Source organism: Mesorhizobium sp. B2-2-4 (assembly GCF_006442375.1).
Classification (GTDB): domain Bacteria; phylum Pseudomonadota; class Alphaproteobacteria; order Rhizobiales; family Rhizobiaceae; genus Mesorhizobium.
Genome location: NZ_VFWB01000020.1, coordinates 1 through 57,102, shown reverse-complemented (window position 1 = coordinate 57,102; position 57,102 = coordinate 1). Strand labels below are relative to the sequence as shown.

Below are 57,102 nucleotides of genomic sequence, written 5' to 3'. Positions count from 1 at the left end.
CCAGGACGATCGAGGCTTTCCGCTCCTGCTCCGACAGATACGTTCCCCACAGGGTGACCACGCCGTTGTTCACGATCACGTCCGAACTCGAGGGCCACGATTCGGATCGCAAGGCATCGACAATCTCCATCCTGATGCTGCTGTCGTCATGCAAGGCCGGAGCGCGCCACCCTTTCCTGGCAATGACCAGCGCTCGCACCAGATTAGCGCGACTGACGATCCCAACCACCTGCCCGTCGCGCAGCACTGGGACACGCTTGATCCGATTGTGCTCAAGCAGGGTTGCGATCTCGGCGACTGGCGTACTCTCGACCACCGTCGCAACCTGCTGTGTCATGACGTCGATCACATGATCGGAATGAGATTTGACATAGTCTTCCGCCTGAACCGCGTTGTTGGTGAATAAATGAAGCCACCAGGAACGACCCTGCGGTGCTGTTCCGATCTCCGCCCGGCGGATCAGGTCTCCTTCACTGACGATGCCCAGCAGCGCACCTCGATCGATCACCGGCACGGCGCTGATCCCGTGCGACAGAAGAATATCGGCGACCTCGTCCACCGTACTGTCAGGCCCTACCGCGATGGCCGGCGACGTCATGACGTCCTTGGCGATCAGCATTTCGTTCTCCTTCACCGGCCTGCAGGCGGCAGTACCGGCGGCAAGGTCGTTCCAGAGCCTTGCCCGTTGCCAGCATGGAGATGGATCGCGCGACAAAACTCCCTTGCATGGAAAGCGTACGCTTCCAGATCGGCCGGATCGCCAGCGAACAGCCCCATGTCCTCGGCTTTGTGGAAGAACCAGGGAGCGGGCAAACCAGGATCGAGCGCGTTCACGGCAACGGCCGCAAGCAATGGCAGGCCTTCGTCCGCATCGTCGTCCATCAGTTGTTCGAGTGCACCCTGGATCACGCCTGTTGCTTGCGAACCAACCATGCTCTTGGCCAGTCTTGCATAGGTGATCGGCAGCCGGGTCCGTGCTTGCAGGAGCAGTTCCTCGCGCAGCCGGGTTTTGAGAGCATTGTCATCCACGGGTACGATTGGGATGCCGTCATCTGCGTCAGGGCGATTGGCAGATACCATTCGACCGACGACATGACGCCGAATGTCCGGGCCAGAAAGGATCCTGCCGAAATCGTGTTCAAGCCTGTCCATTATTGTCATTGCCGAGCCCAAGGTGCCCTTCGCGCGATATCGCCAAACAGTCCCCTAGCGTTGAGACCTGCTGGCTGGCACCCAATCTGTCGTTTCGCTACGCACGAGCTTCACTCATCCTTATCTGCAAGACAAACGAAATTTATTGCCGCTTCAGCACAATTATTTTGCATCATGATTCGATCGCGGTGAGGGGCGCAACCCTTTCCTTTTCGGATTCGATATGCATTTTTTACGGACGCGGCCGTCGCACTCCCAGCGTCCTGGGTTTCAGCAGGCGGCAATTCGCTCCCAAAGCGATCCAGAAGGAGATTTTGAGGATGATCACTGGTGCTCAATGCCGTGCCGCTCGCGCACTGGTCGAATGGACCCGTGAAAAGCTCGCCGGCAATTCAGGCGTGGATGCGCTGGTCATCGAAGAATTCGAGCGCCGGATCAACCTTCCTGACCGAGATATCTGCGACACGCTGCAAACCGCGCTTGAAAGCGCCGGCGCCGTTTTCATTGCCGAGAACGGCGGCGGTATTGGCGTTCGCCTGAAGCTCAACCGCTCGGAAGTCAAGCGGATCGGCGTTCTGGAGAATGAAGGCGGCATTGTCGGAACAGATGCCGTTCCATAAGCAAGACCTTCGGGGCCCAATGAATTCATGGTCGCAGCCCGTCGCTGGACAATCCAGGATCGGCATCGGCTTGATAGTGCACACAAGGGAGATGGCTCTCATGACAGTTATCTGGGACGATCTCACCAAGGAGGAGCAGACGGCACTCAAGCGAATGAACCGCGGACCCTACCCATCTCTATCGAAAGCCTTGGCCGAACGTCTTGTCTTTCTCGGGCTGGCTGAAGAAAGACCCAGCGGGACCGGGATAAACCGGGCCGGAAGAGAGCTGGTGATAAGAACGTTGCTTGGCGCCCGCTCTGACTAGTTTAGGATTGATACCCGCCAAACTGCACCGAGGTGGCTGACTTGACTTCCCGGATTGCTTCACCAACTATGGTCCTATGAACGCCGCAGTCAGAATTCGTCGCGATTTTCTTTTCCGGGTTTGCCCCATAGCGGGAATGTAGCCCCCGGCTCGGCTGCCATGCGTGCCCCGAGCCGAGGGGCGGTGCGATTACCCACATGGGATGGTTCCGCAGGACCTCAAGCCTCCGGAGCATTGGCGTTCCATCAAGATTTTCACGAATTGGCTCGATTCCGGCACCCTCCGTGGCGGCTGGTCCGAGCGGAAGCACGAGTATTCAAATGCAAGACAACACGAAAACGCGGCGCAAGCCGAACATCCGCATCTCACAGTCAGACCATGCGCGTCTGTCGGCGGTTGCGAGCACCGTGGCCGCGCGCAATCCGGAGGCCTCCGATGAACTGCTCGCCGAACTCGAGCGGGCACGTATCGTCGCCGATGATTGGGTCTCCGCCGGCACCGTCCAGATGGGTTCGACGGTGACATTCAAGCCCGATACTGGCAATGCCAAAACAGTCACGCTGGTTTTTCCTGGCGACGCGGACATCTCCGAAGGCAAGGTTTCAGTCCTCACGCCGATCGGCACGGCCCTGATCGGCCTCTCGGCCGGACAGTCGATCATGTGGACAGCGCGCGATGGGCGCCGGCACAAACTGTCGGTGCTTGCCGTAGGCCAACCCGCTGCGGAAGGCGATGCAGTCGATCGGCGCGCACCAGCGTCTTCGGCGATCCCGGCAGACGCCTAGACATGGGCGTTTCCACCCGTCTCCTCAATCACGCAGGCAGCCTGATCGCGGGAGTGTGACCCCTGCGCCGGCCTGTTCTGGTCCGGCACAGGGGTAGCTTCCACATCCGATCAAATGCTTGACGCCGGAACCCTTTCACGGGTCCGTCTTGGAGACGCACCATGCCCACTATCGATAGCTGCCAACTGACCACCAAGGACTTCACGATTCTTGAAGTGATGCAAGAGCGCCATCCCCGCGGCGATGCCTTGTCCGTTGTCCTTCAACGGAAGATTTCGAGCGCAATTGTGATGTTTCGAGAAGACATTCCGCCAACGGTCGTGACGCTCAGCACCCGAGTGACCTATCGTGTAAACGACGGCCCTGCCGAGACCCGCATCGTCGCACATGACGAGATGCGCGGTCTGGTTGGCATGCTTTTGCCGATCACCAACCCGCGCGGCCTGGCGCTGCTTGGTCTGGCCGAAGGTCAGTCCATGTCCATTCCGACCGCGCAGGGCGGCCATGAAACGCTGACTGTGCATGAAGTGGTCTACCAGCCGGAAGCGGCAAGGCGGGAGAGATTGGAGTTGACGGGGGGTGCAGCGCCCGACCCGTGGCGACCGAACGGACCGGTTTTGCGCGTCGCCCATCACTCTGATGAGTCACAACCCAAAGCGGAAAACAGGGTCATGGCGGCTTTCAACGACGGGTTCGACGACCCGGGGCCGTCGGCCGCCTGAGGCCTTGACTATCCAGAACGCTGGGAAAGCGGGTAGACAAGCGTTCCGTCGAGCCTTGCCTCCACACCGTCGGTGAGCTTCGCCGGCTCGACCTTGTCATGCCCATCAGATGAAAAACGGACTCGCCACGACTGATCAGATAGTCCGCGACGATTCTTCTGTGGCAACGCCACCAAAGCGTTTCCGAGCACATGATGGCGCACCGCTGCTGCCTGCCAAGGGACACAAGCCGCTCCAAACCGCCATGGAACTCCGCTGACAGCGCGTAGTCGGCGTAGTTGTGAAAACTCTGGTTGAGCCAGAATGCGTTGAGCGTCGGCGGAATGTCGTGCGCCTTGCCGCGCAGGCCGCCAAGCTCGGCAATATGCTCATATCCGATCGCGAAATCCGCAAGGCTGTCCGGCAGCGTTTCGCTGTTGAATTGCGGGTTGGTCCGCGATCGCCGGATGGCCCTTATGTCGACCACCAGGGTAATCTCGCCAACCCGCAACAGGGCGACGAATTCGGCGGTCGGCCGGGTCGAGTGGCCGATGGTGTGGAACGGATAAGGCATGTTCGATCAATCCATGGCGGTGGATTTCTTTCCGGCCGCATGATCAGTGATTTGGAACTGACAGAACACGGTCATTTCACCACCTGCTTCAATCCACGTAGCGCCTCCTGTACGTCGGTTCGCGACGCGCTTGCATCCGGATAGACTGCATAGGCCGGATAGGTGAATTCCGGCGCGCCCTCCACGACCTCCAGCTGCCCGGCCTCGATATGGGGCGCTGCCGCGCCCCTACGGAAATAGCCCATTCCGCCGGCGCGCAGAATGTAGCTCAGCCCAAGCGGACCAAGGCCGACCATTAATCCCGGCTCGCCGAAGGCAGAGGAACTGGCGCCATGTTGGGCCGCAAACAGCGGCCCCCAATCGACATAGACATAGTCCCTTGAGGCGTCCAACTCTGAGTCTCTGTCCGTGCTCCGAACCAAGACGAGCTGCTCCTCCACGAGGAGCTCCACCCTGAAGCCTGGCAGCAGCTTCGGCGCATAGAGCACCGCGATGTCGAGAACGCCAGTCCTGAGCTGCTCGAGGAGCTGGTCCGGCACGCCGACCTGGGCTTGGATGGCGATTTCCGGCCTGGCCTTCTTCATCCAGACCAGCCAATCGAGCAGCAGCGGGTTCCACAGGCTGAGCTCCCCGCCCAGGGCAATGACGCTTGTCCGTCCCGATGGGATGGCGAGCTGGTGGCGTGCTCGTTCCCAGATTTGCACGAATGATTGCGCGAACCGCTCGAACTCCCGGCCCGCCTGCGTCAACTGCGCACCATTGCGATTGCGGACAAAGAGCTGACGTCCGAGCTCTTCCTCCAACGTGCGTATCCGCGCGCTGACAGTGGTCTGGGTGACGTGGAGTCGGTCGGCAGCTCTCAGAAAGCTGCCGGAATGGACGATTTCCAAAAACGTGCGCGCGCGGTCGATGTCCATGCTGGTTCCCGATTAGTGCAATAATCTTGCATCAATACAGCATTTAATTCCGTTTGCCTTCCTGTTTTACGCAGCGCAACGTCCACGTAGGCGAGGGTCTCCGCTGTAACGGATATGGAGCGTGCGATGTCTGATCAGGAGGATGTTTGTCCGGAGACGAGAGAATACGCCTCTCCACCATGCTTTATGCATGAGCTTGTCCCGGGGTACGGCACTGAGCCGGCCGTTCAGGACGCATGGCCCGATGTCTGTCGATGGCGCAAGGCGGAACGCAAGCGTCTAATCGATGAGCGTCTCGCGATGGACGCCGAGGAACGCAATGCGAGGTCTTTACGCATCGCTTCCGTTCTCGACCTGGCCGTCGGTCGGGTGAGCGGGCGGATCGTCAGCGGCTATTGGCCGTTCCGCGGTGAGCCCGACCTCCGCAACTGGGCGATAAAGGTGATCGAGCGCGGCGGGCGGATTGCGCTTCCAGTCGTCATCAAGAAAGGCTGGCCGCTGGAGTTTCGCATCTGGGGGCCGGGAGACCCGCTCGAACGCGGAGTCTGGAATATTCTTGTCCCCTCTCATGGACCTGCCGTCCAACCGGATGTGGTCATCGCGCCCGTTGTCGGTTTCGACGAGGCTAACTATCGCCTGGGTTATGGCGGCGGCTTCTTCGACCGGACCCTGGCCGCGGCGCCCAGGCGGCCTCTCGTCGTCGGCGTCGGTTACGCCCGTAGCAGGATCCGAACCATCTATCCGCAGCCGCACGACATTCCGATGGATGTGGTCGTCACGGATGAATGAATAAACGCGGGCAAGAGCTGGCCTCGTGTGATGGCGGATCGCAGGGATCGTCCATCGTTGAGCCCGTCTGCCTGCCGGCAGTGGAGAGCAGGAAGCAAATCATGTCCAATCCAGCCTCGACCTTGGATGGTCACAAGCCCCGGTTTCTCGTCCGATGGCTGTTTTCGACCAACCACAAGGATATCGGAACGCTTTACCTGCTGTTCTCGATCATGGCAGGCGTCTTCGGTACGGCGCTTTCCGTGTTGGTCCGCATGGAGTTGCAGGAACCGGGTTTGCAGATATTTGGCGATCCGGGCGTCTACAATGTGGTCGTCAGTGCCCATGGGCTGGTCATGATCTTTTTCGTGCTCATGCCGGCGCTGATTGGTGGCTTCGGCAACTGGATGGTGCCGATCATGATTGGCGCACCCGACATGGCTTTCCCCCGCTTGAACAACATCTCGTTCTGGCTGCTGGTGGTGTCATTCATCCTCTTCATCACCTCGATGTTCGTTCCGGGAGCGCCCGGTACACTCGGCCATGGCGGCGGCTGGACGCTCTATCCGCCTTATTCGACGGATGGCCAGCCAGGTCCCGCCGTCGACCTCGTTATTCTGTCTATCCACCTTTCGGGGGCCTCCTCGATCCTCGGCGCGATCAACTTCATCACGACCATCTTCAACATGCGCGCACCCGGCATGACCATGCACAAGATGCCTCTGTTCGCCTGGTCGATGCTGGTCACCGCCTTCATGCTTCTCATGTCGCTGCCGGTGCTCGCCGGCGCGGTCACCATGCTGTTGACCGATCGCAATTTCGGGACGACCTTCTTTTCGCCGTCCGGCGGCGGTGATCCGATCCTCTACCAGCATCTGTTCTGGTTCTTCGGCCATCCCGAAGTCTACATCATGATCCTGCCTGGCTTCGGCATCATCAGCCACGTCATCTCGACCTTCGCCAAGAAGCCGATCTTCGGCTATCTCGGCATGGCCTATGCAATGGTGGCAATCGGCGCGATCGGCTTTGTCGTCTGGGCACATCATATGTATACGACCGGCCTGTCGGTCGACACGCAGCGCTACTTCGCCTTCGCATCGATGGTCATCGCCGTTCCAACCGGCGTGAAGGTGTTTTCGTGGCTGGCGACCATGTGGGGAGGATCGATAGAGTTCAAGACACCCATGATGTGGGCTCTCGGCTTCGTCTTGCTGTTCACCATTGGTGGCGTCACTGGCATCATGGTTGCGAACCCCGGTATCGACCGCGTGTACCACGACACTTATTTCGTGATCGCTCACTTCCACTATGTGCTGTCTTTGGGGGCGGTCTTCGCGATCTTTGCCGGCTTCTACTACTGGTTCCCGAAGATGACCGGCTATATGTACAGCGAAACGCTCGGCAAGCTGCATTTCTGGCTGATGTTCATCGGCGTCAACCTCGTCTTTTTCCCGCAGCATTTTCTGGGCATGGCCGGCATGCCGCGACGTTACGCCGACTATCCCGATGCTTTTGCCGGCTGGAATTTCGTCTCGTCGATCGGTTCCTACATCTCAACGGCCGGGCTTGTCGTCTTCTTCATCGCGGTTGCCGAGGCCTTCAGCCGAAGACGCCAGGCAAGCGCCAATCCTTGGGGCGAAGGGGCGACGACGCTGGAATGGCAGCTGCCATCGCCGCCGCCCTTCCATCAATGGGAGAAGCTGCCGCGCATTGCCTAGTGTTCGCTCCGGTTCCGAACCGGCGCCTGTTTCGACATTCTGTCGGGAGAACGTCATGAACGAAACCACAGATCCAAACAACCAGATCCTGCTCGTGGCGATCATAGCGTTTTATTGGGCATTGCTGGGCAGTTGGGGCCAAACTCTGCCGCGCTCGGGCAACGACAAGGCCAAGCAGGACGATGCGCCGAGAGAGCAGCGAACCGGCAGTATCGACGATATATCCTATACGGACACACGCTTGGATGCGATCCGAGAGATCGACCCAACTTTCGACCTTGCCGCGTTTCTGACCGGTGCCAATATGGCTTATGAAGCTATCCTGCGCGCGTATGCGGACAGCGACATCCCAACGTTGAAGCGTCTCGTCGGGCCGGAAGTGCTCGATATCTTCGGACGAGCGATTGCCGGCCGCCGGGATCGGGGGGAGATGCTGCAACTCACCTTCATTGGCACGAAGGAAGCAAAGGTCGTCGACGCTCTTGCGGAGAATAGCACCGCTGAGATTGCCGTTCGCTTCGTTTCCGACGTGGTCAGCGTTACACGCTCGGCCAACGATGCAATCGTCGCCGGCGATCCCCAGCAGATCGTTGAGGTGATCGATACGTGGACGTTCGCCTGTGACACCCAGTCAACAAAGCGCAATTGGATGTTGATCGCCACGGAAGGCGAGTAACGAGTGCATACTCACCCGATGCCTGCCTGACAGCCTTGTCACTATAGATGGGCGGTCAACCCGGAGCGCTCAAGCCGCGCAGAATTTCCAGCTTTTGACAATGTGCATCCACGACTTGTGTATCACGATCAAATCGGCATGACCGGTTCAGTCGATCATTCTCAAGCCGCGAGCGGGTAGCACCGCCAAAGATCCACTCCCTGAACCTGCTGTGGCCTCAGGCGCCGGATATGGTCAGATCCGCATGCATCGCATCGGCCACATCAGCGATTGATCCACCATCAGATCTTTCCGGAAACACGTCAGCCTTCGCCCTTACGCCGTGGCTCGAAAGGAAGGCGACGATATTGTTCAGGCTGTTCCAGGTTTCATCGGTCGCGGCATCCTCGATCGTGATTGCACCAACCCCCTGAGCCATTTGCAAAAATGGCATGGCATCGGTAACCGGACGCTTCGCTTCACGCGTATCCTCCATCCGACAAGAACCTTGTTGCGGAAATTTCCTGGTTGGTCGAGGCGACGAAGACAGGCCGTCCTGCCTGGAGGATCAGGCTACCAGGTGGGTGGAACGATGAAAATTGCCAGAAGAGGCGCCCTCGGGCGACGCTGCAACGATGCCGGCTTGGCCAAGGGGAAAACGTCAACAGACACCCTGCCGCGCAACGCGGCTTCACAACGCGACAACCCTCAATGCCGGAGGTCTACCTGCACAGTTTCAAAAAAGTCGATGATGAACGGAACGATGGTTGTGGTGAGAAGTACGCCGGCCGACGTGATCGTGAATGTCCTCCCTACTCGAACATGATCCGAACGGTGCCTCTTTTGGCAATCAACAGTCTCCGAGCCTCTTGGATCCGCTCAGCCTGTTGTTTGGAATAAGGACCCATTGGCCGAGTCTTTTCATCGCCGCGACGGACCCTGCAGTACCAGCGGCCCCTGTCCGAAAAGATTTCGACCGAGGTCGGCGCCTCATCGGACGCTTCCCTGGCCACACCGGTAGCGAACTTGACGATCTTTGAATGAACGGCGTCCAATCCGTTGGTGGTGCTCGGTTCCTGTTGCATTGTGGACATAAGTCGAACTCCTTTCAGTCACAGCGACGCACCGCTGCGCCATACGGGTTGCACTGTCTATGGATCGCGGTGCCCAAGAGCGCTTGCTACCTTGCCATTTGGCGCTCCATTTCCATCTCCGCCCCTAGACTTTCGATGTCACGGAAGATCGAAGCGACAGCCAGCGTGCGCCCTTCGCGCTTGAAGCGCAGCAGGCAGTCCCTGGCACCGATGTCTCCATCGACAGCAATCTCGTCCCATTGCCCGGCATGGCCGACATAGTTGATGGGAACGTCGTAGTGCTGGCTCCAGAAGAACGGCACGGCCGCGAATTTCTCGCGATGGCCGAGCATGTTCAGGGCCGCGGTTTGCCCCTGCCTCTCTGCAACCACCCAATGCTCGACCCGAATGTTCTCGCCAGTGTGAGGATCCGGCCACCGCGCAATGTCGCCGGCCGCGAATATGTCCGGTGCGCTCGTCTCCAGAAAGGCATTTACGGCGACGCCGCGGTCAAGAGTGAGCCCCGCCCTTTCGGCAAGCCCGGTCCGCGGACGCACGCCGACGCCGGCGACGACGAAATCCGCCGTCAACATGTTGCCACTGCTTAGTTTCACTTTGTTGCCGTCGATGCTGCTCGCGGTGTCCTCGAGATGGAACACGACTCCATGTTCCTCATGGAGTGCGCGGATGAAGTCACCCATTTGCGGACCGAGGACCCGTTCCATGGGTCGTTTATCCGGCGCCACGACATGAACGTCGATATTGCGCGCGCGCAGCGCTGCGGCAACTTCCAAGCCAATGAAACTGGCGCCAAGCACAATGGCGCGGCGCGCAGTCGTGGCTCGCTCGATGATCACCTTGCAATCTGCAAACGAGCGCAGCGTGTGAACATGTGGCTGATCCGCGCCGGGGATGGAGAGGCGCACCGGTTCGGCCCCCGTGGCAAGTAGCAGTCTATCGTAAGGACTCCTGCTTCCATCAGCCAGAATGACCTCGCGAGAACGCAGGTCGATATCGACGGCCTTCGTATCGAGACGCAGGTCGATGTTGTTTTTTGAATAGAATTTCTGGCTGCGCAGCGGAATCCAATCCTCCGGGGCCTTCCCTGCGAGGTAGTCCTTGGAGAGATTCGGCCGGTCGACGGGCGGCGCATGGTCGTCGCTGATCATGACGATGCTGCCCTGGTACTGCTCTCGCCGCAGCATTTCGGCCGCCGCGAAACCGGCCGCGCCGCCGCCGACAATGACGACTTTCTCGGGGACCCCGCCCGCGCTTCCGCCGCGCGGCTTCGGCGCCGTCCGTTTGAGTTTCTCGCCCACGAATATCCGCCCATCGCGCTGTTCCACCGACCAGCAAGCGAGTGGATTGAAGGCAGGCGCTCGCAAGGCTTCGCCTGTGCGCAGATCGAAGCAAGCGTGGTGCCACGGACATCGAATGGAATCCGACACCACAAGACCGTCACCGAGCGGCCCGCCGTAATGTGTGCATGTCGCGCCGATGGCGAAGATCTCGGCCCCGCGGCGCACCAGCAACACCTGCTCGTCGCCGCAATGGCCGACAAGCTTTCCGCCATCGAGAAGGTCGGACAGCGCGATCCCCTGGACCAGATCCGGTCCGTTTGATTTGGTATCAGCTTCAGCCATATTCTCGTCCTTGGCGATCCGTGTCAAAACCGCTCGTGCGGCGAAGCGGCACACTGCTTCGGGGTACCTTCTGCCTGGCTAGTGCGCCTTCAGATTCTCAGCATTATCCGCGCCGACATTCCGACTGCGTCATGTACTGGGCTGAGTGGCTCAGACCGCAGTCTCCCGCTCTCGCGGACATCATGCAAACGAATTTAATCGATAGTTGAGTGCAGTTTTCATGATGGCTTTCCCTCCGCGATTCCACTGCGCACAACTACAAGATCGCCTGCCCAGTCTTTCCCCAGTCGGCAAGAAACGACTTGAGGCCCTTGTCGGTGAGTGGATGTCTGGCGAGGTTTCTGAGTATCGCTGGTGGTACGGTCGCGACATCCGCGCCTGCGATCGCCGCCTGTTTGACATGGAGTGGAGTGCGAATTGAGGACGCCAGGATTTCCGTCGTGAAGGATTTGCCGTTGTCGTAGATCGCACTTCAGGTTCGGGAGCGACTCCGGCTGGCACGGTCATCTGATGAGGCGTTGGCGACTCTCGAAACTGAGCCACATCGGGAATTCCCCGCCAATTTAGATACTTCCGGCCTCGGGCCTGGGGTGACGTCCAGGCAGTTCGGAAATGCCTAGGATTCAGGGGCTCGTCATTCGCCGCTTGGTCGGACAGACCCATTTCTGGTGCGGCACCACGGCGTCTTGCCACGCAATAAGATAGATTGACAATCTATCTTATATAGAGGATCACATCGAAGAGCGAACCAAGGCTTCAGCCAGCTTGCGTCGGAGAAAACAGGAGCTTCGGAATGACCGCGAACGGTCGAAGCAAGAGAACAATCGTGGTCGACGGCGTGCCATTGCCCAACATACTCGACGAGGCAATGATCCGCAGTGTAGTCCACGGGTTTTATGACGAAATTCGCCGTGATGACCTTCTCGGTCCCATTTTCCACGATCGGATCGAGCCAGATAAATGGCCGCAGCATCTGGCGAAGATGTGTGACTTCTGGTCCGCTACTCTACTTCGGACATCCCGATACGACGGCAGGCCACTGCCGCCGCACCTGGTCATAGCCGGCCTCGGCGCGGCGCATTTCCGTCGCTGGCTAATATTGTTTCGGACAACGGTGCGTCGCATTTGCCCGGCCGAGGTGGCGACGCTTTTTATGGATCGCGCGCTGCGAATTGCTCACAGTTTCCGTCTCGCGATCGCCTTCAACCGCGGCGAGACCACGATCGGCATCGAACCTATCGTCGAGAGAGACTTGTGATGCACGACCGGTTTGTGAGTGGTTCCTACAATGCACAGCGATCGACAGGAAGCCGTGATTCATGCGGCTGACCAGCTTTTCGGATTATGCATTGCGGATGCTGATGTACACTGCCGCCGCCGGTAGCCGGCTTATAACGATCGAGGAGGTTGCCCGCACCTTCAACGTGTCGAAGACGCATCTGAACAAGGTCGCCAACACTCTGACCCGTGGCGGCTATATGAAGGCAATCCGCGGCCGTTCCGGTGGTCTCATTCTCGGGCGCCGGCCTGAGATGATCCGGATTGGCGATGTCGTGCGGTTAACCGAGCCGGATTTCGCGCTGGTCGAATGTTTCGCGACCGGAAACCGATGTGTGCTAACCGCCTCCTGCAAGCTTTCAGGCATGTTTCACGAAGCGACAGCCTCCTTCCTGAACGTCCTTGACCGCTACACGCTCGCCGACATCACACTGATGCCCGAAGACTTCCTCGGCGGTCAGATACCACCCGTTCGCACCGGGGCGACACGCAAGACCGTATAATGTTGCGCGGCTTCGACGCGCGCTGTTTTTGCTCGGATGTGAGATGGGCCATGGCTGAACCAAAGAAGAATGATCAACAGGTCACAAAGGACATTGATTCTGATATCGACCCGGACAACACTCTGCTGCCGATGCTTATCGGTGGGCTTGTCCTGATAGTTATCGGAGCGATCATCGTGATGATGTTTGTGTAGTTTCGCAACGATGGCGTGTGACTTTATCGGCCCGGCTGTTGTCTGGGCGCCTGCAACCCCAATTGCGATTTGGCGGATGGAGAACTGTCGGGGAAGTACAGAGCGCGCGACCGGCGGGCGCTTGGACAGCGCATAGCCGGCGACGATGAGCTGCAGGAGGTATATCGTCGTCTGCGCCAGCCCGGCCCCGATGATCCGGCAGAGCCGATCTCCACGGCCAAGATGCGGCGCAAGCGCCTGCTGCTCACCCCGCGGAGACGTACGTCGTCATTGAGTTCAGAACTTGCATTCCGCTTCGTTAAACTACCATTTCGCACTGCTCTTGTTCCGAGCCCCTCATGACGTCGGCGTACCGTTTTGGGTTGAAGTGCAGATAGAGAAACGCTGTGACGGTCACGCAGCCGAGATGCATGATCCATCCGCTGCTGAAGCTCCCGCTCCAGCCATGCAGAAGCGCGGTGGCGAATGGACCAAGCGCGGCGATCAGAAAACCGCCGCCCTGCATCAGCGCAGCCAGCGCGCCCGCTTGCTCCGGCCGCGGCAGATGATCGAGCGCCGTGACGATTGCAAGCGAGAAGCTTCCGCCAAGACCGGCCCCGCATATTCCCACCCACAGAACGGGCGACAATGCGGGAAAAACCGCAAGTCCGGCAAACCCCGCAGCCTGCAACAGCAGGGTCAGCCAGAGCCAGGGACGGCGGTCGATGCCCCGGCGCGCCAGGACAGGCAGCACCAGGGCCGAAGCCGCCTGGCAAATGGCCATCACGGCCACAAGATTGCCGCTGGCGGCACTGCTCCATCCTTGCGCCTGGTAGTAGGGCGCAAGCCAGGCGACCATAGATGAATAGCCGGAGTTGACCAGGCCGAAGGCCGCCATCAGGACCCAGGTCCGTGGACGGCGAAGCAGAAAGCCAGTCAAGGCGCGATCGGGTCTTGAAGCCTTGGCGTCGGACAGAACGCGGAATGCGGCGCACAGCGCGATGGCGGCGGGAGCCGCGAGCCAGGCAAGGGCTGCCCGCCAGTCGTATCCGTTGTTGACGAGCAGGGGCGCCAGACGTGCGCCAAGCGCCCCACCGCCCATGATCATGCAGGAATAGAGGCCGGTCACGGCGGGTGTGCTGGTCGGGAACTTTGCCTTGATGATCCCCGGAAACGCGGCCTGGATGAAGGCCACCCCCGCCCCGCAAAGTGCCGCCGTCAGGATCAACGACAGGCCGCCGGGCACGACAAGCCTGAGCAGCGAGCCCGCTGTCAGCACCGTTAGCGCCGCGAGCAGGCCCCGGCGCGTTCCGACGGCCGCCTGGATGCCCGGTGCAACGAACGCACCGAGGCCCATCAGCAGCATCGGCAACAGCGTCAGCATGGCCAGGCTGCCATAGCCCATCCCGGTGTCGGCCACGATATCAGCCAATATCGGTCCCGGGGCCGTCAGGAAGGGACGCAGGTTGATCCCGATTAGCACGACGAGGGCAAGCAGGGTCCATTGCCTGTCGGTTACAGGTTGCGCGGTCATCGACATTTTCGCGCTGTTCATCTGGCGCCCGCTTGCACCAGCAGGGTTATCATCTGCGCATAGCCGTTCCTGCGCGCGTGCCGCAGCGGTGTCGCCCCGTCCTTGTCGGCGAGATTGACGTTGGCGCCGGCCTCGATCAGCCGCTTCACGATCTCGACATGACGCTGCCCGCCATCGCCGAGGATGATGGCCTCCAGCAACGCGGTCCAGCCGAGCTTGTTGACGTGATCGACATCGACACCGGCATCGATCAGCGCGCCGACGGTCTCGACATGTCCGCGTTCGGCGGCCGGAATGAGCGCGGTGCCGCCATAGCGATTGGTGCTCTTGAGGTCGGCGCCGTGCGCAAGCGTCATCTTCAGGATTTCGAGATGCCCGCGTGCGCCGGCGTAGAGATATGGACTATCCTGGATATCGTCCTTGGCGTTGACGTCCGCGCCAGCCTCGATGAGAGTCCTGGCAGCGCTGACCTTGTTGCCGTGGGTCGCGACGAGAAGAGCCGTGCGGCCATTCTCGTCGCGCGCGTCGATCCGGACCCCCTCGGAAACAAGCATCTTGATCATGGAGACATCGTCATTTGCCGCAGCCGAGTGAGGCCTTGTCTCATTCATGTTCTGCCCCAACGCTATCAATGGAATGCAGGCGACGATGACGCCCAGCAAAAGTCTGCGCTTGACCATCGGCATCAGCCCCCCGACACGCTGTGCGTGGAAGCCGAGCGGGTTGCTGCGGCGAGCGAAGCCGTCATGCTCCGCCGAGAGGTGGCGAAAGCATCCTGCCTGGGATGAAGTTCCAGGCCGACGAGCAATTCCGCGAGCCTGACAGCCGCCGACACCCCTTCGACGACCGGGACACCGTGAAGGCTGGCCAGTCGCCGCGCCATATCCGACATGCCGGCGCAGCCAAGCACGATGGCGTCGGCGCGATCGACCCGCAGCGCCTCCTGGATTTCTTCGCTGATGATCGACAAGGCTGCCTCGCCATTCGCTTCCAGCGCCAGGACGGGAATGCCGCTCGCCCGCACGGTGGCGAATGGCGAAAGGCCGTAGCGAACCAGATTGTCCTCGATAATAGGAACGGAAACCGGCAAGGTGGTGATAACTGTGAAGCGCCTCGCCACGATGCTGGCGACGCGGGCGGCGGCCTCGCCTATGCCGATAACGGGCTTGCGCGTCAGCATCCGCGCGGCGTCGAGCCCGGTATCGTCGAAGCAGGCGATGATATAGGCCTCCACGGCGTCACTGCGCTCGGCCCGTTCGATCCGGTCGAGAAGACCCGGGACCGCCTTCGCGCCATCGATCGGGCCTTCGATGGAAGCCGGGCCGCTGTCGTTCTGCATGGCGATGATTTCGGTGCCGGCCTGCGCGGTTCGCCGCGCCGCGACGGCGATGGATCCCGTCATCGACACGGTCGAATTGGGATTGATGATGCCGATGCGTACCATGCGAAAATTCCTATAGCCGCCGTCCGACGGAACGTGCATCGCTGCCGTTCCGCATCGCTGATGGGACTGTCTCGATATTGAAGCCTATCCGATCAGATCCGTGTCGCGGCTGTGCCGCCAGAACCGGTCCGGGGTCCTGAGCAGATCGCGCAGGCCCAGCCGCTCAATCATCAGTTCCGTCTCCCGTTGCGCAGCATCGAGCACGGCATCCTGATCGACATGAACCGGCTTGCGGTCGCGCAACAGCACGCGTCCGCCGACCAGCACGGTGTGGACGTCGTTGCCGTTGGCAAAATAGGTGACACGGAATTCCGGCATGTTGGCCGGGTAGAGATGCGGGCGCCGCAAGTCGACCAGAATGACGTCGGCCTTCTTGCCCGGCTCCAGCGATCCGACCTGATGGTCGAGGCCCAGGACACGCGCGCCGTCGATGGTGCACATCTCCAGCGTCTTGCCCGGCGGAAGCCAACTCGGATCGTGGAAATGGGTGCGATGATAGTGCATGCATTGCTGCATGTGACGGAACATGTCCGCGGAGCGGTCCGGCGCCGTCGCATCGGAGCCGATGGCCACCACGACGCCGGCATCGAGAAGTTCCGTGACCGGGCAGCGCGCGAGAATGGCGGCCACGGCGCTCGGATTGTGCACGATGCTCGTGCCGGTTTCGGCGCAGATCGCTATTTCCTCATCAGTCAGGGCGGTCGCATGCGACAGCAGTGTGCGCGGCCCCAGAATGCCGATCTCCCTGGCGATCTTCACGCTGCCCTTGGTATGACCATCCTGGGTGAAGATCAGGCCGCGCTGTTCGGCGATCTGCCTGACCTTGCGCGATTGCGCGATGGCGTCCCCTGCCCCGGGACCATCAAGATGTTCCTGATGCATGGTCGGCGTCAGCAGGGCGAGATGCAGACGATCCTCGTGGGTGCCGTGCCAGCGGTCGGCCAGCTTTTGCGAGGTGGCAAGCTGCTGGTCGAACGACACTGGATAATCGGCACGGCTGGCGCCTTCCCAACGTGCATAGGTCAGGGGGTGCGGCGTGCGCGTGGTGCCGACGGCGACCACGGAGCGCGTGCCGATGCCAAGCACGCCTTCCATATGGGCGTTGCCATAGGCCGGATCGTCGGTGCGCATGACCGAATCGCCGCCGCCCAGCAAGGACACGCCGGTCGTCACGCCGAAACGCAGGCGTTCCAGCGCGGCAAGCTGCGCCTCCGCATGCCAGAATTCCGGCGTCGAACCCACCGTATAGGCACCTTGGCATGCCCTGTACCAGAGGTCGCTGCGGCCGCCGCCCATCGTCTTGATCAGCCCGTGCCCGGCATGGGCGTGGCTGTCGACGAAGCCTGGCATGACGGCCATGCCGCGGGCGTCGATCGTCTCGCGCGCCGGATGGTCCCGCGCCACGTCTTGCGAAGCGCCGACGGCCACGATGCGGTCTCCCTCGATGGCTACGGCGCCATCGGGAATGATCCGCCGATCGGGATCGACAGCGATGACGGTGCCGTTTCTGATCAGAATGTCTGCCATCACAGGCTCGCTTCTCTTTTTTCGCTGCAAAGGATGCGGTCGAGCGAAGGCGCGAGGCGCAGGAGTTCGCGCGTGTATTCGTGAGTGGGCGCGGAGAACAATGTTTCGGTATCCGCGAGTTCGACGATCTCGCCGCCTTTCATCACGGCGACCCGGTCGCACATCTGCCGTATCACCGCGAGGTCGTGGCTGATGAACAGCATCGACAGCCCGGCAAGATCTCGTAGGTCCTTCAACAGGTTGAGAATTTGCGCCTGCACCGACACGTCGAGCGCCGATGTCGGCTCGTCGCAGATCAGCAGCGATGGCCGAGGGCCGAGCGCCCTTGCAATCGCGATGCGCTGGCGCTGGCCGCCTGAAAAGGCATGGGCAAACCGAGAGCCGGCCTGCGCCGGCAGGCCCACCGCCTCGAGCAATGTCTCGGCGTCCAACCGCGCTTCCGCCGCGCTGGAGGCAAGCTTGTAGAACAGGATTGGCTCCGCGATCGCCGAATTGATCCGCAGCCTTGGATTGAGGGCCGAATACGGGTCCTGGAACACCATCTGGAGTGACTGGCGCACGGTCTTGTCGCGATGGGCAGCCAATGCCGTGCCCTGAAAATCTATGGTTCCCGAACTCTGCGCCACGAGACCGGCAATGGTGTTCGCGACCGTGGTCTTGCCGCAACCGGACTCGCCGACAAGCCCGAAGATTTCGCCGCGGCGCACCTCGAAGGAGACGTCCTTCACGGCCTTGAAGACCGATGCCTTGCGGCCCGGGATGAACGAGCGCTGGCCGTATTCCACGCAAAGATTGCGTACAGTCAGCGCGGCTTCGCCGTTGCGCCCCGCAGCGGTGCCGGTGTTCTTGGAGCGCACGGCTTCGCGCGCCTCCAGTGTCGTCTTCGTTTCCTCGCTTGGGACCGGCAGACGGTCAAGGCGAATGTCGATCGGCGGAACGGCGGCGATCAGCGTGCGCGCGTAAGGCGCCTTGGGCGCCGTCAGCACATCGCGTGTCAATCCACTCTCGACCACGCAACCGTTCTGCATGATCGTGACCCGGTCGGCAATTTCCGCAACCACGCCCATATTGTGGGTAACCAGCAGGACGCCGACGCGGCGATCATCGGCAAGTTCGCGGATCAACTTGAGGATTTGCGCTTGCACCGACACGTCGAGCGCCGTCGTCGGCTCGTCGGCGACGATCAGCCTTGGGTCGCAGGCAAGTGCGGTGGCGATGACGACACGCTGGCGTTGGCCGCCCGACAATTGATGCGGATAGTTGCCCAGCCGGCGTTCCGGCTCGGGAATGCCGACGGCTCTCATCAATTCGAGCGCGCGGGCCCTGGCTTCGCGGCGCCCGATCTTCAGATGCGCCAGCATGCCTTCGCACAACTGGCTTTCCACGGTGAAAAGCGGGTTCAGGCTTGTCATCGGATCCTGAAAGATCGCGCCGACGTCACGGCCTGGAATGATCCCCTTGGTGCGGCCGGTTCGGATGTCGATCGGCTTGCCCGCTATGGTGATGGTGCCGGAAGCAATCCTGCCGGGAGCCTGCAACAAGCCCATCAGCGCATTGCCGACGGTGGTTTTTCCCGCACCGGATTCTCCCACCAGTGCATGTATCTCGCCGGGCCGGATCGTCAGGTCGATGTCATCGACGGCAGCGAGAATGCTGCCGTTGGCAAGCGGATATTCGACCCGCAGATTCCTGATGTCGAGTGCGTGTGGCGTTGTGTTTTCCATCAGTTCGCCATCAGTTTGGGGTTGAAGCGATCGCGCAGGTAATCGCCGATTATGTTGACTGCCAGAACCAGGACGACCAGCACGACGGCGGGCATAACGGCGATCCACCACAGGCCAGAGAACAGGAACTCGTTGCCGATGCGGATCAGCGTGCCGAGCGAGGGATAGGTGGCCGGCATGCCGGCGCCGAGGAACGACAGGGTCGCCTCGGTCAGGATCGCGCCCGCCAGATTGATGGTGGCGATCACCATGACGGAGCTCATCACGTTGGGCAGGATGTGCCGCATCATGATGCGGCGGGAGGGAAGACCGATGACCTTGGCGGCTCGTACATAGTCGCGGGAAATTTCCACCATGCTGGAGGCCCGCACGGTGCGGGCATATTGCACCCATTCGTTGACGGCGATCGCGAAGATCAGGATGACCGGTGCCCAGCTCGAGACCGTATCGGCGCTCAATTGCGCGCGGGCTATGCCGCTGATCAGAAGCGCGACGAGGATCGTCGGAAAGCTCACCAGAACATCGGCGATCCGCATCACGATGCTGTCGATGATACCGCCGAAATAGCCGGCTATCGATCCCAGTGTGACGCCTATGGCAGCGGCCAACAATACCGCCCCGGCGCCGATCAGCATCGATATGCGCAGGCCGAAGAGGATGACCGAGACCAGATCGCGTCCCTGATTGTCGGTGCCCAGCAGGAAGCGCGGATCGCCACCGTCCATGAACACGGGCGGGATTTCCATGTCGATCAGCGAATATGAGGAGACATCGCGCGGATCGATGGGTGCGATCAACGGAGCGAAGATCACCAGCACCAGCATGGTCACCAGGATCAAGCCGGCGATCATGACCGAGATGGGAGGAAGCCTGCGCGACAGAGATACCTGCGTTGCCATCATTTTGTCCTCAGCCGCGGATCGATCAATGCGTAGAGCATGTCGACGACCATGTTGATCACGACGAACAGGAAGCCGACGAACAGCAGATAGGCCGCGAGGACGGGGATGTCCGGATAGCCGACGGCGTTGGTGAAAAGCAGCCCCATGCCCGGCCACTGAAAGACGGTTTCGGTGACAATGGCGAAGGCGATGAGTTGTCCGATCTGCAGCCCGGTGACGGTCACGACCGGCATCAAGGCATTGCGCAGCGCCAGACGGCCGTAGATGTAGCGGCGGGGCAGACCGCGCGCGAAGGCGAAGCGGACATAGTCCGAAGAGAGCACGTCGATCATCTCGGAGCGCACGAGGCGCATGATCAGCGTCAACTGGAACAGCGCCAGTGTGATCGAAGGCAGGATCAGCGATTTGAGGCCGGAGGCCGTCAGGAAGCCTGTCTTCCAGAAGCCGAGATCGACAAGCTCGCCACGCCCCGAGGACGGCAGCCAGCGCAGACTGACGGCGAAGATCAGGATGAGCAGCAGGCCGGTGACGAATGTCGGCATGGATATCCCGACGAGGGTCAGCGACTGGATCAGCCGCGACAGAAAGCCGTTCGGCTTCAGGGCGCAGAGAACCCCCGTCGGGATGCCGATGAACAGCGACAGGAGGGTCGCGACCACGACCAGTTCCAGCGTTGCGGGAAGCCTGGTCAACAGCAGGCTGACGACAGGCTCCTGGTAGCGAAAGCTGGTGCCGAGGTCGCCATGAAGCGCGCGCCCGACGAATTCGAGAAACTGTACGAAAAGTGGCCTGTCGAGTCCGAGAGCGACGCGCAAGGCATCCTTCTCAGCCTGGCTCGCGCCTTCGCGCACCATCGTGGCGACCGGATCGCCGACGAAACGGAACATGATGAAGGCGATGGCGGTTACGGCAACCATCACGAGGATGGCCTGCAACAGCCGCACCGATAGAATCCGGATCATCAGGAAAAACCTTTCAAGAAGCGCGGATCGAGACAGGCGGGGCTTGCGCCACCGCTGGAGCAGCTCGCGATCCACCACGGATAGCAGGCGCTCCAACGGAGTCAGGCGTGTCCGCGAAAGCTCCCTCGCAAGCGCGGGCACGCCTTACCGGCGCGTTTTCCTAGTTCATATGCGCGAACCAGGGACGCACATACTCGTCGGGGAATTGCGGCATGTCGACCTTGTCGCTCATCGCCCAGGCGACCGGCTGCTGGTGCAGCGGCAGATAGAGGGCCTCATCATGCGTGATCTTGAAGGCCGCCTTCAGCATATCCACCCGCTTGGCCTCGTCGAGTTCGGTCGATGCCGAACGGGCCAATTCGTCGATCTTGGCGTTGGAAAGCCCGTTGGGGTTGCTGCCGCCATAATTGCCGTCATTGGTCGCCAGCAAGGCTTGCAGCACGCTGTAGCCATCCATCGGCGGTAGCGAGGCCCACCCGAGCATATAGATATCGAGATCGCCCTTATCCATTCGAGGGAAATAGGTCGTCTTGCTTTCGACGTGCACGTCGGCCTCGACGCCGATCTTGGCCCACATCGACGCGATTGCCAGGCAGATCTGTTCGTCGGCGATGTAGCGGTCGTTGGAACAGGCCAGTCCAACCTTGAAGCCGTCGGGATAGCCGGCTTCCGCCAGCATGGATTTCGCCTTCGCGACATCATAGTCCAGCGCTACGTCGATCGACTGATCGTAGCCGGTGACCTGTGGCGCGACCAGCATGCCGGAGGTGCGCGACTTTCCGCGCATCAAACGCTTCTGGATCGTGTTCAGGTCGACCGCGTGCCAAAGCGCCTGGCGCACTTTCACGTTCAGCAGCGGATTGGGCTTGCCGGGCGCTGCATGAAGTTCCGGCCGGAAGCTGAAGCCGAGAAAGATCTCGCGCAGCGACGGGTTCTCCACAACCTTCAGGCCGGCGGTGTTGGCGACCCGGTCGATGTCCTGCAACGGAACCGGCGCGATCATGTCCAGTTCGCCCGAAAGCAGTGCCGCGACGCGCGTGGCGTTCGAAGCGATCGGGCGGAATTCCACCCCCGTCAGATTGTGCTGCGGCTTGTCCCACCATTCCTTGTTGACGGCGAAGACCGAGCGCGAGTCCGGCTCGTAGCTGACCAGCTTGAACGCGCCGGTGCCATTGGCATGATTGCTGGCGTAGGTGACGACCCCCGTCGAGGCATTGCCGGGCTTGAGGGCATTGTGCTCCTCCATCCATGGCTTGCTCATCATGTAGATGGCGACGAGATCGTTCAGGAGCAGCGGATAGGGTCCGCGCAGGATCAGGTCGACCGTGTAGTCGTCGACCTTCTCGACGCCGGTTACGGCGGAGAGGTTTTCTCGGTTGCGCGCGCCGGGATCGATCTGACGTTGGATGGTGGCGACGACATCGTCGGCATTGAAGGGTTGACCTTCGTGGAACTTGACGCCCTGCCGCAGCTTGAAGCGCCAGCGCGTCGGCGAGACGATCTCCCAGGAGGTCGCAAGCGCAGGCTCGATAGCCATTTCCTTGTTGCGGCGCACCAGCCCGTCGAACACCATGTTCTGGACGCTCTGGGTAAAACTGTCGACCTGGGCATTCGGATCGTACGAAATGACGTCGCCGGCCGATGACCAGCGCAGTGTCTGTGCAAGCGAAGGCGCTGTCACCGACATCACCATCGCAAGTCCGGCGAGCAGGACCCTAACGCATTTTCTCATTTTCTTCTCCCATTGTATACGAAATTTCCAATCTATTGGATACCATTTATCCCCGTTGATATCGTACACACATTGTGCACAATATCAAGGCAGGCATGTTCGATTTCGTTTCTCATGTGCAAAACCGCTCAAGTGACCGTTCCGAAAAGGGATTCCGAATGACCCAGGCCTTGCTGATAGAAAACGGTGTCATCGTCACCATGGATGCGGGGCGCCGGATTTTCTCGAGGGGTCATGTCCTGGTGGAGGATGGCCGGATCGTCACCGCCGGCGACGGCGCGGCCCCCGCCACAGATCAGAAGGTGGCGCGCATCGATGCTTCGGGAATGGTTGTCATGCCGGGTCTCGTCGACACGCACGCGCATGCGGGTCACATGCTGACCAAAGGCCTGGGAGACGATTCCGAAGCCTGGATGACTATCGCGGGGCGTATCTATGCAGAGGCGTCGGATACGGAATTCTGGGCAGCCGAGGCCACATTGTCGGCCCTTGAGCGCATAAAATGCGGAACGACCACCGCTGCCCTGCTGTTTGGCGGCGGGCCGGACATCATGCGCACCGAGGCGCCGGGGGCAGCACGGGCACATCTTGCCGCCATCGCCGAAATGGGAGTGCGCGAGATACTCGCCGTCGGGCCGAACCGGCCGACCTCGTCCCATGTCTATCGGGACCACGCATACGTTCCGTCTGTCGAAATCACCATTTCGCCGGAAACCCAGTTGGCAGTGTGCGCGGAAATCATCGATGATTGGGCTGGTCGCGATGGCCGCGTGCGGATTGCGGTCTCTCTCCCGGTGTTCACTCGGCGCGAACTTGACGAACAAACGGTATACAATCTGTCCCGCAATGCTCGCGACCTTGCTCGCGCAAAAAACGTGCTGTTCATCCAGGATGGCCATCGCGACGGTTCCATCGCCGCCAATGCGGAACGGCTGGATCTGTTCGACGAGCATTCGCTGCTGGCGCACTGCATCGAACTGACCGAGGCAGACATCGCCGCGCTGAAACGCAGCCACGCCAAGGTGGCGCATAATCCAAGTGCTCTGATGTCGGTCTCGGGCCGTTGTCCGGCGACGGAACTGATGGAAAGGGGTGTCACCGTGTCGCTCGGCACCGACGCGGCGGCGCCCGATCGCTCTTTCGACATGTTCCGCAACATGTTCCAGGCGCACCGCTATCATGCCCGGCACTTCAGGGACGATGCGGTCCTGCCGCCGATGCAATTGCTGGAGATGGCGACCATCGAGGGCGCGCGTGCCCTGTCGATGGAGAACAAAATCGGCTCGCTGGAACCGGGCAAGCGCGCCGACATCATCCTGGTCAACATGCGCCAGCCGCATCTGTGGCCGCCGGCGCACCCCGCGCAGCGGCTGGCACGCTTCGCCAACGGCGCGGATGTTGACACGACGATCGTCGACGGGCGTGTCCTCATGCGTGGACGCCGCCTCGTCGATCACGATGAAGACGCCATTCTGGATCGCGCCGAAGGAGCCTTCCATCTGATGATGAAACGCGCCGGGCTGGCATAGGCCGAGTTCCGGGGCGCAAACAGGGAGACCCAGATGACCGAAGACCTTCTCATTCGCGATGTCAGGCCCTTGGGCGGCGCTGTCACGGACCTCTACATTCGCGACGGTCGGTTCGCGCAAGCAACCAGCGGGAAAGCGGCGCACGAAATCGACGGGCTTGGACAGGTTGCCCTGCCCGGCCTGGTCGAGGCGCACACGCATCTCGATAAGACGCTTGTCGGCATGGACTGGTTTCAGAACCGTGTGGGACCCACGCGCAACGACAGGATCCTGGCCGACAGGAAGGCCAAGCGGGAACTCGGCATCGATGCGCGCAGGCAATCGGCGCGTCAGATCGTGCAGACGCTGGCTTTCGGCGTGACGCATATCCGCAGCCATGTCGATGTGGATACGGAAATCGGCATTACCAACATCGAGGGTGTCGTTGCAACGCGCGAAGCCTTCAAGGGATTGGTCGACGTGCAGGTCGTCGCCTTCCCGCAAAGCGGCATGCTGGGACGCGAAGGCACGCAGGCGCTGATGGAGGACGCATTGAAGGCGGGGGCCGATATTGTCGGCGGCATCGACCCGGCAACGATCGAGCGGGATCCGGTTCGCCACCTGGATGCAATCTTCGCGCTCGCGGATCGATACGGCAAGCCGGTCGACATTCATCTGCACGAACCGGGAGAATTGGGCGCCTTCTGCCTTGAGCTGATCGTCGAACGGACCAAGGCGCTCTCCCTTCAGGGCCGCGTCATGGTGAGCCATGCCTATTGTCTCGGCATGCTGGACACGCATAGGCAGCACACGTTGATCGACGCGCTGGCGGCTGAAGACATCGCCGTCATGACGGTCGGCAGCCCATCCGCGCCGGCGGTTCCGCTGCGCATGATGCGCCAGTCCGGCCTCGTCGTGGCATCCGGTTCCGACGGCATCCAGGGCACCTGGGAGCCATGGGGCAATGGCGACATGCTGGAGCGGGCCAAATATCTTGCGCAGCGCAACGGCATGACCAACGATGCCGATCTGGAAGAGACGGCGCGCGTTTGCACCTTTGGCGGCGCGCAAGGTATCGGCCTGACGGATTATGGGCTTTCGCCCGGTTGCCACGGCGATGTCGTGCTGGTTTGCGCGCGGACCCTGGCGGAAGCCGTGGCCCTGACCCCACGGAAGCGCACGGTCATCCGCGGCGGCCGCGTGCTCGTGCGTGACGGTGCGCTGGCCGGAGATCTGCCCGATGTCGCATAGTCGTCGGACGAACCAGCGTGACGACGGACCCGTCCTGCTCACCGCACGATGGGTTGTCGGCCACCGGGACGGGCGCCATGTCCTTCTGGAGAATGGCGAGGTCGTCCATGAGAACGGCAGGATCGTCTTCGTCGGCCATCGCTACGGCGGGCCTGTAAAGCGGCGGATCGATCATGGCAGGGCGCTGATCGGCCCGGGTTTCATCGATCTGGATGCGCTTTCGGACCTGGATACGGGCGTGCTCGGCCTCGATCATCAACCCGGCTGGAAGAAGGGCCGCGTCTGGCCGCGCGACTATGTGGAAGCCGGGCCGGTAGAAATGCTGGCGCGCGAGGAGCTGACGTTTCAAAAACACTATGCCTTCGCGCAACTCATCCGCAACGGCATCACTACTGCATTGCCGATCGCATCGCTGTTTTATCGTGCATGGAACGAGACATCGGACGAATTCGCATCCGCCGCCGAAAGCGCCGCAGAGTTGGGCCTTCGCGTCTATCTCGGGCCTGCCTTTCGCGCCGGCCATTCCGTCATCGAAGCGGATGGCGGCATCGTCGTCGAGGTGGACGAAGAGCGCGGCGCGGAGGGTCTGGACGGGGCCGTTGCCTTTTGCCTGGAGCACGAAGGGGGCTTCGGCGGATTGGTGCGAACCATGCTTGCACCGGACCGTGTCGAGTTCTGGACCGCCGACCTGTTGCGCAGGACCGCCAATGCCGCGCGAGACCTCGGCGTGCCGGTCCGTCTGCATTGCTGCCAGTCTTCATTCGAGATCGAGACAGTGCGTCGCCGGTTCGGCACGACATCCGCCCGCTGGCTCCAGGACATCGGCTTTCTCAGCGAAAGAGCGTTGTTGCCGCATGGCACCCACGCCGACGGCGATGATCTCGAAATCATCGCCGGTTCGGGTGCCACATTGGTGCATTGCCCGCTGGTGATGGCGCGGCATGGCGCGGCGCTCGACAATTTCGCCCGCCTTCGCGGCCAGGGTCTGCGCATCGGCATGGGCACGGACACCTGGCCACCCGACATGGTGCAGAACATGCAGGTCGGCCTGATGCTCGGCCGCGTCATGGCGGGCAATCTGGAGACGCCGAAATCAGCCGATCTCTATGACGCGGCAACGATTGGCGGCGCCGACGCGCTCGGCCGGTCGGACCTGGGACGTTTGCAGGCGGGAGCAGCCGCCGACATCGTCGTGTTCGACCTGTCCGGCAACCATCTGGGACAGGTCCTCGATCCGATCGCCTGCCTGACGACGTCCGCAAGCGGACGCGATGTGCACACGGTCATCATTGACGGGCGCACCGTGATGAGCGCCCGAACCATTCCGGGTTTCGATCTCGATGCAGCCCACCAGCGCGCACAGGCCCAGTTCGAACGGCTTGTCCAGCGTTATCCGCAACGCACCTGGCGACATCCGACGGTCGCCGAGATTTTCCCTCCCAGCTATCGGATGTTCATGGCATGAGGGCTCCAGAAACGACACACAACGATTGGAATAAACCTTGATGGCACGCGAGCCGACGGCATTGGCCCTCGACGCCGGGCCGTTTGCATCTCTAAACTCCGGCTTTGCGAATGCTTTTCTTCTTGTGTGCTTGGATATGAATTTTCAGGATCGGTCATGACAATCAACATTCGCAATAAAAATCCGAAATCCGCCGTATCCAAGTCCGACGCGGTCTATCGCACGTTGAAGCGCGTCATACTCGACCAGGCGCTGACCGCGGGAACAAAGCTGCCTGAGGATTCGATCGGCGAGCGGCTGGGCGTCAGCCGCACCATTGTCAGGCAGGCGCTGGCAAGACTGAACGGCGAAGGCCTGGTCGAATTGCGCCCGCACAAGGGTGCCTGCGTCGCGCAGCCGAGCCTGGAGGAAGGCCACAATATATTCGAGGTGCGGCGGGCGCTTGAAGCGCTGGTGGTCGGCAAGCTGATCGGCAAGCTGACGCCGCAAAAGATCAAACAGCTCGAAGCTCATGTCGACGCGGAAGAGATGGCCAAAGCCAACAATGCCGCGTCCTCGATTCAGCTGGCCGGCGAATTTCATGTGCTGCTTGCCTCGCTGACCGGAAACGAACTGTTGCTGCGCTATGTCACGGAACTCGTTTCGCGTTCATCGCTCATCCTGTCGCTCTACGGACGGCCGCATTCGTCCGACTGTGCCGTATCCGAGCATCACGAGATCATTGCCGCCCTGGCCGCGGCCGACCGGAACAAGGCTGCTGCCTTGATGGACCATCATATTGATGCAATCACCACACGTGCGCTGCTGAAAGCGAAACCCGAAAATGACTTTCCGGACCTTCTTGCTGCCTATGCGCGGGAGGAAGGGCTATGATTTATTGGATGAATGCCGAAGAGACGAGGAGTGACCCGAAAATAATCAGGACGAAGGTGATGTCAGGTTAAATCCGCCTCCTCATGCGGTCGTGGCGACCAGCACTTCGGTCGGCTGGAACTTCAACACATCGATCAGTCCGATGTCGGAGATGCGCAATTCCGGGATGACGACAAGCGCCAGCAGAGAGTGCTGCATATAGGCATTATTGAGGGCGCATCCGCAGGCAAGCATCGCCGCGATCAGGCCATTGGCTTCTTCTGCCACGATCTCGGCGCGCTGGTCAGACATCAGTCCGGCGATCGGCAGCCTGACAAGCGCAAGTTCGCGTCCTTCGCTGAACAGCACGACGCCTCCGCCGACCTGTCCCAGCCGATTCGCCGCCAGCGCCATGTCGTTCTTGTCGGTACCCACCACGATCATGTGATGACTGTCATGGGCGACGGTGCTGGCGATGGCGCATGGTTTGTCGTAACCGAAGCCGGAAACAAACGCGTTGATGACCTTTCCCGTGCCGTGATGCCGTTCCACCAGCGCGATCTGGCAGACGTCACCGGTCCGATCCATCTGAACGATACCATTCAAGACGCCGAGCGAAGCCTCCAGGGCACGGGTCGGTGCCTGGTTCTCGAGCACGCCGATGACCCGCGCCATGACCTGGTTCGCACCCTCGGGCGCCACGATGTCGAAGTCCGCCGCTGAGAGCTTCTTGCCCAAGCGAACCGTGTTCTTGGTCGAGGCGGGATAGTCGTAGGGCGTGATGTCGGCGACGAGCTTGCCGTCGTTCGACACCACACAGCCGCGTGCGATGACGGTTTCGACCGGGAGTTCGGTGAGATCGGAGGTCAAAACCAGGTCGGCGCGCCGCCCGGGCGTTATCGAGCCAAGCTCACGCTCCATGCCGAAATGCTGAGCAGTATTCAGGGTGGCCATCTGAATCGCGGTGATCGGCTTTAATCCCTGGGCGATGGCATGGCGCACAACGCGGTTCATATGGCCGTCATTGACTAGTGTGCCGGAATGGCTGTCGTCGGTACACAGCACGAAATTGCGCGAGTCCAGGCTGAGCTCGGTCAGCGCCTTGATCTGCGCGGCGACGTCGTACCAGGCGGAGCCAAGCCGTAACATGGCGCGCATGCCCTGGCGCACCCGCGCAACGCAGTCGGCCAGGCTGGTGCCTTCGTGATCGTCGGACGGACCGGCGGCGACATAGGCATGGAAGGGCAGACCGAGATCCTTCGAGGCATAGTGGCCGCCCACCGTCTTGCCTGCCGCCTGAGTGGCAGCGATCTCGGCCAGCATGTCGCCATTTCCGGCGACCACCCCAGGAAAGTTCATCATCTCGCCGAGGCCGACGATGTTCGGCCACGACATCGCCTCACGCACGTCGGCGGGACCGAGGCTGGCACCCGCGTTCTCGAGGCCCGGAGCGCTCGGCACGCAGCTCGGCATTTGCACGAACACATTGATCGGCAGTCCGGCAGCCTCGTCGTGCATCAGCTTGACGCCCGGCATCCCTAGGACGTTGGCGATCTCGTGCGGGTCGATGAACATCGAGGTGGTGCCATGCGGGATGACCGCACGCGCGAACTCGGTAACGGTAACCATGCCGCTCTCGACATGCATATGCGCATCGCACAGCCCCGGCAGCGCGTAGCGGCCCTCTCCGTCGATAATCTGCGTCTCGGGGCCCACGGCATGGTCGGCATTCGGGCCGACGAAGGCGAAGCGGCCGACCGCGATGGCAATGTCCGTCGCGGGGATGATCTCGCCCGAATGGACATTCACCCAGCGCACGTTCCGGACCACCATGTCGGCCGGCGTGCGTCCCATGGCGACATCAACCAACTGCGGCGCGCATTCGAACCAGCTCTGGATCATCTGTTGTTTTCTCCCCCGGCGCGCGCGCCCGCAAAGGGCCGCACGACCTCGACGCAATATCTTGGCGAACTGTAAGCGGCGCGCTGGCGGTAATAGTCCAGGCAGAAATCAAGGAAAGCGGCGAACTTACGCGACACATACCGGCGTCGCATGTAGAGCAGATTGATTGGAACCAGTGGCGAGCGCCATTGCGGGAGCACCGGCACCAGATCGCCGTTCTTGCACTCGATCTCGGTGAAGAAGGCTGGCAGATAGACGATACCCTCGCCGGCTACGGCGAAGTATTTCAGCATCCAGTAGTCGTTCGCCATGCACTGCGCGGTCGGCATGAAGTCGACCGTTTCCGCGCCGCGCTCGAGATGCCAGGATTGCACGCCGCTCGGGCGGCGGAAGGCGACGGCCCCATGGCCCGCCAAGTCTGCGGGCGTCGACGGTTCCCCGAATTGCTCAATGTAGCGCGGGCTGGCGTAGAGACAGAAGGAAGCCTCCCCGAGCTTGCGAGCGATGTAGTCTGAGTTCGCCGGCTCGCCCCAATGGAATATGCCGTCGAAAGGCTGGTGCTTTTCGGGCGCCAGGAAATAGCCGAGCGAAAGGAAGATCACGTCGACATTCACCTGCGGATACTGTTGACGGAAGGCGAACAGCAGTTCCGAGGTGAAGGAAGTGCCGAACTCGCCGGTCGAGCCGATCGTCAGCGTGCCGGCGATATCGTGGCCCGCCTCGGCGATCGCCGCCTTGGCTCCTTCGCAACTTTCCTTGATGCGTTGCGCATGGTCGAGGAACTCGGCCCCGGCATCGCTCAAATGCAGTTCCCGACCGTCGCGCACAAACAGTGCGACACCGAGCGAATCCTCCAACGCGCGCACTTTGTGACTGAGGCTGGACTTGGGCAGTCCATACAGTTTCGCGGCGTGCGAGAGCGACTGCGCCTCCGCCACTTTGATAAAATAATCGATCGCTTCAAAATCCATCGATCGTCCAAGAATTTGAACGGTGCGTCCAGAACTAGCCAGAAACTGCCATTTGCATGGACGACCCTAATACGACAGGATCAGAGCGCGCAAGGTGGGATTTTTGGCGCAGACAAGCTTGGTCCCAAGCCCGAGCGAGGCCACACGAGCGGAGATGAATTTGTCCGACATACGCGAATTCATCCGTGCTGGTCGCGCCGAGCATAAATCGACTCTCATCGTCACCGGCGGCACACTAGTCAACGTCGCTTCGGGTGAGATCTATCCGGCCGACGTCGCCGTCTACAAGGATCGCCTCGTCGCTGTCGGAGACGTCTCGGAGTACCGCGGCCCCGAGACCGAGATGATCGATGCTACTGGTTATTTCCTCTGCCCTGGCCTGATAGACGGCCACCTCCACGTTGAATGTTCCAAGATGTCGGTAACTAGCTTCGCCAAGGCGGTGGTGCCGCTCGGCACCACTTCGATTGTGTCGGGCCTCGACCAGATCCTCGTGGTGTCCGGCCTGGAAGGCGCCCGCGAATTCCTCGACGAGGCCAAGGCAACCCCTCTCAAGATCTTCTGGGGCGCACCATGCAAGACGCCCTACACACTGCCTCGCTCCAACGTCGGCTATTATTTCGGACCGGACGATCACCGCGCCACCCATTCCTGGCCGGAATGCATCGGCATATGGGAGACGGTGCGCGAGTTCGTCGACACGATGGATGAGCACGTTCTGCAGGCGGTCGAGATCGCCGAAAAGAGCCGTCTGCCGATTCTCGGCTGCTCGCCGATGTGTCGCGGCAATCGATTGAACAGCTACCTGCAGGCCGGAGTGCGCTCCGACCACGAGAGCTACACGGCGGACGAGATGCTGGAGAAGCTGCGCAAAGGCATGCATGTCGTCATTCGCGAATCTTCGATCTCCCATTTTCTCGAAGAGAACCTGCGGATGGTCACCGAGATGGGAATAGCCGCGACGAGCCGGGTCAGCTTCTGCACCGATGACGTGGTCGCCTCGGATATCCTGGCCCGCGGCCACCTCGACAACATGATCCGCATGGCGGTCGCGATGGGAGTTCCGCCGCTCACCGCCATCCAGATGGCGACCATCAACGGCGCCGAGGCGCTGCGCATCGGCCAGAAGGTCGGCTCGATCTCGCCCGGGCTCGCCGCCGATATCCTGCTGGTCAAGGATATCGCGGATTTCCATGTCTCAGGTGTCATCGCGAAGGGCAAGCTGGCCGCCCGCGACGGCAAGCTCGTGGACGATCTTGCGCCGCCTGCCCGCAGCGCCGTTGTCACCAACACATTCAAGGTAGCGCCGGTTTCACAGAAAGACCTATTGGTGCGCGCGCCCGGAGCGGGCGACAAGGCGGCCGTGCTGGCGATCGCCGTTACGCCCGAGAGAATATTCGTACGCACGCGACGTGATGTCGTGCTCCCGGTCCGCGACGGCTATATAGACGCGGATCCATCACAGGACGTGCAGTATCTCACCGTCGTCGAACGCTACGGCCGCACTTCCCATCGGCCGGTCGCGTTCGCTTCAGGCTTCGGACTGCGCTCCGGCGCACTCGCCACTTCGACGGCGCCTGATGATAACAACATCGTTTGTGTGGGCACCAATCCCCACGACATGTCGTTGGCAATCAACCACATTATCGAGAACAATGGCGGCCAGGCGGTGGCGGACGGCGGTCGGATCGTGTCATTCCTGCCCCTGCCGATCGGCGGAATCGTATCGGACATTGATCCTCCAGAGATGGCGAAGAAAGAGCAGGAGCTCGACGCCGCCGCGCGCGCGCTCGGCTGTAGGCTGCCATGGCCTTTCATGTACATGTTCGTGCTGCAGATCACCGCGATACCCGATTTCGCGATAACCGATCTCGGCCTGATCGATTGCATAAACCTGACGGTGGTCGATCCGTTAAGCCGGCCTCATGACTGGGAACGCTAGAAAAGGGAGGGAACCATGCTGAAAAACCTTGTTGTCGCTGTTTCGCTCGTGGCCGCGACGTGGCTGTGGGGCGGCCGCGTACAAGCCGAAGAGCCGACCAAGCTCAGGATCGCCGGCATTCTTTCGGCGGGCAAGGAAGCACCGTGGGAATCATCCTTCGTGAGTTCCATGGACCGGATCATCGCCGCCAAGCCCCACGGCCTCGACATCGAGGTCAATTATACCGAGAACGTTTACGACAATGCCGAGCAGGTGTTCCGCACCTATGCTGAGACCGGCGACTACGACATCTTGTTCGGCGACACCGCCTATGCAGATGCGATCGAGAAGCTGAAGGACGAATTCCCCGATACGATGTTCGTCATGAGCGGTTCGGGCAATCGCGGACTCGGCGGCAATGCCTATTGGATATTCGTCCACGCGCACGAGCCTGCCTACGTGATGGGGCAACTGGCCGGCAAACTCACGAAGTCGAATGTCATCGGCGCCATCTCCACCTTCCCGGCCGAAGATACCAACGATCAGATCAATGCCTTCTTCACCGGCGCCAAGGAAGCGAACCCAAAGGTGAAACAGAAGATCACCTTCATCCAGTCCTGGTTCGATCCGGCTAAATCGAACGAGGCGACCTCGGCGCAGATCGCCGCCGGCGCGGACATGATCTACCAGATGTCGGGCGCCTTCGAGGTTTGCGAGGAGCGCGGCATAGGCTGCTTCGGCAATTATGTGGACATGTCGAAAGTGGCGCCGAAGTCGATCGTCGCCTCCACCATCGTCAAATGGGATCCGCACATTAATTGGATCATCGATGAATGGTGGAAGGCAAAGACCATGAACGCCAAATTCGACGCGCCGAAGGAACCAAGGTGGTTCAGCTGGCAGCAGGGTTCGGGCGACCTCATCCTCAATCCTGCCTGGGAAGCCAAAATGCCCGATGACGTAAAGGCGCTTGCGGCTGAAACGGCCAAGGCCATCCAAGGCGGCAAGAAGAAAATCGAGCTCAATGTGAACGAGCCGAAATCGGACTGACGCCGGAGGTGGTGCCGGGCCGATCCGAGATGAGCAAGATACCGCGCCTGTCGGTTCGGCACCTGACGAAGCGTTTCGCTGCGCTTGCTGCCAATGACGACGTCTCGCTCGACGTCATGCCCGGAGAATTGCATTGCTTGTTGGGGGAGAATGGCGCAGGCAAGTCGACACTGTCGTCCTGCCTCTACGGGCTCTACCAGCCAGACGCCGGCGAAATTCGGGTGGACGGCAAGACCGTCCAGCTAGGCTCGCCGGGCGAAGCCATCCGCGCCGGCATCGGTATGGTGCACCAGCATTTCGTCTTGGTGCCCAACTTCACTGTGCTGGAGAATGTGGCGGTAGGAACGGGCTCCGGCTGGCGGCTGGGCCGGGCTGAGGCTCTCTCCAGGATCGAGACGATCTGCTCCACCTACGGCATCTCGCTCAACCCACACCGGCACGTCGGCGACCTTTCCGTCGGCGAACAGCAATGGGTCGAGATCGTCAAGGCGCTCTACACTGGCGCCAGACTGCTTATCCTCGACGAACCGACGGCGGTGCTGACGCCCGAGGAATCGCGCCGCCTGTTTGCGATCGTGCGGCGGCTCACCAGTGAAGATCTGTCGGTCGTGCTGATCAGCCATAAGATGTCGGAAGTGATGCAATCCGACCGGGTCAGCGTGCTGCGCAAGGGCAGACTGGTCGGAACGGTCATAACCTCGAACGTCAGCCGCGACCAACTCACCACCATGATGGTCGGCCGCTCAGTTGCGGCGCCGGCGCGCGCCGCAGATGCGAAAGCGACCGGCGAGACGGTGCTTTCGGTGCGTGGGCTCACGCACCTGCGCGATGGAAGGCCCGTGCTGGACAACGCATCGCTCGACATCGCAGCCGGCGAGATCGTCGGCATCGCCGGCGTTTCCGGGAATGGCCAAGACGAGCTGTTCGAGTGCCTCGCAGGCCTCGCCGCGCCCGACGGCGGCACGGTCTTGCTCGATGGCGAAACTCTGCAGGCGTACTCACCGGCGACGGTTGCTGCGAAAGGCATTGGCTACGTGCCCAGCGACCGCTTCCGCGACGGGCTCGTTGCCGATCTCGATATCGGCGAGAATCTTGTCCTTGGCCAACAATGGCAAACGCGCTGGCGCAATGGGCCATTCATCGACACCGCGGCGCTCGACGCAAATGCGCGCATGGTCATCGCTGCCTATTCGATTGCCGCAACCGGGCCGTCGTCACCCTCTCGCAAATTGTCTGGCGGCAACGCGCAGAAGGTCATCCTCGCCCGCGAGTTCGCCAAAGCGAAGCGGCTTCTGCTGTGCAACCAGCCGACGCGCGGACTCGATGTCGGCGCCATCGAATTCGTTTACCGACAACTCCTGCACAAGCGCGACGAAGGCTGCGCCATCCTGCTTGCGAGCGAGGAACTGGAGGATCTTTTCGCTCTCAGCCGTCGTATATGTGTGATGTTTCGCGGCCGCATCCTTGCGGTGCTCGATACGGAAAAAACCACCTATGACGAAATCGGCAGCCTGATGGCCGGCCATGGGAGCGAGGCTGCGGCGTGACCGATTTCAATCTCGTGGAGTGGCGCCTCGAGCGCCGGCTGGAACCGCGGCCGACCGCGCGCATTGTTGCACTTGCTTTGGCGGCGATCGCGGCGGTTTTGGTTTGCAGTCTGCTTTTCGCCGCCGCGGGCGCCAGCCCGGGTGCCGCCTTCACGGCTCTCCTGAAAGGCAGCTTTGGCTCGTTGCGCGCCGCCGGCGAAACGCTGGTCAAGGCAACGCCCCTGATCTTCACCGGTCTTGCCGCCTGTGTCGCCTTCCGCGCGCGTATCTGGAACATTGGCGCCGAAGGCCAGGTTTTTGCCGGCGCCATGTTCGCTTATTGGGCGCAGCACAATCTCACCGGATTTTCGCCTTTCATCCAAATTCCTGTGGTTATAATCGGTGGCATTGTCGGCGGCGCACTCTATGCCGGCCTTGCGGGCGTGCTGAAGACCCGCTTCTCGGTCGATGAGGTGATCTCGACCGTCATGCTCAACTACATCATCGTCTATGTCCTTTCGCTGCTGCTGCTGCGCGGCCCATGGAGCGAGGCGGGCGCCTTCTTCGAACAGACGCCGAAGGTCGATCCGGGCTCGGTGCTTCCGTTGCTGTTTTCCGGTTCACGCCTGCATTCCGGCTTCCTGCTGGCGATTGTGGCGGCTGGCTTGGTTCACATGCTGTTGACGCGCACACCGCTGGGCTATGAGATCAAGGCTGCCGGGTCCAACATGCGCGCGCTCGATGTACAGGGCACCAATACTCGAAGGCTGGTCATAGTTGTGCTTCTGGTTTCCGGCGCGCTTGCGGGGCTCGCGGGGATCACGGAAGTCTACGGCGTCCATTACCGCCTGAAGGCAGGCGTAATAGCAGGTTACGGCTACAGCGGCATCATCGTGGCCATCCTCGGCCAATTGCATCCGCTTGGCGTCGTCGTTGCCTCGGTGCTGTTCGGAGCGTTGCTCAACGGCGCTACGCTCATGCAGATCAAGACCGGCGTGCCCTCGGCGCTGATATACGCCATCCAGGCGATCCTGCTTTTGTTCTTCCTAGCTGGCTGGGCAGCGTGCAATTTCCGCCTGCGGAGGGTCGGCCGTGCTTGACGCACTCTTTCAAACCTCAATCCTGGTCAGTGTGGCGGCGGCCACCATCCGCATCAGCACCCCGCTCCTGCTCGCCGCACTTGGCGAACTTATCGCCGAGCGCAGCGGCGTCTACAATATGGGTCTTGAGGGCATGATGCTGATGGGAGCCTTCACCGGCTATCTCGCCGCCTATGAAAGCGGGTCGTTATGGCTGGGCGTCCTCGCTGCCGGATTTACCGGCGCGCTGATGGCTCTCGTCTTTGCCGTGCTGGTGATCACGCTGAAAGTAGAGCAGATCGTCACCGGTCTTGCCGTCAACCTGCTCGGCGCCGGCCTTTCCACATACTGGTTGCGTTCCGCTTTCGCTGGCGACGGCAAGACGCCGACCATCCCTTTCTTCGCCGATGTGCCGGTGCCAGGGCTGAGCGATGTTCCCGTGCTGGGCCCCATCCTGTTTGACCAGCGGGTGCTGACCTACATAGCCTTTCTGATGGTGCCGGCGGTATGGCTCTTCCTGTTCCGGACGCGTTATGGACTGATCGTGCGCTGCGCCGGCGACAATCCCAAGGCCCTCGATGTTAAGGGGGTAAAGGTCGCGCCGGTGCAATATGCCGCCGTGCTCTTCGGCGGCCTGATGGCGGGCGTTGCCGGCGCGTTTCTCTCCGTCGGCCAGGCGGCGCGTTTCGTGCCGGACATGACCAACGGGCGCGGCTGGCTGGCCATCATCATCGTCATCGCCGGCCTATGGCGCCCCTACCCGATTTTCGTGGCGGCTCTGGTGTTCTCCTTCCTCGACGCGCTGCAATTGCAAATCCAGGGCGTCGGTATCGCAATTCCCTACCAATATATGTTGATGATGCCTTATGTTGCGGCGATCGTTGCGTTGATGATCCGTCGCTCGCGGACCAGCGCACCGGCTATGCTGGGCGTGCCGTACAGGCGGGAATAGGGTGGTCGGTTTTCATTCTGCTGCTGTAAGGCTGCCTGTACGTAGCTGCCATGCGGCATGGCTCAACCCGTGACCGCGGCAGCAAGCTTCCAGCAAGATCGACCGCTTTGGCGAAGCCGGTATTGTAGCCCAACCCGCCCAGGTAGGGAGACCTGACCGTCAGTCACGGGACGTCACAGGGCAAGCAATTTGCCGCCCTGGAAATCTGGATCGTTGGAACTCGACTATCCCGCTGGTGGTTAGCCAGAAGGCTGCATAAGCCTCGCTCAGGAACGCCAGCCACCACTGCCGAAGTGACCTGAACTACGGAGCGTCGCCAGCAGGATGTTGGCTGCTCCGCGTTGATCAATCTTCGCTTGCTCACCAAGCGGAGACGCATTCCAGGCAGCCAGTTCTGACACCAAAAGAGCGGTATCCCCGTCTACCGATGCGCATCTAAGTTGTCCGTTCTTCCCCATCACGATTATAGCTGTACCTATCACGCCATATCCAATCGCAGCTATCCGCTGAACCCAGGTATCGCCGTCAACGCGGACATCGAACAGAACCGACCCTTCGGTTTTTTCCGCAGCGTCCGCCACACGATCACAGAACGGTCGATTGAGGCCTTCGATGTTGCCGAGTGACTGCTCAAACAAGGCCAATTCGACATGCTCTGCCACCATAGCTGTGAGAGTGCGCGCTAGCTGGCCCAATCAGCAAGACACCAGGACCATTATCCACAGCAGCCACAGCTGGTCCCCTTTTTGCCTACTTAATGCCCCCCGTCGGACCGCGAGCCGGGCAACGGCCTCTATGGCTTGGTCGACCTCGTCCGTCGTGGTGTAGTGTGACAGACCCAGCCGGGCGACGCCGCCTTTTTTCGCGCGGTCCAAGCCTGCCGGAGGCTTCATGGCATAGAGTCGCCGGCCCAGCCGAAGATGTTTTTCCTCAGCCAGCGCGGCCGCGTTTTCCAGCGGCGAGCGATTGGCCAGCGGCGAGGTGCCTGTTGAGCGGCAGATTCAGGGCCCTGATATCTGCGCACGCGGCACATCTTGCCCACCCCGGTTGATCGCCTAAATGTTTGGTCCCGGCATTTGCTGGAGCGGATTGAGTCTGAAGCGTTCCGGCTGTGACGCCCACGCCTTGCAGATGAACTCGTAGCGATCCTTCCGCAGTCAGCCTCCGGTTCAGCGGCCAGCTTCACTCCAATTTCTTCAAGCGATTGCGGGCCTCATCTATTCTCGGCACTACAATTGTCAGCCTACTGAATCCAGCATTCTCTTTATCACGGAAAATTTGAAGGTTCGCGCCTGCGACGCCACGCCATATGGATCAACCCCGGCATGGGACGGTCATCAGGCCCCGGGTCGAACAGGTGAGTATAGAACTTCTCTCCACCGCTCATGCTTGGATGTTGCGAGTGCGTCGAAAATTCCTTGGATTTCCGTTGTGCGCGTCCTTCCAAGTCACCAGCATCTGCAATTAGAGAACGTTTGGCTTCGTTCCAAGATGGTTCTCGGGCGGCAGCGCAAAGTCCGCTCGGCGCGCACACCATATGTGTCTCAGCTCGGCCCTTTTTTACTTTGCGTTGGATTCAAGGTGAAATTAGTGGACGCAAGCGAGAGGTCGGCTTTCGGCATCAAGCGGACTAAGCAGTCATTCAACTCCTGGCCTCAAGCAGCTCATGCACGCTCCACTTGACGGTGCGTGCCGCCCCAGCCGATGTCGGATTTATCTATGTCGACGGCGAGACATGCCTTTGACCACGCTTATTGGGGGCGCCGACTGGCGAGCCGCTTTGCCATCATTAGCGATGGAACGGAAAAGAAACCATTCTGCATAAGACTGCTGCTTTTCGACGCACCTTTTCGAAACGTCGGAACGAGCGCTTTTCGCGCAGGCCTCGATGCCCCCATAGGTGAACCGGTTCCATGACGAGTCTGACAATACGCCACCGCATCCTCGTCAGTTTCGCTGCCGTTCTGGTGGTTATGTCCGTGATCGCCGTTATCGCGTACGCCTGGTTTCTTCAGGCGGAGCGGGAGGCAACTGAGGTCGAGAAGGGCATCCTTCCAGACCTCTATCACAGCACCGAGATCATGATGGGGCAGATGAAGGCACATAGCCTGCTTCAGGAATATGCCCTCCAGGACAACCCGTCGGATAAAAGCACGCTTGAAAGCACGATCGCGACCAATCGCGACCAAGTGCGGCGGTTGATGGACGAGTATGAAGCAACGATCGTCTCCGACATCGACAAGCAGAATTACGCAGTCGTCAAAGAACTCGCCAACCAATTTCGGCTGGCGGAAACTGCTGTGCTGGACACGAGCCGAGCTGCCTTGTCGAAAGGTGAAACTCCCAATGAAAGTCCGGTCATCAAGAACACGGTAGAGCCGATCTTTGTGAAATTGCAGTCCGCTCTGCAAGCCATGCTCGAGGATCACAGAGGCGAGGCAAACAGCGCGACGCAGCGAATCAGCTCAATCGTTAGCACGGCGGAAGTCGGTTTGAGCGTGGGCTTGTTGATAGCCCTCGGACTAGCCCTTCTTTTGGGTTACCAGCTGTTTCGCGCTGTCACAGCTCCGCTCACACGTTTGGTCGACGCGGTTCAAATGATACGGCAAGGCGACTTCAGCGAACGCCTCGATCTGAGGCGCCGGGACGAATTCAGCGTGCTTGCCGACGGCTTCAACGCAATGGCAGACGATCTCACAACTCTCATTGGTCAGGTACAAAGGTCCAGCATACAGGTCGGCACGTCGATAACTGAGATTGCTGCAACCTCCAAGCAGCAGCAGGCAACAGCGACTGAAATCGCCGCGACCACGACTGAGATCCGCGCGACAGCCAAGGAAATTTCCGCCACTTCAAACGAGCTGGTTCGCACGATGAACGAGGTCTCGACAGTTGCCGAGCAAACGGCTGCCGTCGCGGGCGGAGGGCAAGAGGGGCTGACCCGTATGGAAGGAACCATGCAGCAGGTCATGGACGCGGCGGGTGCGATCAATTCCAAACTCGCAATCCTCAGCGAGAAAGCTGGCAGCATCAATCAGGTGGTGACGACCATCACCAAAGTGGCCGATCAGACGAACCTGTTGTCGCTCAACGCTTCCATCGAGGCTGAGAAGGCCGGCCAATATGGCCGGGGCTTTGCAGTGGTGGCGACAGAGATCCGAAGGCTTGCGGACCAGACGGCCGTCTCCACTTACGATATCGAGCAGATGGTCAAAGACATCCAGTCGGCAGTTGCTGCCGGTGTGATGGGCATGGACAAGTTTTCCGAGCAGGTCCGCCGGGGCATGCACGAAATCCAGCAGGTCGGCGGGCAACTCTTCGACATCATCCAGCAGGTCCAGGGGTTGGTGCCACGTTTCGAAGTCGCCAATGAAGGCATGCAAGCACAGGCGATCGGCGCGGGACAGATAAGCGACACGCTAACCCAGCTAAGCGAGGCAGCTCAGCAAACAGTCGAGTCCCTTCAGCAATCGACGCTCGCGATCGACGAGCTCAATCAAGTCTCAGGTAGCATGCGAAGCAGCATTTCAAGGTTCAAGCTGAGAGCATAGCGGGCCGGCAGTAGGAGGTGATAATGCTATTCCTCGCCTTCAGTATGGGTTCGGATCGCTACTTGATCGATGTCCACCAAATTGAAGAGGTGCTGCCCTATATCGATGTGAAAGTTCTGCCGGGTGCGCCAACCGGTGTGGTCGGTCTGGTCAGTTATAACGGAATACCCATCCCTCTCATCGATGTTACTCTTCTTGCGCTTGGCCGGCCATCGGAGCGCCTATTGAGCACCCGGATCGTTGTTACGCGCTACCCGGCGCGAGATGGCGAGCAACGCCTGCTTGGGTTGGTCGCGGAACGGGTGACGGATACGGTCGAGCGAGACCCTGCCGACTTCGCGCCGTTCGGCCTCGAGCCAGAAACGCCGTCTTATCTTGGTCCGGTGGCTTCGGATGGCACGGAGATCATTCAGTGGGTCAAAGCGGAAGCGCTGCTTTCGGAAGAGATTCGTACCGCATTGCTCCGCCAAGCCGCGATGAGTGTTTAATGACCGGCGCAATAGAAAAGCTCCTGATGGAAACCATTGGACTGGACAGTGCCAGCGTTGGCCCGACAGTGGTCCGTCAGGCGGTCAGAGACCGGATGGCAGCGTGCCGGATTGCCAATCCTCAGGCCTATAGGGAACACTTGACCGGTTCCCCGCAGGAGCTGCAGGAGCTGATCAATGCGGTGGTGATCCCGGAGACTTGGTTCTTTCGCGACCGAGAAGCGTTCACGATGTTGGCGCGGCATGCGCGCGTGCACAAGCGTGCTCAGCCGACAAAAGTCTTGAGCCTGCCATGTTCAACCGGTGAAGAGGCCTATTCGGTCGCAATGGCCATGTTCGATGCCGGCTTTGAAGCGCACGAGTTCAACATCGATGCGGTGGACGTCAGTACCCGCAATATCGCGTTGGCTGAACGTGCCGTCTACGGGCGCAATTCCTTTCGCGGCAGCTATCTCGAATTCAGGGACCGCTATTTCGAAGCGGTCGAGGGTGGGTTGCGGCCCAGTGCTGCGGTGCTGAAACAGGTTCGCTTCAGGGTCGGCAACCTATTCGGTACTCGCGCAATTTTTGGGCAAGAGGTCTATGACATCCTACTCTGTCGGAATTTGCTGATCTATTTCAATCGCGAACTGCAGGATCGCGCATTGACCCGCCTGAAAGATCTCTTGGCCACGGACGGACTTCTTCTGGTCGGTCCCGCGGAAGCAGCACTTCCAAGGCTGCATGGCTTTATTTCCGCTGAATGGCCCTTGGCCTTTGCCTTCCTGGAATCGGAGCCCATCAAGGCCGCGGCGCCGACAACTGCTATCCCGGTGCGGACATCAACCCCGAAGCTCAACAAGAGCAAGCCCGTTCTTCCGCCACGACTGACCGTCGGCAAGGAAAACAGTGCGCCGGCCCTGGCCAAGCCCGTTGATCAGGTCTCGGAAAGCCTAGTCGCGGTTGAACGGATCGCCAATGCGGGTCGGGTAAAGGAGGCACAGGAGGTCGCCCTCGCCCATCTCGAGAAATTCGGTCCTTCCGCGCAAATCTTCTATCTGCTGGGCCTCGTTCAGGATGCGGATGGCGCTGCATCCAAGGCCGCGCAAAGCTATCGCAAGGCACTCTATCTCGCGCCAAATCATCGAGAGGCTCTGGTCCACCTGGCTTTGCTGCTTCGCAAGCAAGGCGACCACAGCGGCGCCGAGGCGCTGGCCGGAAGGCTGGTCCGGGTCCAGAAAAGGAGCGGCACCTGATGCCGGCTTCGACAAGGATCGCTCTGCCAGTGGAGCAGATTGAAATCGACGACTGCTGGCGGCGGATAGGCGTTCGGGGTGACAAGTCCTGTCCCCAACTGGAGCAGCATCTCCACTGCCGGAATTGCCCGACCTATAGGAAGATTGCACGGCGCCTCCTTGATCGTGCGGCGCCCTCGGCATATCGCGGCGAATGGCCTGATGACGCTGGTCGTGCAGCGGTCGTTTCAACGGACGATGAAGCGCTGCAGACGGCCGTTCTCTTCCGGTTGGGGAACGAATGGCTGGCGCTTCCAGCTGGCATTTTTCATGAAGTGGCTGAATCCCGTCCCGTTCATTCCCTTCCACACCGCAGGAATAGTGCAGTGCTCGGCATCGCCAATGTCCGGGGCGAATTGCTGATTTGCCTGTCGCTCGCTGAATTGCTCGGGATCGACGAAGCCAAGGAGGAGGAACAAGGCAGACGAGCCAAGATATTTCGCCGCCTCGTCGTGGTGGGCGAGCGGGACAAGCGGGTTGCTTTCACGGTTGATGAGGTCCACGGCTTACATCGCTACCGGGCACGCGACACTCTCGCCGTGCCAGCTACGATCGGCAAGACGCTGTCGGCGGCTACTGTTGCCGTTTTGCCCTGGCGGGAACGGGCTGTTGGCTGTCTCGACCCGGGACAACTGCTCACGATGATGGATCGGAGCATGGCATGACAGATGAGGACTTCAGCCAGGTTTCGATGTTGAGCCTTTTCCAGGCCGAACTGGAGACGCAATCACAGGCTTTGACCTCCGGCCTTCTGGCGCTCGAACGCGATCCTGTCGCCACCGACGCACTGGAAGAATGCATGCGGGCCGCGCATTCGCTGAAAGGAGCAGCCCGCATCATCGATCTGACGCCCGCCGTCAAAGTTGCAAATGCAATGGAAGATTGCTTGGTCGCCGCGCAACGTGGGCATCTGAGGGTACGCAAGGAGCATATAGATGCGCTTCTGCAAGGCTCTGACCTTCTGAAATTGATCGCATCGGGATCATCGAACGAGAGCGTCAACCCGGAAGTCGAAAGCTTTCTGGCGAAGTTCGAGGAACTGTCCCTCCCCGAGCCCGCACCCCAAGATTCGGCAGCTGATTTCGCAACGCCAGAGCATAGCCGAAAGGAGCCGGCGGCAACCTCGTCAGCGAACCCCCTTGTCGAGCCGAAAGCTCAAGCCCGAGGGAGCATCGGCTCAGATAGAATGGTTCGGGTGACGGCAGAAAGCCTGAACCGATTGCTCGGTTTGGCCGGCGAGTCGCTGATGGAAGCTCGGCGGCTCAGGCCATTCGCTGACGGGCTGCTGCGGCTGAAGCACCTTCAATCAGACATCGCAAGTGCGTTCGACAATCTTGATGCAGTGCTGCTGCCGGTCGCAAAAGATGCGGCTGTGGTGGAAGCGCTGGTTGAAACGCAGCGAAAGCTTCGGTTGAGCCAAGCCTTCTTGGCGGAGCGTCTCGATGAGTTGGATTCAGTCGATCGGAAAGCCACCGATCTTGCCAACCGATTGTACGAGGAGACGTTGGCGAGCCGGATGCGACCTTTTGAAGACGGGGTGAGACACTACGCAAGAACGGTCCGCGACCTCGGTCGTACACTTGGCAAGCGGGTGCGACTGGAGATCGTAGGCGGCTCGACCGGCATCGACCGCGATATCCTCGAGCAGCTGGATGCCCCCTTGGGGCATCTTCTGCGCAACGCGGTAGACCATGGGCTTGAACCGCCTGATGAGCGCCTCGCAACCGGCAAACCCGAAGAGGGACTCATCAGGCTCGAAGCGAGGCACAATGCCGGACTGCTGCAAATAGCCGTGGTGGACGACGGCAGAGGGATCGAGCTCTCGAAGCTGCGCGAGACTGTCGTCGCCCGGCAGTTTGCAACCAGGGAAAGCGCCGACGCGCTCAGCGAAACGGAATTGCTGGCATTCCTTTTTCTGCCCGGCTTTTCGATGAAAGTTGGCCTGTCCGACGTCTCCGGCCGTGGCGTGGGACTCGACGCAGTGCAGGCGATGACGAAGGAGGTTCGCGGAATCACGAGCGTCTCCTCGGAATTTGGTCGAGGAACCCGGTTTCAACTGCAACTGCCGCTGACGTTGTCAGTCCTGCGCACCTTACTCGTCGAAGTCGATGGGGAGCCCTATGCGTTTCCACTCGCTGCCATCTCCAAGACAATGAAATTGCAGCGCGTGGAGATCAACCTCCTGCAGGGCCGCCCGCATTTTCGCTTGAACGATCGACAGATCGGGTTGGTGACAGCGCGCGAGGTGCTGGATCGAGGAGAGTCTGCGTCCGAACCAGAGGAACTCTCGGTCGTCGTGGTGGAAACGAGTCGTGGGGACGCCTACGGCGTAATCGTCGACCGTTTTCTCGGGGAACGCGAACTGGTGATCAGACCTCTCGATTCCCGGTTTGCCAAGATCAAGGACATCAGCGCAGCGGCCCTGATGGAGGACGGTTCGCCTGTTCTGATCTTCGACGTCGATGATCTGGTTCGATCGGTGGAAAAGCTTGCGTCGTCCAGCGGATTTCGAGCCCTTCGGCGAGCCGCGGGCGGTCCCGGACCGAGCAGACGCAAGCGCGTGCTGGTGATTGACGATTCACTCACGGTTCGCGAACTCCAGCGCAAGATGCTGGGCAATCACGGTTATGACGTCGAAGTGGCAGTCGACGGTATGGACGGGTGGAATGCCGTCCGATCTGGTCCTTTTGATCTCGTCGTCACTGACATAGACATGCCGCGCATGGATGGTATCGAACTGGTGAGCCTGATCAGAAAGGACGTCCATCTCAGGAACACACCCATCATGATCGTTTCATACAAGGATCGGGAAGAAGACCGCTCGCGCGGGCTTGACGCCGGTGCCGACTATTATCTGACCAAGAGTACCTTTCAGGACGAGGCGCTGATCCATGCCGTCGTGGACATGATCGGCGAGGCGACTGAATGAGATCGAAATTGGCGACCAACGAATGAGAATTGGCGTAGTCAACGACATGCCGATGGCGGTTGAACTTCTGCGCCGGCTGGTCATGTCGACCGGCGAACACCAAGTCGCATGGATTGCGACCAATGGGCGTGAGGCGGTCGAGGTCTGCAGACGTGATCTGCCGGATCTGATACTTATGGATCTAGCAATGCCAGAGATGGACGGGGTGGAAGCGACCCGCAGAATCATGGCGGAAACCCCATGTTCAATCTTGCTGGTGACAGCCAGTATCGAAGCCAACGTCGCCGGCGTCTACGAAGCGATGGGGCATGGCGCGCTCGACGCCGTCGATATTCCCTCAGTAGGCATCGAAGGTGATGCGTCCTCGCAATCCGCACGGCTGTTGACCAACAAGATAGCAATGATCGGCAAGCTGATCGGCGATGCGCCGGGCAAGGCAAGAAGGAGGATGTCCCGTGCGGCTGAGCCGACAGCTCGACGGCTAATTGCAATCGGTGCCTCTGCTGGCGGGCCGGCCGCCGCTGCCGCAGTCCTGAGCGCGTTTCCCGTTGATTTCGCCGCCGCCATCGTGCTCGTACAGCATCTCGATGCCCAATTCGTTCCAGGCCTTGCTGATTGGCTCGGCCAGCATACGCCTCTCCCGATCCGTCCAGCGCGGGAAAACGATAGTCCTCAAGCGGGCACCGTTCTCATTGCCAGTTCCGCGGATCATCTGGTTTTCAAGTCAGCTCAGCAACTTGGCTATACGCCTAGCCCCGAGGACAGCGTTTATCGGCCGTCCGTAGATGTGTTCTTCGAAAGTGCCGCGCAATGGTGGCCTGGCTCGGTGATTGGAGTCCTGCTCACAGGCATGGGCAAGGATGGTGCGCACGGGTTGAGACAGCTCCGCGACAAGGGGCATCTCACAATCGCGCAGGATAGAGCAACCAGCGCCGTCTACGGCATGCCGAAGGCCGCCGCCGATGTCGGCGCGGCTGTTGATATTCTTCCTTTGAGTGCGATCGGCTCACGCATAATCGAAGCCCTTTCAGCGCTCCAGGTGAAAGGGTTCGTCCGATGACGCTAGAACCACAGCTGGTCCCACCACTTGCAGATAACTATTCATCCATGGTTCTGCTCATCGATGACCAGATCATGGTTTGCGAGGCGGTCAGGCGCGCTCTAGCCAGCGAGCCTGATATCTCCTTACACTTCTGCACCGACCCATTGAGAGCGATCACGGTCGCCGACGAGGTAAAGCCAACCGTCATCCTGCAGGATCTCGTCATGCCCGGGGTCGATGGGCTGCATCTGGTGCGAGAATACCGGAAGCATGCTTCGACACGCGCGGTACCAGTCATTGTGCTGTCGAGCAAGGAAGACCCAGCCACCAAGGGCGAAGCGTTCGCTGCGGGAGCGAACGATTATCTCGTAAAGCTTCCGGATCGTATCGAGCTGATTGCACGCGTTCGATATCACACGCGGGCCTATCTGGATCACGTCCAGCGAGAAGCTGCATACCGAGCGCTAAGGGAAAGCCAGCGACAGCTGATCAGTGCTAATCTCGAGCTTGAACGTCTGACGCGGATCGATGGCCTGACGGGCCTCGGCAACAGGCGCTATTTTGACGAATATCTGGCGTCTGAATGGAAGCGTGCTTTTCGCGCACAATCCCCATTGTCGCTGTTGATGATCGATGCCGACAACTTCAAACGATACAATGATACCTATGGCCATATGGCCGGCGACGAGGTGCTCAAGCAAATCGCCCGCGTAATCCAGAGCGGTTCCGGCCGTTCCACCGATCTCGCTGCGCGGTACGGAGGCGAAGAGTTCGTCATCGTGCTGGTCGACACTTTACTGGAACAATCCAGTGCGATCGCAGAGCAGCTCGTCCAGAGCGTGCGGGAGCTGAACATACCCCACGGCTCGGATCGCGTGACCATCAGCGTTGGCGTCGCAACAGCGGTGCCCACCGAGAACGAAACGCCGAAGGATTTCGTCAATGCCGCCGATCTGGCTCTTTTTCGTGCCAAATCGGAAGGACGAAATCGTGTTGCGCTTCAGTTGTCCCGCGCTTGACGAGTGGCTAGGCAAACTGTTGGGCCATGCAAGCCGTATTGCCGGTCGTGAGCTCATGGCGGCAGGATGGTACACTTTCACCAATTGCATGATAGCGGACGTGCTGCGGCCGCCGACCTGTCGGCCTATCCGAATACCGCAGCAGGCTCCAAACATTTGAAAATACGTTGAATGCACCCCGCTCGCCGGCCTTCAAGAAGGTCTATGCCGACCAGCTCGCTCATTCCGCGGTTGGACATCAAAAACTCATCGCCATTGCATTTGGCTGAAGCGGGCGCCGCAGTTCTGCTCTGACAGGAGCGTGGACCGCAAGCAGTTCGTTCCACTCCACCGAGTTTTCTGCTTGAATACCTCTAAAGCCATCCATGGAGGCCCCTTCCATTCTGAATGATCCCTTCGCCCCCTTACGACAGCGTTTCCTGGCTCGGTGCGCCACTCAACTCGCGGAGTTGAGGGCGGCGCGTCAGAGAGGCCCGTCAGTGGGCTCCAACGACACCCTGATTCCCACCGCGCACTCGCTCGCCGGGGCCGCGGGGACATTCGGGTTTGCGGAGATCAGCGCGCGGGCATCGGCGTTGGAGACATTGCTGATCGAGCAGGCGGACGATGGGGCCTCGCACGCCGCACTCGATGCGCTTATCACGGAGATCGAGCGGACGCTGAAGTGACTCAGCAGACGGGGCTCACTTCTTCGCGCCGCCCAGGCCGGTCCTGGTCATCTCACCCCAGCTCTGGTCGGCCCGAAGAAATTGCCACCAGCCCTTCACGCGCCAGAAATTGTTGAGCTGGCGGTAGCCGAAATTCTCGATCACGGCGACCGCCGTCAATACCGCGAGGTCCCTGGCGCGGGGAAAACGCTGCAACTCGGCCTCTTCGAGAACGAGGGAGCATACGCTCACGCAGACGCCATAGGTGAAGATGAGCGAGGTGAAGGCCAGAAGATATTCGGCCGAAAGGACACCGAGCAGCCAGAAGGCGGGGATGAGGATATAGCCCAGCACCTCCGCCACCGGTCCCAGAACGTCGACAATGAAGATGTGGCCGAAGCCGAGAAAGCCGACGCGGCCATAGCGCGGGTTGAAGAGCATGGAGCGGTAGCGGAAGAAGCATTCGAGCGAGCCGCGCTGCCAGCGCGTGCGCTGCCGGGCAAGGACGCTCAGCGATTCCGGCGCCTCGGTCCAGCACACCGGCTCCGGAATGAACTGGATGCGGTATTTGCGCTTTTTATCCCGCATATAGCGGTGCAGCTTGATGACGAGGTCGAGGTCCTCGCCCATCGAACCCTTGGTGAAGCCGCCGACCGCCACCACTTCGGCTCGGCGAAACATGCCAAAAGCGCCGGAGACCAGCATCAGTGTGTTGATGCGGCTCCAGGCAAGCCGCGCCATCAGGAAGGCGCGCAGGTATTCGACCACCTGGAGCAGTGGCAACAGACGGCGTGGCAGACGGACCTCGCGCACCCTGCCTGCCTCGATCCTGGAGCCGTTGGCGATGCGGATCGTGCCGCCGACGGCAATGGTGCGCTCGGGGTCGTCGATGAATGGCTGGGCGGCACGCATCAGCGCGTCGGGCTCAAGGATAGAGTCGCCGTCGATGACACAAAAGAGCGGCGCGCGACAGACATTGATGCCGGCGTTCTGGGCGTCGGCCTTGCCGCCGTTCTCCTTGTCGACGACGAACAGCCGCTCGGTCATCGGTGACGAATAGAGGCCGCGGATCGGATTGTGCGCGAGCGCCTCCTCATAGGGCCGATGGAACTTTACCAGCTTGAACGCCTCGATGAGGCGCAGCAAGGTCTCGTCTTTCGAGCCGTCGTTGATGACGATGACCTCGAAATTGGGATATTCGAGCGCCAGCATGGAATGGACGCTCTCGACCACGTTCAAGGCCTCGTTGTAGGCGGGCACCAATAGCGCGATCGGCGGCGCGACATCGCCATAGCGGTGCCAAAGCAGCGCCGAGCGCGCGACCGGTGGGCGCTTGGACAATGCATAGCCGGCGACGATGAGCTGCAGGAGGTATATCGCCGTCTGCGCCAGCCCGGCCCCGATGATGAACCAAGACAAGATGGTGGCGGCAAGAACGATCTCGTCGCTCCAGTCGGCGATCATACGGCTGGTCCCTCGGCAAGAATGAGCGAGGCGGTGCGCTGGCTGCGCGAGACCTCACTGTCGGCAATCTGGCGCAGCAACCGCTCTCCCGGCTGGCCGAAGGAGCGCAGCGCGTTGGCGGCGGCATAGCGCACGTTCCACACCTCGTCGCCCATCAGCTTGGATAGCGGCCGGCCAAGTTCGGCGAGGCCGAGGCGGCCGGCGGCATCGGCGGCCGCGCTGCGCACCTCCCAGTCGCCTTTTGTCATCGCGGTCGAGAGGATCGCCGGCGCGTCGGCATTTCCGGTGAGGCCGAGCGCCCGCAGTGCCGCCGCGGCAACCTCGGGCGAGGCGTCGTCGGCCAAGCGGGCGAAGAGATCGGCGAAGCGGAAGCCGCCGGCGCGGGCCAATGCGTCGATCGCGGCCGCCCTTATGAAGGGCACGGCGTCGGCGCGCGCAGCATGGTCCGCCAGTTCCTCCAGGCGCGCGTGCGGAAAGCGCCTGAACAGCTCGATCAGGCGTCGCGAGCGCTGCCCGGCCACGCCGATCTTGCGCAGCGCAATGCCGAGCGGCGGCAGGCTGTTCAGATCGCAGAGCGCTATGGCGACGGCGATCCTGACCTCGCGCGAGCGGTCGTGGTTCAGCGCGGAAAGCAGGCTTGCCACCGCACCTTCCGAGCGCAGCGCCGCCAGCATCTCGGCCGCATGGATGCGTTCGGCGCCGTTGCCCTTTTCCAGTTGCCTGTCGACAAGGGCCGGCAGGCCACATTCCTTGAAAGCAGCAAGGACATCGTCGTGCTCCTCGCCGCGCAAAAGCGAAATGAACTCGAAGCCGGTATTGATCGCCACGCCAGCCGGCACCGAAAGAATGGCCGTTTTCAACACCTCGCGGTCGCGGCTCTCGGTGAAGGCGATCAGCGCAGTCAGAAGCTGACGCCGCTGATCGGCCGCAGCCTTGCTCCGGCGCTCCTGCAGGACGCGTCTCGCGATCAGGAACAGCATGATCACCAGCGAAAGAGCGCTGAGCAGTATGGAGAGATCCCAGATGTACCACATGGTCAGAACCGCGCGGTCAGGCCGAGACCGAATGTATTCCGGTCGAATCTCGGTCGTTCTTCATGCGCGATGCTGGCGCGCAACGTCAGCGGATCGCTGATGTCCCAGGAAACACCACCAAAGACCGCGCGCGTCGGCACCAGCGTGCCGTCGGAGATTTCGGGAGCGTCGGCATAACCGCCGAACACGTTGAAGTGCGGTGTCGCAGCAAGGTCGACGCGAAGCACATAACCGTCTGCGCCCGTGCCGATATCATCCTGCGCATGAACCCAGCGGGCGGAAAGCCCCAGGCGGCCGTCTAGGATAGAGGTCTGCACCCATGGCGAGATGCTGGTGACATTTGTGTCGGCGAAATTGTCGTAGCGGGCGTCGATGTTGAGCGAAAGCGGGCCGAACGCCTTTGCCGGCGCCATGACCTGCCACGAAGCCCCGGCGCCGATCGAATAGCGCGCGAGGAAATCAGCGTCCGGCGTCGCCGCCGCCAGAGCATAGGCAGAGAACGCCGGCGAGAAGGCCTGGTCGATACGGCCTTCGATCTGGACGTCGGTGCGGCCGAAGCGTGTAGCCAGCCGGGTGCGACCGGAAATCGTGGTGCGCGGCGACAGCCGATAGGCAAGACCTGCCGAACTGTCGGTCCAGTCGCCGAGCTCGCTCGTGAGATCGCTCACCTCGCTGCCGAGATCGAGCCGCCATTTGCGCGGCGGCGGCACGGCCAGCCTTTGCTCGATATCGAAAGAGCCAGGCTCGACGGCGAGCGCTTGGCTGTAGGCATCCCGCGCGTCCTCCTCTTTACCCTCGGCGCGGCGCACATCGCCGAGCCCGACCAGCGCCTCGGCATTGCGCGGATCGGCCGCAAGCACGCGCTGGAACGACTGCCCGGCCCGCGTGTAATCGGCCTCGAGCAAAGCCACTCTCGCATCCAGCTCGAGCGCCTCGACATTGCCTGGCACTGAGGCCAGCACGCCATCGACCAAGCGGCGGGCGCTCGGCGCGTCGCCCCGCCAGATCGCCAGGCGCACCTTGCCGAGCCGCGCGTCGAGAAGGCCCGGCTTGATCGCAAGCGCGCGGTCGAAGAAAAGCCCCGCCTCGTCGAAGCTTTGGCTGGAGCCGACGACCAGGCCAAGGGCGACGAGGATGTCGGTGTTCTTCGGCGCCAGTCCCAGTGCCCGGCGATAGACTTTCTCCGCCTCGGGCAGCTTTCCCGCCGCTCGCAGGCGTCTGCCCTGCTCCATCAGACCGGCGACGGGATCGGGCCGCCGGCTAGTCGGTTTCTTTGTCGGCGCCGGAACCGCGGGAGACCGTCTCACCTCACTGCCGGCGGCTTGCTTCGCCTTCTGGATATTCGCGATAAGCGTGGCGGCGTCAGCGTTGCCGGGCTCGGCCCGCAGGGCCGTTTCGGCTAGCGGAAGCGCGGCATCCAGATTGCCCGAGCGGAACTCGACCTCAGCCATGCCAAAGCTGGCGTCCCGATAGGTTGGGGCCAAGGACAGGGCGTTGGAAAAAGCGTCGCGCGCTGCCGACAGATTGTCGCGGCCGAGTTCGGCAAAACCGAGTTGCACCAAGGCGTCGGCGTTATCGGGTTTAAGCGCAAGGGCGCGCCGTAAAAACTCCACCGCCTCGTCAAAATGCTGCGCTTGCCTGGCCTTGACGCCGAACTCGTAAAGTTCATCCACCGTCTGCGCCAGCACCGCGCCCTGGGGCGCAGCGATCGCCAGGATCAGACATGCGCCAAGGGCTGCGCACCGGCGGCGCCGCATCAGCGTTTCCCGCTCTTTCGCGCGAGCAGACGCGCCAACCGCGCCAGAAGCTCCTCGGGGATGAATGGCTTCACAAGGTAGTCGTCGGCTCCTTTTTCGAGGGCCGAGACGATGTCCCTTTCGCCCTTGCGGGCGGTCAGCATGACGACCGGGGTTTCGGACAAAGCCGGATCGCCCTTGATGCGGGCAAGGACCTCCAGGCCGTCGGCCTTGGGCATCATCGCGTCGAGCACGATGATGTCCGGCGCCTCATGCTCTGCCTTCGAGAGCGCTTCCGCCCCGTCTACTGCTTTGATGACCTCATATCCCTTTGCCCTGAGCCTGAATTCCATCAGCTCGATCAACAAGGGATCGTCATCGCAAATCAGAACTCTTGCCTTCGCTCCGTTCACCAGCCTTGCTCCGGTTCCGTCGCCCCCCGGAGTGATCCCATGAACCGACATCCGCCAATGCGGTCCATGCAGACAGAAATATTCGTCTCGACTCTCTCATCGACGTCCGCCGATGCCACGCGATTATAGACAACCTGATTCGCTGCGCCTGCACCTCGGCACAATCAGTAGATGAATAAGGCGACATGGTATAGGAGCCCTGAACGGCATCGCACAGTGTGCAGACAAACTGCGCTCGGTGGCCAAGCCATACGTCGGCTCAGGTGCGCGATAGAAGCAATCTTTTGACTTCACCGGCAAGCGCAAGCGGGTCGAAAGGTTTGGCGATCACCCCCACCGCCCCCATAGCCAGATAGCGTTCGACCTCATGCGTCTGGGTGCGCGCGGTGATGAACACCACGGGTATCGACGCCGTCGGCCGGGACTCGGCCAGGCGCCTCAGCGTCTCCGGTCCGTCCAAGTCCGGCATCATCACATCGAGCAGGATGAGGTCGGGCCGCCATTCGGCGGCATCGGCCAGCGCCTGCATGCCCGAAGAACAGGATCGCACCTCGAATTCCGGCTCGAGCTCCAGCGACATCTGGGCGATTTCGCGGATATCGTCCTCGTCGTCTACATAGAGGATCCTTGCGGGCATTAGCATCACTCCTTGGCGTGCGCGGCAGGCCGAGTGCCATTGCGGGACGAAACCAACATGTTCCGTACCAACTTTGCCACATCGATTTCCGACGCTCTGGTCTTGGTCATGATCGCCTGCACCCGATCGCCGAGCTTCTGGTCGAGTTCCGCCGCCGAGAACACGATGACCGCAGTCTCGAGCGGCAGATCGGTCAGGAGGTCGAGGCCCGATCCGTCGGGAAGCGCGATATCCAGGATGACTAGGTCGAAGCGATGGCGGGCGATCGCCTCCTGGGCCTGCTTTAGTGTCTTCGCCGAGGTGATCGAGACGCCCGAACCCAGCCCTTCTGACATCACCGCAAGCACGCCCTCATCGTCTTCGACATGCAGGATTTGTGGCTTCGGCTCGACCCTACGGCCGACGATCTTGGCAAGAGCGGCGTGAAGCCGTTTCGAATCCACCGGCTTCTCCAGCCAGTCGACGATGCCGACGGCGCTGCCGTTCAGCGAGCGCCTGGCCTCGTCGGCGACGGCGGAGATGACGATGACCGCAATGTCGGAATTCACCGGTGATGCCCGTATGTCGTGGAAGAGCTTGATTCCGGATTCCCCCGCCAGCTTGATGTCGAGCGTCAGCGCCACGTAGTCGCGCGAGCTCAGCAGCGCCTTGGCGGTGTCGATATCGGGCGCGACGTCGCTGGCAAAGCCTTCTGCATCGAGAAGTGCTGCGATCACCACAGCAATGTCAGGCTCGTCCTCGCAGATGAGGACACGCAGGCGGCCATCGCGCTTGCGCGCCCGGCGCTCGACCGAAACCGGCTTCTCGGTCTGCCTGTGCGCTTCGGGGAGGTCAATGTGAAACGAGGTTCCCTTGCCTTCCTCGGTTTCGAAGGAGATGCCGCCGCCCAGCTTTTCAGTGATGGCCTTGACGATGCTCAAGCCCAGGCCAGTACCGCCTATCTTGCGAGTGCTGGAGGCGTCCGCCTGCTCGAACTTCCCGAATATGCGACTGCGGAACGCCTCGGGGATGCCAGCGCCCTGGTCCACGACCGAGATGCGCAGCATATCGGGGGCACGACGATGGAGTTTCACCGTGACGATGCCATCAGTGTGCGAGAACTTGATCGCATTCGACAGCAGGTTGGCCATCACCTGATGCAGGCGATCCGGATCTATGTTGGCTTCGGCGCGCGGGGCATCGTCGACCAAGACGATCCTGATTCGGCTGTCGGCCATGTAGTTGGTGCTGGCGGCAATCGCCTGTTCCAGGACCGGGCGGACAGCCATCTGCCTGATCTTGAAGGTGATCACGCCAGATTCGATCTTCTCCATATCAAGGATGTCGTTGATGAGAAGAACCAGCCTTTCACTGTTGGTGTGGGCGATGTTGACGAGATTGGCGGCCTTGGGGGGCAGTTCGCCGGCGACGCCGGCCGCGATCAAACCAAGTGAGCCGCGGATGGAGGTCAGTGGGGTGCGCAATTCGTGGCTGACCGTCGAGATGAAATCGTTCTTCAGCTGGGCATTTCGCTTTTGCTCGGTGATGTCGCGATTGTAGGTGATGACGCCGCTGATCTTGCCGGTCTCGTCGCGGAACGGTGCCTTCAGCGTGTAGAGCCAGCCTTGTCTGCCGTCCGGGAAAACCGCCGGCTGGTCGATGCGCAGCGTCTGCCCGGCTTCCAGAGCGCCCATCTCATCCTGCCGGAAGCGCTCGGCCACGTCCTTAGAGTAGAAATCGAAATCCGTCTTGCCGATAAGCTGTTCGACCGAAGCGGCGCGCATCATTTCGGCAGTAGCGGGATTGGCGGCGATGAACCGGCCGTCGACATCCTTAATGTTCAGGCAATCCGGGAGTTCGCGGACCATGGCGCGGTAGATCATGTTGGACATCGCAAGATCGCGCCGCCGCTGCTGCCGGTCCAGCAGAACGCTTATGAGGACGGTGCTGAGGAAGCGGAACACGAGTGATGGGAGTGTGCTCTGCTGCACCAGGTCGGCAACGACTTGCGAGGGGATGATCAGGAGCGTGATCAGCCCGGCGAAAGCTACCGACACGCCGAGTCCGAATATGTCGAACATGGTGCGAGACCGGGCAGTAACGATGTGGTGCCACGCAATACCGACTATAGCGGTGATGAGGATCCCCACGACACCGACGCTCGCGCCCTGTCCACCGAGATAGATGCGATAGGCAATGGAGCCGGCAGTAGCGATGAACATCGCCGGCCATCCACCGAAGAACGCGGCAGCCGCAATGAAGGCGGCGCGGAGATCGACGACGAAGCCGGAGACGGACAAGCCCGTCGCCATGGAAATGATCGCGCCCATGCACATGACCACACCAAGAACCAGCGACTGCATCCGCGTCGACAGACGCCCAGTGAAGTCCGCCACAAGATCCCAGGCGACCACGAGGATGGAGACCAGGGCAAGATTGGCGAGGAGTGACTGCCAGAACTCGGTCATGACTTTCCCGCTCCTTTTCCCGATAGATACCGCCAAAACCTATCCGAGGTCTAAAGAAGCTACAGGCTCCGGCCCTCTGCCAGTTGAGGCTCGCTGCTCGAAGTCGCGTCGGTGGTTAATCCGCGCGTCGACAGCCCTCTGGCCGAGCCTGCCATAGCCCGGGCGGAACCATCCTCTCCGCTCGCGGTTTGGGCGAGCAACCCAAAGGGAGAGCTTCATGACACAATCGCGCGACTGGTTGATACAGTGGCTGAGAGACGCTCACGCCATGGAGGAGCAGGCCGAGACGATGCTCTCCGGGCAACTGTCACGCCTCGAAAGCTATCCGGAACTCCGCAACCGCATCCGTCAGCATCTCGACGAGACGCGGCAGCAGGCCTCGCGCCTCAAAAGCTGTCTTGACCGGATCGGAGAGGGATCCTCCGCGATGAAAGACGCAGGCGGCAAGCTCACCGCCATGGCCCAGTCGATCAGCGGCGTGTTTGCCGGCGACGAGGTGATGAAGGGCTCGCTCGCCAGCTATACTTTCGAGCAATCTGCGCGAAGAGGAGGCGATGGGGGGATTGGCTCAAGAGCCATCTCGCCGAGACGACGCAGATGTTCCTGTCTCGCGCCGCGGCCGACAGCGATGCCGCGAAACGGTGACGCCCAAATGGCGCGGCGGACTTTTTTCTGGCGATCGGGTCCGCTGGGCGGCTCTTGCGCCGGCCGCTGGGTCTTAGGTCGCAGCTAAGAGCCCGCTTCTCCTCCCACAAGAGCGGACTCTTGTCTCGGGTTTATGATCGGCCGCGGATTCGTCAGGGCACGGGTGGGGCAACATGAAGCGACTTCTGTCAGATCTCGCCGCAATGGTTGAGCCCGGCTTCTGGATCGCCCTGGGCTTTTGGCGCTGCCTTACGCAAGTGGGCGTATTCGTCCTCATTAAGACATGCCGGTGCCTCTGATCGCTCAGGCTTCCAGCCGCCCATGCGCGGACCTTAATACACCATCGTTGAGAGCACTTTCGGGTCTCACTGTCATGATCGCAAAGGGGCCGCGTGACCGACGAGGTGGGGATGCATCGACCGATGAAGTTGCAGGGCGCGTGTTGAGCAATCCGCTCGGTGTTATTGCGGGGTTGCTCCAATTCTTGCGCGTGGCGCACCATATTAGCCATTTGACGGGCGCAGATGCCGGTTTGCGGGGACTCGCCCACCAAGAGGCTCTAGAGTTGCGAGTGTAGTCTGCTGGCCAGCCAGTCCGATACTTTTTC

At 61.1% G+C, this 57,102-nt stretch carries 50 protein-coding genes and 2 pseudogenes (1 of these 52 only partly in view); 28 read left to right on the top strand and 24 right to left on the bottom strand.

The window, feature by feature from the left end; all coding sequences use genetic code 11:
- Both FJ959_RS30730 and FJ959_RS30725 read right to left on the bottom strand, forming a co-directional pair.
- Positions 1 to 619: the 5' portion of a CBS domain-containing protein gene (locus FJ959_RS30730; protein WP_140558742.1), read on the bottom strand. Its footprint begins 74 nt before the window's first position; only the first 619 of its 693 coding nucleotides appear in the window; its start codon is at positions 617 to 619; its stop codon lies off the left edge, out of view.
- 11 nt (positions 620 to 630) lie between these two features.
- Positions 631 to 1,152: a hypothetical protein gene (locus FJ959_RS30725; RefSeq protein ID WP_140525743.1), complete on the bottom strand. Its 522-nt coding sequence runs from the start codon at positions 1,150 to 1,152 to the stop codon at positions 631 to 633.
- Between the two features lie 167 nt (positions 1,153 to 1,319).
- On the opposite strand from FJ959_RS30725, the gene FJ959_RS30720 reads away from it, so the two are divergent.
- The 4 genes from FJ959_RS30720 to FJ959_RS30705 all read left to right on the top strand — a co-directional run bounded on the left by FJ959_RS30720 (position 1,320) and on the right by FJ959_RS30705 (position 3,586).
- On the top strand, positions 1,320 to 1,772 hold the full coding sequence (locus FJ959_RS30720) for a hypothetical protein (RefSeq protein WP_246673078.1): 453 nt from the start codon (positions 1,320 to 1,322) through the stop codon (positions 1,770 to 1,772).
- Positions 1,773 to 1,872: 100 nt separating this feature from the next.
- Positions 1,873 to 2,079 carry a hypothetical protein gene (locus tag FJ959_RS30715; protein ID WP_140500693.1) on the top strand — a complete coding sequence of 69 codons (207 nt, stop codon included), beginning with the start codon at positions 1,873 to 1,875 and terminating at the stop codon, positions 2,077 to 2,079.
- A 320-nt stretch (positions 2,080 to 2,399) separates the two neighbouring features.
- On the top strand, positions 2,400 to 2,864 hold the full coding sequence (rnk, locus tag FJ959_RS30710) for a nucleoside diphosphate kinase regulator (protein ID WP_140518336.1): 465 nt from the start codon (positions 2,400 to 2,402) through the stop codon (positions 2,862 to 2,864).
- Positions 2,865 to 3,025: 161 nt separating this feature from the next.
- Positions 3,026 to 3,586: a nucleoside-diphosphate kinase gene (locus tag FJ959_RS30705; protein ID WP_140518335.1), complete on the top strand. Its 561-nt coding sequence runs from the start codon at positions 3,026 to 3,028 to the stop codon at positions 3,584 to 3,586.
- A gap of 8 nt (positions 3,587 to 3,594) precedes the next feature.
- Here FJ959_RS30705 and FJ959_RS30700 read toward each other — a convergent pair.
- Together FJ959_RS30700 and FJ959_RS30695 are read right to left on the bottom strand one after the other, a co-directional pair.
- A pseudogene (locus FJ959_RS30700) lies at positions 3,595 to 4,139 on the bottom strand (DUF488 domain-containing protein).
- Between the two features lie 71 nt (positions 4,140 to 4,210).
- Entirely contained in the window at positions 4,211 to 5,056 is an 846-nt protein-coding gene (locus FJ959_RS30695; protein ID WP_140633808.1) for a LysR family transcriptional regulator, read from the bottom strand.
- A gap of 126 nt (positions 5,057 to 5,182) precedes the next feature.
- Between FJ959_RS30695 and FJ959_RS30690 the strand changes: the two genes are divergently transcribed.
- The 3 genes from FJ959_RS30690 to FJ959_RS30680 all read left to right on the top strand — a co-directional run bounded on the left by FJ959_RS30690 (position 5,183) and on the right by FJ959_RS30680 (position 8,218).
- Positions 5,183 to 5,845, top strand: a complete 663-nt coding sequence (locus FJ959_RS30690; RefSeq protein WP_140558743.1) for a 5-formyltetrahydrofolate cyclo-ligase — start codon at positions 5,183 to 5,185, stop codon at positions 5,843 to 5,845.
- A gap of 101 nt (positions 5,846 to 5,946) precedes the next feature.
- Complete coding sequence (ctaD, locus tag FJ959_RS30685; RefSeq protein ID WP_140633805.1) at positions 5,947 to 7,542, top strand: cytochrome c oxidase subunit I; 1,596 nt, start codon at positions 5,947 to 5,949, stop codon at positions 7,540 to 7,542.
- Between the two features lie 55 nt (positions 7,543 to 7,597).
- Entirely contained in the window at positions 7,598 to 8,218 is a 621-nt protein-coding gene (locus FJ959_RS30680; protein ID WP_140633802.1) for a Tim44/TimA family putative adaptor protein, read from the top strand.
- A gap of 217 nt (positions 8,219 to 8,435) precedes the next feature.
- Here the strand turns inward: FJ959_RS30680 and FJ959_RS30675 are convergent, their stop codons facing one another.
- The 3 genes and pseudogenes from FJ959_RS30675 to FJ959_RS30665 form a co-directional block, all read right to left on the bottom strand.
- Positions 8,436 to 8,693 (bottom strand): hypothetical protein, encoded by a 258-nt coding sequence (locus tag FJ959_RS30675; protein WP_140633799.1) that lies wholly within the window; start codon positions 8,691 to 8,693, stop codon positions 8,436 to 8,438.
- Positions 8,694 to 9,377: 684 nt separating this feature from the next.
- Positions 9,378 to 10,913, bottom strand: coding sequence for an FAD-dependent oxidoreductase (locus tag FJ959_RS30670; RefSeq protein WP_140633796.1), 1,536 nt, complete (start codon positions 10,911 to 10,913; stop codon positions 9,378 to 9,380).
- A 256-nt stretch (positions 10,914 to 11,169) separates the two neighbouring features.
- Positions 11,170 to 11,379: pseudogene (locus FJ959_RS30665) on the bottom strand (transaldolase family protein); the annotation flags it as partial.
- Between the two features lie 327 nt (positions 11,380 to 11,706).
- Here FJ959_RS30665 and FJ959_RS30660 point away from each other — a divergent pair.
- The 3 genes from FJ959_RS30660 to FJ959_RS31960 all read left to right on the top strand — a co-directional run bounded on the left by FJ959_RS30660 (position 11,707) and on the right by FJ959_RS31960 (position 12,888).
- The gene (locus tag FJ959_RS30660) at positions 11,707 to 12,171 is read left to right on the top strand and encodes a group III truncated hemoglobin (protein WP_140567969.1); all 465 of its coding nucleotides are present in this window, start codon (positions 11,707 to 11,709) and stop codon (positions 12,169 to 12,171) included.
- Between the two features lie 61 nt (positions 12,172 to 12,232).
- The gene (locus FJ959_RS30655; protein ID WP_140633793.1) at positions 12,233 to 12,694 is read left to right on the top strand and encodes an Rrf2 family transcriptional regulator; all 462 of its coding nucleotides are present in this window, start codon (positions 12,233 to 12,235) and stop codon (positions 12,692 to 12,694) included.
- Between the two features lie 50 nt (positions 12,695 to 12,744).
- A complete protein-coding gene (locus FJ959_RS31960; protein ID WP_181165452.1) occupies positions 12,745 to 12,888 on the top strand; it encodes a hypothetical protein in 144 nt (47 codons plus the stop codon).
- A 298-nt stretch (positions 12,889 to 13,186) separates the two neighbouring features.
- On the opposite strand, the gene FJ959_RS30650 is transcribed toward FJ959_RS31960, so the two are convergent.
- From FJ959_RS30650 to FJ959_RS30615, 8 genes are all read right to left on the bottom strand, one after another.
- Positions 13,187 to 14,401, bottom strand: coding sequence for a cyanate transporter (locus FJ959_RS30650; protein WP_140567966.1), 1,215 nt, complete (start codon positions 14,399 to 14,401; stop codon positions 13,187 to 13,189).
- A gap of 17 nt (positions 14,402 to 14,418) precedes the next feature.
- Positions 14,419 to 15,081 carry an ankyrin repeat domain-containing protein gene (locus FJ959_RS30645; protein ID WP_140567963.1) on the bottom strand — a complete coding sequence of 221 codons (663 nt, stop codon included), beginning with the start codon at positions 15,079 to 15,081 and terminating at the stop codon, positions 14,419 to 14,421.
- A gap of 5 nt (positions 15,082 to 15,086) precedes the next feature.
- Entirely contained in the window at positions 15,087 to 15,884 is a 798-nt protein-coding gene (locus tag FJ959_RS30640) for an aspartate/glutamate racemase family protein (RefSeq protein ID WP_246672845.1), read from the bottom strand.
- A gap of 45 nt (positions 15,885 to 15,929) precedes the next feature.
- Positions 15,930 to 17,372 carry an amidohydrolase family protein gene (locus FJ959_RS30635; RefSeq protein WP_140633790.1) on the bottom strand — a complete coding sequence of 481 codons (1,443 nt, stop codon included), beginning with the start codon at positions 17,370 to 17,372 and terminating at the stop codon, positions 15,930 to 15,932.
- On the bottom strand, positions 17,372 to 19,096 hold the full coding sequence (locus tag FJ959_RS30630; RefSeq protein WP_140633787.1) for an ABC transporter ATP-binding protein: 1,725 nt from the start codon (positions 19,094 to 19,096) through the stop codon (positions 17,372 to 17,374). The genes FJ959_RS30635 and FJ959_RS30630 overlap by 1 nt, the downstream gene beginning before the upstream one ends.
- On the bottom strand, positions 19,096 to 19,995 hold the full coding sequence (locus FJ959_RS30625) for an ABC transporter permease (protein WP_140518197.1): 900 nt from the start codon (positions 19,993 to 19,995) through the stop codon (positions 19,096 to 19,098). The genes FJ959_RS30630 and FJ959_RS30625 overlap by 1 nt, the downstream gene beginning before the upstream one ends.
- Positions 19,995 to 20,960: an ABC transporter permease gene (locus FJ959_RS30620; protein ID WP_140500709.1), complete on the bottom strand. Its 966-nt coding sequence runs from the start codon at positions 20,958 to 20,960 to the stop codon at positions 19,995 to 19,997. The genes FJ959_RS30625 and FJ959_RS30620 overlap by 1 nt, the downstream gene beginning before the upstream one ends.
- A 160-nt stretch (positions 20,961 to 21,120) precedes the next feature.
- Positions 21,121 to 22,692, bottom strand: a complete 1,572-nt coding sequence (locus FJ959_RS30615; protein WP_140567947.1) for an ABC transporter substrate-binding protein — start codon at positions 22,690 to 22,692, stop codon at positions 21,121 to 21,123.
- A 158-nt stretch (positions 22,693 to 22,850) separates the two neighbouring features.
- Between FJ959_RS30615 and FJ959_RS30610 the strand changes: the two genes are divergently transcribed.
- The 4 genes from FJ959_RS30610 (at position 22,851) to FJ959_RS30595 (ending at position 27,789) form a co-directional block, all read left to right on the top strand.
- Complete coding sequence (locus FJ959_RS30610; protein ID WP_140633784.1) at positions 22,851 to 24,221, top strand: amidohydrolase family protein; 1,371 nt, start codon at positions 22,851 to 22,853, stop codon at positions 24,219 to 24,221.
- Between the two features lie 33 nt (positions 24,222 to 24,254).
- Positions 24,255 to 25,451 carry an amidohydrolase gene (locus FJ959_RS30605; RefSeq protein WP_140633781.1) on the top strand — a complete coding sequence of 399 codons (1,197 nt, stop codon included), beginning with the start codon at positions 24,255 to 24,257 and terminating at the stop codon, positions 25,449 to 25,451.
- Positions 25,441 to 26,916 carry an amidohydrolase family protein gene (locus FJ959_RS30600; protein WP_140558788.1) on the top strand — a complete coding sequence of 492 codons (1,476 nt, stop codon included), beginning with the start codon at positions 25,441 to 25,443 and terminating at the stop codon, positions 26,914 to 26,916. The genes FJ959_RS30605 and FJ959_RS30600 overlap by 11 nt, the downstream gene beginning before the upstream one ends.
- A 156-nt stretch (positions 26,917 to 27,072) precedes the next feature.
- Positions 27,073 to 27,789 carry a GntR family transcriptional regulator gene (locus FJ959_RS30595; protein ID WP_140633778.1) on the top strand — a complete coding sequence of 239 codons (717 nt, stop codon included), beginning with the start codon at positions 27,073 to 27,075 and terminating at the stop codon, positions 27,787 to 27,789.
- A gap of 81 nt (positions 27,790 to 27,870) precedes the next feature.
- Here the strand turns inward: FJ959_RS30595 and ade are convergent, their stop codons facing one another.
- Positions 27,871 to 29,670: an adenine deaminase gene (ade, locus tag FJ959_RS30590; RefSeq protein ID WP_140633775.1), complete on the bottom strand. Its 1,800-nt coding sequence runs from the start codon at positions 29,668 to 29,670 to the stop codon at positions 27,871 to 27,873.
- Positions 29,667 to 30,641 (bottom strand): LysR family transcriptional regulator, encoded by a 975-nt coding sequence (locus FJ959_RS30585; RefSeq protein WP_140500716.1) that lies wholly within the window; start codon positions 30,639 to 30,641, stop codon positions 29,667 to 29,669. The genes ade and FJ959_RS30585 overlap by 4 nt, the downstream gene beginning before the upstream one ends.
- Before the next feature lie 160 nt (positions 30,642 to 30,801).
- On the opposite strand from FJ959_RS30585, the gene FJ959_RS30580 reads away from it, so the two are divergent.
- Genes FJ959_RS30580 through FJ959_RS30560 form a run of 5 tightly spaced genes read left to right on the top strand, consistent with a single transcriptional unit; the run spans position 30,802 to position 37,169 of the window.
- Entirely contained in the window at positions 30,802 to 32,583 is a 1,782-nt protein-coding gene (locus tag FJ959_RS30580; RefSeq protein WP_140633772.1) for an adenine deaminase, read from the top strand.
- A gap of 15 nt (positions 32,584 to 32,598) precedes the next feature.
- Positions 32,599 to 33,612 carry a BMP family protein gene (locus FJ959_RS30575; protein ID WP_140500718.1) on the top strand — a complete coding sequence of 338 codons (1,014 nt, stop codon included), beginning with the start codon at positions 32,599 to 32,601 and terminating at the stop codon, positions 33,610 to 33,612.
- 29 nt (positions 33,613 to 33,641) lie between these two features.
- Complete coding sequence (locus FJ959_RS30570; protein WP_140518204.1) at positions 33,642 to 35,159, top strand: ABC transporter ATP-binding protein; 1,518 nt, start codon at positions 33,642 to 33,644, stop codon at positions 35,157 to 35,159.
- Positions 35,156 to 36,238 carry an ABC transporter permease gene (locus FJ959_RS30565; RefSeq protein ID WP_224680353.1) on the top strand — a complete coding sequence of 361 codons (1,083 nt, stop codon included), beginning with the start codon at positions 35,156 to 35,158 and terminating at the stop codon, positions 36,236 to 36,238. Before FJ959_RS30570 ends, FJ959_RS30565 begins: the two co-directional genes overlap by 4 nt.
- A complete protein-coding gene (locus tag FJ959_RS30560) occupies positions 36,231 to 37,169 on the top strand; it encodes an ABC transporter permease (protein ID WP_140500720.1) in 939 nt (312 codons plus the stop codon). Before FJ959_RS30565 ends, FJ959_RS30560 begins: the two co-directional genes overlap by 8 nt.
- A gap of 266 nt (positions 37,170 to 37,435) precedes the next feature.
- On the opposite strand, the gene FJ959_RS30555 is transcribed toward FJ959_RS30560, so the two are convergent.
- Positions 37,436 to 37,813 carry a hypothetical protein gene (locus tag FJ959_RS30555; protein ID WP_224646940.1) on the bottom strand — a complete coding sequence of 126 codons (378 nt, stop codon included), beginning with the start codon at positions 37,811 to 37,813 and terminating at the stop codon, positions 37,436 to 37,438.
- A gap of 1,269 nt (positions 37,814 to 39,082) precedes the next feature.
- Between FJ959_RS30555 and FJ959_RS30545 the strand changes: the two genes are divergently transcribed.
- The 8 genes from FJ959_RS30545 to FJ959_RS30510 all read left to right on the top strand — a co-directional run bounded on the left by FJ959_RS30545 (position 39,083) and on the right by FJ959_RS30510 (position 48,140).
- Positions 39,083 to 40,720, top strand: coding sequence for a methyl-accepting chemotaxis protein (locus FJ959_RS30545; RefSeq protein ID WP_140500721.1), 1,638 nt, complete (start codon positions 39,083 to 39,085; stop codon positions 40,718 to 40,720).
- 23 nt (positions 40,721 to 40,743) lie between these two features.
- Positions 40,744 to 41,208, top strand: coding sequence for a chemotaxis protein CheW (locus FJ959_RS30540; protein ID WP_140500722.1), 465 nt, complete (start codon positions 40,744 to 40,746; stop codon positions 41,206 to 41,208).
- The gene (locus tag FJ959_RS30535) at positions 41,208 to 42,443 is read left to right on the top strand and encodes a protein-glutamate O-methyltransferase CheR (RefSeq protein WP_140500723.1); all 1,236 of its coding nucleotides are present in this window, start codon (positions 41,208 to 41,210) and stop codon (positions 42,441 to 42,443) included. Before FJ959_RS30540 ends, FJ959_RS30535 begins: the two co-directional genes overlap by 1 nt.
- Complete coding sequence (locus FJ959_RS30530; protein WP_140500724.1) at positions 42,443 to 43,147, top strand: chemotaxis protein CheW; 705 nt, start codon at positions 42,443 to 42,445, stop codon at positions 43,145 to 43,147. The genes FJ959_RS30535 and FJ959_RS30530 overlap by 1 nt, the downstream gene beginning before the upstream one ends.
- Positions 43,144 to 45,411 (top strand): hybrid sensor histidine kinase/response regulator, encoded by a 2,268-nt coding sequence (locus tag FJ959_RS30525; protein WP_140633769.1) that lies wholly within the window; start codon positions 43,144 to 43,146, stop codon positions 45,409 to 45,411. Before FJ959_RS30530 ends, FJ959_RS30525 begins: the two co-directional genes overlap by 4 nt.
- A gap of 22 nt (positions 45,412 to 45,433) precedes the next feature.
- Positions 45,434 to 46,471 (top strand): chemotaxis response regulator protein-glutamate methylesterase, encoded by a 1,038-nt coding sequence (locus tag FJ959_RS30520; protein ID WP_140633766.1) that lies wholly within the window; start codon positions 45,434 to 45,436, stop codon positions 46,469 to 46,471.
- A 47-nt stretch (positions 46,472 to 46,518) separates the two neighbouring features.
- A complete protein-coding gene (locus tag FJ959_RS30515) occupies positions 46,519 to 47,472 on the top strand; it encodes a PleD family two-component system response regulator (protein ID WP_281405705.1) in 954 nt (317 codons plus the stop codon).
- Positions 47,473 to 47,837: 365 nt separating this feature from the next.
- Positions 47,838 to 48,140, top strand: a complete 303-nt coding sequence (locus tag FJ959_RS30510) for an Hpt domain-containing protein (RefSeq protein WP_181165450.1) — start codon at positions 47,838 to 47,840, stop codon at positions 48,138 to 48,140.
- Between the two features lie 15 nt (positions 48,141 to 48,155).
- Here FJ959_RS30510 and FJ959_RS30505 read toward each other — a convergent pair whose 3' ends face one another.
- The 6 genes from FJ959_RS30505 to FJ959_RS30480 all read right to left on the bottom strand — a co-directional run bounded on the left by FJ959_RS30505 (position 48,156) and on the right by FJ959_RS30480 (position 55,850).
- Positions 48,156 to 49,583: a glycosyltransferase family 2 protein gene (locus FJ959_RS30505; protein WP_181171942.1), complete on the bottom strand. Its 1,428-nt coding sequence runs from the start codon at positions 49,581 to 49,583 to the stop codon at positions 48,156 to 48,158.
- Positions 49,580 to 50,617 (bottom strand): HEAT repeat domain-containing protein, encoded by a 1,038-nt coding sequence (locus FJ959_RS30500; protein WP_140633760.1) that lies wholly within the window; start codon positions 50,615 to 50,617, stop codon positions 49,580 to 49,582. The genes FJ959_RS30505 and FJ959_RS30500 overlap by 4 nt, the downstream gene beginning before the upstream one ends.
- Positions 50,618 to 50,619: 2 nt before the next feature.
- Positions 50,620 to 52,374: a YaiO family outer membrane beta-barrel protein gene (locus FJ959_RS30495; protein ID WP_140500729.1), complete on the bottom strand. Its 1,755-nt coding sequence runs from the start codon at positions 52,372 to 52,374 to the stop codon at positions 50,620 to 50,622.
- Positions 52,374 to 52,766 carry a response regulator gene (locus FJ959_RS30490; RefSeq protein ID WP_140500730.1) on the bottom strand — a complete coding sequence of 131 codons (393 nt, stop codon included), beginning with the start codon at positions 52,764 to 52,766 and terminating at the stop codon, positions 52,374 to 52,376. The genes FJ959_RS30495 and FJ959_RS30490 overlap by 1 nt, the downstream gene beginning before the upstream one ends.
- Before the next feature lie 259 nt (positions 52,767 to 53,025).
- Complete coding sequence (locus FJ959_RS30485) at positions 53,026 to 53,403, bottom strand: response regulator (protein ID WP_140500731.1); 378 nt, start codon at positions 53,401 to 53,403, stop codon at positions 53,026 to 53,028.
- A 5-nt stretch (positions 53,404 to 53,408) separates the two neighbouring features.
- On the bottom strand, positions 53,409 to 55,850 hold the full coding sequence (locus tag FJ959_RS30480) for an ATP-binding protein (RefSeq protein ID WP_140518215.1): 2,442 nt from the start codon (positions 55,848 to 55,850) through the stop codon (positions 53,409 to 53,411).
- 217 nt (positions 55,851 to 56,067) lie between these two features.
- Between FJ959_RS30480 and FJ959_RS30475 the strand changes: the two genes are divergently transcribed.
- Complete coding sequence (locus FJ959_RS30475) at positions 56,068 to 56,583, top strand: DUF892 family protein (protein WP_246678922.1); 516 nt, start codon at positions 56,068 to 56,070, stop codon at positions 56,581 to 56,583.
- Positions 56,584 to 57,102: the final 519 nt, after the last annotated feature.

Excerpts from the sequence above, each read along its gene's own strand:
- FJ959_RS30500 (WP_140633760.1), bottom strand. The coding sequence starts at position 50,617 with ATGTGGTACATCTGGGATCTCTCCATACTGCTCAGCGCTCTTTCGCTG.
- FJ959_RS30545 (WP_140500721.1), top strand. The coding sequence starts at position 39,083 with ATGACGAGTCTGACAATACGCCACCGCATCCTCGTCAGTTTCGCTGCC.
- FJ959_RS30520 (WP_140633766.1), top strand. The coding sequence starts at position 45,434 with ATGAGAATTGGCGTAGTCAACGACATGCCGATGGCGGTTGAACTTCTG.
- FJ959_RS30585 (WP_140500716.1), bottom strand. The coding sequence starts at position 30,641 with ATGGATTTTGAAGCGATCGATTATTTTATCAAAGTGGCGGAGGCGCAG.
- FJ959_RS30705 (WP_140518335.1), top strand. The coding sequence starts at position 3,026 with ATGCCCACTATCGATAGCTGCCAACTGACCACCAAGGACTTCACGATT.
- FJ959_RS30510 (WP_181165450.1), top strand. The coding sequence starts at position 47,838 with ATGGAGGCCCCTTCCATTCTGAATGATCCCTTCGCCCCCTTACGACAG.
- FJ959_RS30725 (WP_140525743.1), bottom strand. The coding sequence starts at position 1,152 with ATGGACAGGCTTGAACACGATTTCGGCAGGATCCTTTCTGGCCCGGAC.
- FJ959_RS30680 (WP_140633802.1), top strand. The coding sequence starts at position 7,598 with ATGAACGAAACCACAGATCCAAACAACCAGATCCTGCTCGTGGCGATC.
- FJ959_RS30570 (WP_140518204.1), top strand. The coding sequence starts at position 33,642 with ATGAGCAAGATACCGCGCCTGTCGGTTCGGCACCTGACGAAGCGTTTC.
- FJ959_RS30525 (WP_140633769.1), top strand. The coding sequence starts at position 43,144 with ATGACAGATGAGGACTTCAGCCAGGTTTCGATGTTGAGCCTTTTCCAG.
- FJ959_RS30495 (WP_140500729.1), bottom strand. The coding sequence starts at position 52,374 with ATGCGGCGCCGCCGGTGCGCAGCCCTTGGCGCATGTCTGATCCTGGCG.
- FJ959_RS30485 (WP_140500731.1), bottom strand. The coding sequence starts at position 53,403 with ATGCCCGCAAGGATCCTCTATGTAGACGACGAGGACGATATCCGCGAA.
- ade (WP_140633775.1), bottom strand. The coding sequence starts at position 29,670 with ATGATCCAGAGCTGGTTCGAATGCGCGCCGCAGTTGGTTGATGTCGCC.
- FJ959_RS30515 (WP_281405705.1), top strand. The coding sequence starts at position 46,519 with ATGGTTCTGCTCATCGATGACCAGATCATGGTTTGCGAGGCGGTCAGG.
- FJ959_RS30630 (WP_140633787.1), bottom strand. The coding sequence starts at position 19,096 with ATGGAAAACACAACGCCACACGCACTCGACATCAGGAATCTGCGGGTC.
- FJ959_RS30625 (WP_140518197.1), bottom strand. The coding sequence starts at position 19,995 with ATGGCAACGCAGGTATCTCTGTCGCGCAGGCTTCCTCCCATCTCGGTC.
- FJ959_RS30655 (WP_140633793.1), top strand. The coding sequence starts at position 12,233 with ATGCGGCTGACCAGCTTTTCGGATTATGCATTGCGGATGCTGATGTAC.
- FJ959_RS30615 (WP_140567947.1), bottom strand. The coding sequence starts at position 22,692 with ATGAGAAAATGCGTTAGGGTCCTGCTCGCCGGACTTGCGATGGTGATG.
- FJ959_RS30675 (WP_140633799.1), bottom strand. The coding sequence starts at position 8,693 with ATGGAGGATACGCGTGAAGCGAAGCGTCCGGTTACCGATGCCATGCCA.
- FJ959_RS30480 (WP_140518215.1), bottom strand. The coding sequence starts at position 55,850 with ATGACCGAGTTCTGGCAGTCACTCCTCGCCAATCTTGCCCTGGTCTCC.
- FJ959_RS30645 (WP_140567963.1), bottom strand. The coding sequence starts at position 15,081 with ATGGTCAAGCGCAGACTTTTGCTGGGCGTCATCGTCGCCTGCATTCCA.
- FJ959_RS30535 (WP_140500723.1), top strand. The coding sequence starts at position 41,208 with ATGACCGGCGCAATAGAAAAGCTCCTGATGGAAACCATTGGACTGGAC.
- FJ959_RS30620 (WP_140500709.1), bottom strand. The coding sequence starts at position 20,960 with ATGATCCGGATTCTATCGGTGCGGCTGTTGCAGGCCATCCTCGTGATG.
- FJ959_RS30690 (WP_140558743.1), top strand. The coding sequence starts at position 5,183 with ATGTCTGATCAGGAGGATGTTTGTCCGGAGACGAGAGAATACGCCTCT.
- FJ959_RS30670 (WP_140633796.1), bottom strand. The coding sequence starts at position 10,913 with ATGGCTGAAGCTGATACCAAATCAAACGGACCGGATCTGGTCCAGGGG.
- FJ959_RS30605 (WP_140633781.1), top strand. The coding sequence starts at position 24,255 with ATGACCGAAGACCTTCTCATTCGCGATGTCAGGCCCTTGGGCGGCGCT.
- FJ959_RS30695 (WP_140633808.1), bottom strand. The coding sequence starts at position 5,056 with ATGGACATCGACCGCGCGCGCACGTTTTTGGAAATCGTCCATTCCGGC.
- FJ959_RS31960 (WP_181165452.1), top strand. The coding sequence starts at position 12,745 with ATGGCTGAACCAAAGAAGAATGATCAACAGGTCACAAAGGACATTGAT.
- FJ959_RS30660 (WP_140567969.1), top strand. The coding sequence starts at position 11,707 with ATGACCGCGAACGGTCGAAGCAAGAGAACAATCGTGGTCGACGGCGTG.
- FJ959_RS30650 (WP_140567966.1), bottom strand. The coding sequence starts at position 14,401 with ATGACCGCGCAACCTGTAACCGACAGGCAATGGACCCTGCTTGCCCTC.
- FJ959_RS30530 (WP_140500724.1), top strand. The coding sequence starts at position 42,443 with ATGCCGGCTTCGACAAGGATCGCTCTGCCAGTGGAGCAGATTGAAATC.
- FJ959_RS30475 (WP_246678922.1), top strand. The coding sequence starts at position 56,068 with ATGACACAATCGCGCGACTGGTTGATACAGTGGCTGAGAGACGCTCAC.
- ctaD (WP_140633805.1), top strand. The coding sequence starts at position 5,947 with ATGTCCAATCCAGCCTCGACCTTGGATGGTCACAAGCCCCGGTTTCTC.
- FJ959_RS30575 (WP_140500718.1), top strand. The coding sequence starts at position 32,599 with ATGCTGAAAAACCTTGTTGTCGCTGTTTCGCTCGTGGCCGCGACGTGG.
- FJ959_RS30640 (WP_246672845.1), bottom strand. The coding sequence starts at position 15,884 with ATGCACGTTCCGTCGGACGGCGGCTATAGGAATTTTCGCATGGTACGC.
- rnk (WP_140518336.1), top strand. The coding sequence starts at position 2,400 with ATGCAAGACAACACGAAAACGCGGCGCAAGCCGAACATCCGCATCTCA.
- FJ959_RS30600 (WP_140558788.1), top strand. The coding sequence starts at position 25,441 with ATGTCGCATAGTCGTCGGACGAACCAGCGTGACGACGGACCCGTCCTG.
- FJ959_RS30540 (WP_140500722.1), top strand. The coding sequence starts at position 40,744 with ATGCTATTCCTCGCCTTCAGTATGGGTTCGGATCGCTACTTGATCGAT.
- FJ959_RS30635 (WP_140633790.1), bottom strand. The coding sequence starts at position 17,372 with ATGGCAGACATTCTGATCAGAAACGGCACCGTCATCGCTGTCGATCCC.
- FJ959_RS30505 (WP_181171942.1), bottom strand. The coding sequence starts at position 49,583 with ATGATCGCCGACTGGAGCGACGAGATCGTTCTTGCCGCCACCATCTTG.
- FJ959_RS30610 (WP_140633784.1), top strand. The coding sequence starts at position 22,851 with ATGACCCAGGCCTTGCTGATAGAAAACGGTGTCATCGTCACCATGGAT.
- FJ959_RS30595 (WP_140633778.1), top strand. The coding sequence starts at position 27,073 with ATGACAATCAACATTCGCAATAAAAATCCGAAATCCGCCGTATCCAAG.
- FJ959_RS30715 (WP_140500693.1), top strand. The coding sequence starts at position 1,873 with ATGACAGTTATCTGGGACGATCTCACCAAGGAGGAGCAGACGGCACTC.